The following is a 57,121-nucleotide window of genomic DNA, read 5'->3' as shown; positions in this document are numbered from 1 at the left end:
CCCGCCAGCGCGGACCGCCCGCGCTCGAGCACCGCGTCGACGGCGGCCGCGTCCTTCAGCATCAGGATCACGACTTCGCACCGCTCGAAGAGCTCCGCCGCGTCCCCGGCGACCTCGGCCCCCGGCACCGCGGTCCGGCCAGGCGTGCGATTCCACACGAGCAACGGGATTCCGGCCCGCGCCAGGTTCACTGCCATCGGTCCGCCCATGCTGCCCAGCCCGGCGAAACCGACTCTGGAGATGCCCATGCGACTTACTTTGCCCGATGGCGGGCGGCGCCAGGGGCTCAGCCGGTGAATTCGTCGACGCCGAGGGCGAAGTCCCAGTGGCCGACCCCGGTGCGGGCGAGGCCCATCGTGACCACACCCATTCCTTCCAGCCAGTGCGCCATCTTCAAACCGCCGACGTCCAGCGGCCGCAGCCCGAGGCTCTCGATGAACGCCGCCACGCCCGCCTTGGCCCGCGCGTCGTCGCCGGCGATGAAAACGTCGGGCCTGCCCTTCTCCAGGACATTTCGGAAGACGGTGTTGAACGCCTTCACCACGCTCGCACCCGCCGGGGCCACCTTGGCGGCTTCCTGCGCGATCGAGGTCTCCTCGCGGTGGGCAAGTCCGTCGGACGTGGCGTTGAAGGGGTTGCTGATGTCGACGATGACCTTGTCCGCGAGGGCGTCTCCGTACTCGGCGACGACCGGAACGACACCGTCGGCCAACAACGCCGTGATGACGATGTCCCCGGCCGGGGCAGCGCCCCACTCGCCCGCCGTCGCGCCGCCGCCCAGAGCCCTGGCCAGGTCATCGGCCTTGGCCTGATCCCGTCCCATGACCTCGACGGTGTTGCCGCCCGCGACCGCGAGCGTGCCGATGGTCCGGGCCATGTTCCCCGTACCGATGAGGGTGATGCCGCTCATGAGATGTGCTCTCTTCCTGTTCTCGAGGTTTACTGGTGCGCGGTTCAGACGGCGGTGGTGCCGCCGTCGGCGACCAGTTCCAGGCCGTTGACGTAGCTGGAGTCGTCGGAGGCGAGGAACAGGGCGACGGTGGCGATTTCTTCGGGACGGCCCATCTTTCCGCGGGGAATGAGGGATTCGAACGCGTCCTTGGTCGCCTCGTCGAACAGTTCTTCCTGTTTGGCGGTGGCGACCTGGCCGGGGGTCAGGACGTTCACCCGGATCTTGCGGTCGCGCAGTTCGTTGAGCCAGACACGGGCCCAGGCCTGCTGGACCGCTTTGCTTCCCGCGTAGAGGCTCCAGCCGGGGAAGGCACCGAGGGAGGCGTTGGATCCGGTCATGAAGATCGAGCCGTTGTCGTTGATCAGCGGCAGTGCCTTCTGCACGGTGAACAGGGTGCCGCGCGCGTTGAGCGAGAAGGCACGGTGGAACTGTTCCTCGGTGATCTCACCGAGAACGGCGGGTTCACCCATCCCGGCGCTGGCCCACAGCACGTCGATCGAGCCCTTTTCCCGTTTGACGATGTCGTACAAGCGGTCCAGGTCGTCCAGATCGGCCGCGTCACCCTGAACGGCGGTGACGTTGCGGCCGATCAGCTCGACGGCGTCGTCCAGCGCTTCCTGCCGCCGGGCCTGGATGAAGACGTGCGCTCCTTCCTCGACGAACAGTTCGGCGCCCGCCAAGGCCATGCCGGTGGATCCGCCGGTGATCACCGCTACCTTGCCATCGAGCTTTCCCACGGTCACTCCTTTGAATTAATAGGTAAATGCGTCAGCAGGCGGAGAAGTAATGGCCGTTGTCCAAATCGGCGAGCAGGCCGGGCTGTGTGGGTTCCCAGCCGAGGGTGCGGCGGGTGGTGAGACTGGACGCCGGGTAGTTCTGGGTGACCATGTTCGCGAGGAAACCGAAATATCCCGGCACCATCAGTACGTCCGCGGGAACGCTCACGGCAGGCAGGCCAAGACGGCTGCCGATGGCCTCCGCGATCTCGCGGAGCGGGACGCCGCCGTCCGCGATCGCGTGCCAGTATTCACCGGCCTGCCCTTTCTCCAGTGCCAGGCGGAACAGAGCGGCGGCATCGCGGATGTGCACGGCGTTCCACAGGTTCGCGCCGTCTCCGGGGTAGCCGACGAAGCCCTTCTCCTTCGCGAGCGCGATCAGCTGCACGAGGAAGCCGGCGCGATCGGTCGTACTGTGCGCGATGGTGGCGATCCGCACGATCGAAGACCGCACTCCCCGCGCGGCGAGGCCGACCACCGCGGTTTCCACGACGTTACGAACCCGCAGCGTGCCCTGGTACTCATCGCCGCCGGGAAGGGCCGGGTCCTCCTCGGTGACCGGTCGGCCCAGGTTCCCTGGCGAGCCGATGCTTCCCGCCGCGACCAGCGGTTTTCCGGTTCCGGCGAGTGCCTCCCCGTACGCGAGCATGATCGGGAGCTCCGCGGCGGCCACGGCGTCGATCCCGCCGGACGGAAGCAGGTCTTGCCGGTGCGCGACGTGGATGACGCCGTCGGAATCCGCGGCTGCCTCCTTGAGCCCGTCGAGATCCTCGAGGTCGCCGCGACGCACCTTCGCGCCGAGCGCGGACACCGCCGCCGCGGCGGTGTCCGACCGGGCCAGACCGGTGACCTCGTGCCCGGCGGCGATGAGCTCGGGAATGATGTACGAACCGGCATGGCCGGTCCCGCCAGTGACGAAAACGCGCATTGGTGTGCCTGCTTTCTGGAGCTGGAAAGAACGCGATGGACGGCACTGGATTCCTTATTCCGAATTCTCGTGTCGAATTCGTTTTCGGCCCATCCGTTACTTGTTCAGGTTGCCATTGACCCGAGTGGGTGTCCAAGACCGCTTTCGGTCGTGGTGATACCCTGAAGGCATCACCAGCCCGGGAGGCGCCGTGGATCTGGACCTGCGCAAACTGCGCTACTTCCTCGCCGTCGCCGACCGGTTGCACTTCGGCCGCGCCGCCGAGGAACTGCATATCGCCCAACCGGCGCTCAGCCGCCAGATCCGCGCGCTGGAACAGGATCTCGGTGCCCCGCTGTTCACCAGGGATCGCCACGGCGTGGCGCTGACCGACGCGGGCAGGCAACTGGTGACCGACGCCGGTCCGCTGCTCGCCTCCGCACACGCGGTTCGCCGCCGGGTGACCGTGGCGGCCCGCGGCGGCCTGCGGCTCGCGGTCGGCTTCCGGACCGGCATCCCGGTCATCCCGGCGGCACGGGCGTTCGAGGCCAGGCATCCGGACGTGGTTCTGGACGTGCAGCGGATCGAATGGGACGACCAGGCCCCGATGCTGCTCGACGGCCGCATCGATGTCGGCTTCGTGCGGCTGCCCATCGACGAGACCGGACTGCGCGTGACCCCGCTGTACACCGAGCCGCTCATGGTGGCGCTGCCCGCCGACCACCGGTTGGCAGGCAAGGAAGAGGTCACCGAGGCCGACCTGGCCGGTGAGCCGCTGGTCTGGCACGCCGGCCCGAGCACACAGCCCACCAGGCGCCCGCACCCCGACTCCGGGCTCCGGGCACGCGGCGTGGAGGAGAAGCTCGAACACGTCGCGGCCGGCCGGGGCATCTCGTTCGTGGGACGTTCGGAGACCGTGTTCTACTCACGGCCCGACATCAGCTACGTTCCCATCCCGGAACTCGCACCCGAACAGGTGTGCCTCGCGATGGCGGCATCGCGCACCTCTCCGCTGACCGACGACTTCTTCGCCGCGGCGCAGGCGACGGCCGAGATCACGGCGGAATGCGGGAACTACGATTCGGGTGCGGCCGTCTCGGAGTGAGGCCTGTTTCGTGGCACGAACTTCGTGCGGGCGTCGTAGCTGTCGACCGGAGAGCGCGCAGCCCATACGCCAGGTTGCCTCACCCCTCACCAGAACCGTCCTGGCCACTCACGACCAACCGCACCGGCCGGGCTCAGAAGGGGTGCTCCATCCACACGTTCGCCTCCACGTACACCCCGCGGTCCCGCTCGACGTTCGCGTGCACCGGCGCGATCCCGCCGGGGATCACGTTGTCGCCGTCCGCGAGTTTGACGCCGGTCCACTCGTGCCAGTCCGCGATCGAACCCGAAATGGTCACGGCGAACGGGCACACCTTGATCATCCTCGCGCCGAGCCGTTCGTGGGTGCGCAGCCAGCGGTCGGCGAACAGGCCGTCCTCGCGGCGCCGGACGGCGTATTCCTCCATCGGTACGTCCGGTTCGTCCTCCTTGCCGATCGGGCGCACGGACACGATCAGCCGTTTCAGCCCCGTCTCGGCCGCGCGCGCCTTGAGCGCCTTCAGCATCGGCGTGGACAGGCCGGTCCCGCGCATTCGCGGCGCCACAACGACTTCGAGTGCGCACAGGGTGTCCGGCGCACGGCCGTCCATGAGGTCCTGCGCGGCCCACTGGATCGCCTCGTCCCAGCCGTGCGCCGGCAACTCATGGCGGTCTTCGGCGGGATAGGTCAGCGGGACGGACAGCGCCCGCGCGATCGGTTCGCCGTCGTCGTCCAGCGCGATCAGGAAGTACCGGGCCCAATGGCGCAGAAACCGTTCCGGCGTGATCATCTTGCCGCTGAACCCGGCGTAGATGAACTCACCGCCGACGTCGCCGAGGTTCAGCGCGGGATCGAGGAGATCGGGACGGGACGCAAGATCGACGATTCGCATACCGCCAAGTCAACCGAGCCGATCATCTCCCCCGATAGCTGCTTCCGGGCGATGATCAAGCCAGCTGACGCGGCGTGGTCTGCAACCGGGACAGGACGTCGGTGAGCCTGCCCGCCGCGACGTCCCATTCCTCGAGGACGCTGCTCCGCGCGAGCGCCGACGTCCGCAGCGAATGGCGCAGTTCGGCGTCGAGCGACCAGCGCAGCAACGCCGTCGCGAGCGCCGACGGGTTGTTCGGCGGCACCAGCATGCCGGGGACCCCGCCACCGGGCGCCGTGCCGAGCGCGTCGTGCGCGCCGGCGGTTTCGGTGGCCACCACGGGGATCCCGCGTGCCAGTGCCTCGGCGACGACCAGTCCGGAGGTGCCGCCGCGAGCGGGCAGCACGAGCAGATCGGCGCCGTCGTAGACCAGGTCGAGATCGTCCGGCGGCCGGATGAGGCTGATCCGGGAGCCGAGCCCGAGCCGCTCGACCGTCCAGCGCAGTTCGTCGACGTAGGCGGGATCGTGGTGCGTCGCCCCGGCGAACACGCATTTGAACGCCAGTTCGTCGATGGTCGAGAGCGCCCGGATGAGCACGTCCTGGCCGTGGCGCGCGGTCATGGGCGCGAGACACAGCAGCCGGGAGACGCCGTCCGCGCCCGCGGCGAGCGGGGCCGCGTCGGTTCCGGGTGTCGCGACGTAGACGCGGGTCGGGTCGAGGTCGTGCCGGTCGATCAGCTGCCGCGCGAGCCACGGCCCGGTGGCTACGATCATGCCTGCCAGCCGCAGGGTCTCCCGTTCGCACGCGTCGAGTTCGGCGGCCTGCGCGGGGTCGAGCGCGGGATCGTCTGCAAGCAGCCGGTGGACCAGGACGGCCAGCCGCAGCCGCCGGGCGTGCGGCACCACGATCTCCGGGACCCCGCAGGCGACCGTGCCGTCGATCAGGACGACGGTGTCGTCGGGCAACGCGGCGAGCGAACGGGCCAATCTCGACCTGGACAGCGGCCCCGGCATCGGCCATTCGCCGGCGATCGGCAGTTCCAGCAGCGGGAGGCCGGTGGCCGGGAGGTTCTGGCACATGCGGCGGTCGTATTCGCCGCCGGCATCCTCGACGTCCCCCGGCAGGACGAACACCACCGGCTCCGTGCCACGAACGGTTGAGGTGTACACGGTTTACCTCCAGATGCGGGCGCCTTATCAGGAGACACGGCTGCGGCGCCCGATCGGTTCACCATTCGCGGCGCGAAGTTTTCACCCGTTCACCCGCGCGATCGCGGCCACGAGGTCGTCACGCAGTCCGGCGCCGACCGCGATGGTGGCCGCCGAGCGCACCGTGTGATCACCGCCGTCCGCGTCGACCACCACTCCCCCGGCCTCGCGTACCAGCAGGACACCCGCCATGGTGTCCCACGGTTGGTTGGCGAGGATGACGCTCGCGTCGAGTTTGCCGTGCGCGACCCAGGCGAGGTCGATCGCCGCGGAGCCGAGGAACCGGACGCGCTGCACGCGGCCACCGAGTTCGGCCAGCAACGCCATCCGGACGCGATTCTTGACCTCCGCGCCCTCGCCGACCGCGAAGTCGCCGATCGACACGATCGCGTCGGAAAGCTCCGTCGCCTTCGAGGCCGTGAGACGTTCTTCGCCCGCGTACGCGCCCTGGCCTTCAGCAGCGGTGTAGGTGACATCGAGGAACGGCAAGGAGATCGCCGCGACAGTGCTCTTCAACCCGTCGACGAGGCCGAGCGAAACACCGCACAGCGGGATCCCGCGCGCGAAGTTCGCCGTGCCGTCGACCGGGTCGAGCGCCCACCACAGGTTCTCGTCGCCTTGGTGCCCGCGCTCCTCGCCGAGAATGCCGATCTCCGGGGTCTCCCGTGTCAGGAATTCACGGACGGCGTCCTCGACGGCCAGGTCGACGTCGGTCACCATGTCGCGATCACCTTTGGCGGCAACGGAAAACGACGTCATCGAGCGGATGATGCCGGTCGCCTTGGCGACGGCTTCGGCGGCGACGGACAATAATGCGGCATGGTCGGTCATATGGGTACCGTAGCCGGAATGGACCTGTTCCCGACCGCCACGACGGCCGACGAAAGCGCGCGAGGCGCCGACGTCGCGGTGCTGCCGATCGGCGCTTTCGAACAGCACGGCGCACACCTCCCGCTGACCACCGACACGGTGATCGCGACGACGATCGCCGACGCCGTCGCGGCCGCGTACCCGGTGCTGCGGCTCCCGCCGATCACGATCGGCTGCTCGCACGAACACGCGGACTGGCCGGGCACGGTCAGCGTTTCGGCCACGACGCTGTACGCCGTGGTGAACGACGTCGCCGCCTCGCTGCGCCGGTCCGGGGTGCCGAAACTGGTGCTGGTGAACGCGCACGGCGGCAACTATGTCCTGTCCAACGTGGTACAGGAGTCGACGTCGCCGATGGCGCTCTTCCCCGGTGTCGAGGGCTGGCAGGCGGCGCACGACGCGGCCGGGCTGGAGACGTCGCTGGACAGCGACATGCACGCCGGGGAGCTGGAAACCTCCCTTCTGCTGCACGCCCATCCGTCACTGGTCCGGCCCGGTTTCGCGGAGGCGGACCACCTCGCCGACGACAGGCGGCACCTGCTCACGGTAGGACTGCGGCCGTATTCGGAGTCCGGCGTGGTGGGGCGGCCTTCGCTGGCGACGGCGGAGAAGGGACGGCTAGTGCTGGAATCCCTGGTGGACAGCTTCGGGGAGACCCTGGCCGCGCTGGGCTGAATCCCTCAGGAGCCCACCGACTCGATCGCGTCCAGATGCGGCAGGAAGTGGTGCATCCGTTCCTGTTTCGTCCGCAGGTAGCGCAGGTTCTCGTCGTTCGGCGTGACCAGCAGCGGCACCCGCTCGCTGATCACGACCCCGTGCAGTTCGAGCTGGTCGACCTTCGCCGGGTTGTTGGACAGCAGCCGCACCGATGTCACCCCGAGATCGGTCAGGATCTCCGCCGCCGCACGGTAATCGCGCGCGTCCACGGGCAGCCCGAGCGCGATGTTCGCCTCGACGGTGTCGAGCCCGTCTTCCTGCAACCGCATCGCTTTCAGCTTCGCGAGCAGGCCGATTCCGCGTCCTTCGTGTCCCTGGGCGTACACGAGGATTCCGGCGCCTTCCTCGACGATCGCGCGCAGCGCGGCGGCCAGCTGGTCGCCGCATTCGCAGTGCATCGAGCTGAACACGTCTCCGGTGAGACATTCCGAATGGACCCGCGCCAGCGTGCCGGAGGCCGCGACGTCGCCGTGCACCAGCGCCATCTGCTCGGCGCCGTCGGCGTCCAGATAACCGTATGCGCGGAAAACGCCGTAACGGGTGGGCAGTCGGGTCTCCACGACCCTCTCGACGGTCATCGCGTTTCTCCTGTCTGTTCGGTGACTCATGACCGAGCGCGCGAGCAGAACGCCCGCACCGGGAAGGCTGGAGACGAGCGCGAGCACGCCGTAGACCACGGCCACGGTGACGCCCTGCGCCGAACCGAGGCCCGCCGCGCCGAACAGCAGCGCGCAAACGCCTTCGCGCGGGCCCCAGCCGCCGATGTTCAGCGGCAGTCCCATCGCGAGCAGGGCGAGGATCATCAGCGGCAGCAGATCACCGATCGGGGCGGTGACCCCGGCCGCGCGCGCGGCGACGACGAACAGGGCGAGATGCCCGGCAAGGGTGGCGAGCGAAAGCAGGCTCACGCCGGGCCAGGTCTCCTTGGTCAGGAGGCCCAGCCGGACGTCGGCGAGGGTGACGGCGAATCCGCGGCGCCATTTCGATCCACTGTGGATCCACCGCTTTCCCGCCGTCATCCCGGTGGCGACGGCCGCGAGGGCGAGCGCGACGACCACGATCCCGGCGACCGTGACGGCCCCGTCGATCGGCGGCGGCACCACGGAAGGCGTACCGAGCACGACGGCGACCGAAGCGCCGATCACCGCGATCTGCCCGGCCGTCCGCTCCAGCACCACCGCGCGGACGCCGCGCGGGACGTCGCCGGACTCGCGGCCGTGCTGCACGGCGCGGTTGACGTCGCCGAGCACTCCGGCCGGCAGGACTCCGTTGAGGAACAACGCGCGGTAGTACTCGCCGACGGCGTTCGGGAGCGATAACCGGAGACTGAGCCGTCGCGCGACAAGGCACCACCGCCAAGCGCTGAAAACCGTGGTGGCGAAACCGATCCCGAGCGCGGCGGCGACACCGCCCGCGTCGACCTCGCGCAGCCCGTCCAGGAACGCGCCCGTGCCCAGCTGCCAGACGAGCACGCCGAGGATGCCGAGCGCGCCGAGGATCCGAAGCCAGGGCCAGCACCGTTTCACGACGGCACCATCAGGAGATCTTCGTGCTGGATCATCGCGTTCAGCTCGCCGGCCGCGCATTGCGCGAGCCGCCACCGCAAGTACGTGTCACCATCCGCCGCCAGCTCCGGCCGCTGTTCGCAGGCGGCGCCGACCCAGCCGGTGAGCCATTCCGCGGTCAGCGCGGCCTGATCCGCCCCGAGCCGCCACGGGCTCGGCGCGCGCCGCACGGTGGCGCCGAGCCGTTCGAAGACCCCGAAGGCGACGTCCACCGCGTCCGGGCCGAGCAGCCACCGGCCGTCGGTCACCCGGCGCTGGTGCGCGTTGAAGGCGTCGGAGATCTCGATGTCGAACTTGTCCTTGGGCGACAGCACCACCCGGCCCGAAACGCTCAGGGTGAACAGGACCGCGCAGCCCGCCTCGACGCATGCCTCCGCCAACCGGGACATCTCTTCGGCGGTGAGCAGGTCGAGCAGCGCCGACGCCGCCACGAGCGACGTCCCGGCGAGGTCCTCCGCGCGTAACTCGGTGATGTCACGCTGTTCGGTGACGACGGTGACTTCGCTTCCGTCCACCGCGTGCTCCGGACGGCTGGTGCGGGCCAGCGCGTGGGTGAGCAGTTCGGGGTCGCGGTCGTGCAGGATCCAGTGCTGGCGGCCGGGCAGCCGCCTGGCCAGCCAGCGACCGAGCGAACCGGTTCCGCAGCCGAGATCCCGGATGACCACCTCGTCCTGTTCGCGCAAGAACGCCCGGACCGGCTCGATCAACTCGGTCGCGCGGGCCGAGGCGTCCGCGTCTTCACGCAGCTGAAGCCAGCTGGGGGCGTACTTGGTCATGCCGCCGTCCTTTCGTTCAGCAGCACGGCGGCGACGCCGCGGGCCGTCTCGTCCCAGCCGGGCAGCGTCTCGCGGCGAAGGCGGGCGGAGGCGCGAAGGCGGTCTCGCAGATCGGGCTCGGTGAGCCAGCGGCGGAGGGCTGTGGCCAGCGCGTTGACGTCCTCGCCGGGGACGAGCATCCCGGGCACACTGCCGTCAGGCGACCGGCCGAGCGTGTCCGGCAGGGCGTCGACGGCGGTCGCCAGCACGGGAACGCCGTGCGCGAGCGCCTCGGTGACGACCATGCCATAGGTCTCCGCGCGCGAGGGAAGCACGAGAAGGTCTGCGGCCGCGTACGTCGCTTCGAGCGCTTCGCCGGACCGCGGGCCGGTCAGGGTGAACCGATCGCCGAGGGAGTGTCGCCGCAGGCGTTCGACGTAGCGGGTCTCGCGGCGGATGGCGCCGACACATTCACAGTTCCACGGGAGATCCTTGAGCGACTTCAACGCGTCCGCGAGCAGGCCTTGGCCCTTGCGCGGCGTCACGTTGGCGACGCAGACCAGTCGCGTCCCGTCCAGGCTCCCGGACGCGACGTCGGCCCTGTCGACCCCGGGCGGCACCGCGTGCACCCGGTGCGGAGCGAGGTCGTGGTGCTCGATCAGCCGCCGCGCCGCCCATTCGCTGGTCGCGACCACGGCCTCGACCGCGCCGAGTGTCTCGGCCTCCAGCCTGTCCAGCTCGGCGGCGAGCGAAGGCGAAAGCCCGGTCTCGTCGGCCAGCGGCAGATGCACCAGCACCGCGATCGACAGCCGCTGCGCCGACGGCACGATCACCTCGGGCACCCCGCAGGCGACCAGTCCGTCGAGCAGGACCGCCGAACCGTCCGGCAGTTCGGCGAGCTTGCGCGCCAGTACCGTGCGCGCCTCGGTGCCGGGCCGCGGCCAGTTCCCGTGCACGGCGATCTCGTGGACCTCCACCCCCGCCGCGACGAGGCCGTCGCACAGGCGGCGGTCGTAGACGTTGCCGCCGCTGGGCGCGCTCACGTCGTCGATGTCGTTGGGCAGGACGACGTGAAGGCCACTCACAGCGCACGCTCGTAACTCGCCCACGCGACGTGGGATTCGTGCAGTGAGACGACGAGCCCCTCGAGCCCGCGGGCGCCCTCGCCGAGCGCGCCCGCGTGGACGCGCTCGGCGAGCCGGTCGGCGACGACCTTGGCGAGGAACTCGGTCGAAGTGTTGATCCCGGCGAATTCGGGCACGTCGTCGAGGTTGCGGTAGTTCAGGTCGGCGAGCACCGCTTTGAGCTCTTCGGTCGCCTTGCCGATGTCGACGACGATGTTGTCGGCGTCCAGCTCGGACCGGCGGAACGTCGCGTCCACCACGAAGGTGGCGCCGTGCAGTTTCTGCGCGGGTCCGAAGACCTCGCCGCGGAAGCTGTGGGCCACCATGACGTGGTCGCGGACGGTGATACTGAACAACGGACCTCCCAGATCGTGCCCTTAGCGCGTGTCCTCCACCTGATAGGTGACACGGAGACAGAGCGCTCCCGGTTCATTCGCGGCCAGACGCGGCAGAACGTCCGGTAGTTCATGGAACCGGCATTCCTCGCTGACCAGCACCTTAAAGACGGGGTCCGACAAAATCCGCAAAGCGAGGGCCAGGCGGTCGCCGTAGCTCCGGTTCAGGCGGCGGGACGGCGAGACCATGCCGACCTGGCTGCTGCGGATCGCCAGCCGTCGTGAATGGAAGTTCTCGCCGAGCGGGACGCTGATCCGGCGGTCGCCGTACCAGCTCAGTTCGATGACCTCGCCCTCCGGCGCGAGCAGTTCCAGCGACCGCGCGAGCCCCGCCTCGCTCGCGCTGGCGTGCACGACGAGGTCGCAGTCACCCAGCGCGTCCTCCGGTGTCGAGAAGTCGACTCCGAGCGCTTCGGCGATCTTCGCGCGCTCCGAGTCGATGTCGATCAGCTGCACCCTGGTCGCCGGGAAGCCGGCCAGGAGTTTCGCGACGCTGCTGCCGACCATGCCGGCGCCGACCACGGCGATCCGGTCGCCGAGTTTCGGCGCCGCGTCCCAGACGGCGTTGACCGCTGTCTCGATCGTGCCCGCGAGGATCGCGCGCTCCGGCGGCACCCCGCGCGGCACCGGCGTGACCGCGGCCGCCGGGACGACATAGCGCGTCTGGTGCGGGTACAGGCAGAAGACGACCTGACCGACAAGTTCCGCCGGACCTTGTTCGACCACGCCGACGTTGAGGTACCCGTACTTCACGGGCCCCGGGAAGTCGCCCTCCTGGAACGGCGCGCGCATGGCCGCGCGTTGACTCGGCGGGACCTCGCCGCGGAAGACGAGCGTCTCGGTGCCGCGGCTCACGCCCGTGCACAGGGTGCGGACCAGCACCTCGCCGTCGCCGACCGGAGGGAGCGTGACCGACCTGAGCTCACCGTCACCGGAACCACTGAACCAGAAGGCGCGTTCCATCGTGTCCTCTCATGTCGGCCCCTTCGAGGGGGCCATCGTCACCATAACGAGGAGGCCTCGTGATCAACCCCGGAATTTTCCTGGGGGTCCTCGTCCAGCTGGCGCTGCTGGGGACGCTGGACGCCGTCGCCGGGCTGGGCACACTGGGCTGGCTCGCCGGCACGGCGTACGGCCTCGCGGTGGGCGGATTCCTGACCTACGGCCTGAACCGGAGCACCGCGCGCTCCCTCGGCCCCGCCGACGCCGTGACCCTGGCACGCTCCGGTCTGGTCGGCTGCGTGACCGCGCTCGTCGTCGACACCGCCGGCCGGGAGATCGTCACGATGGTCGTCCTCGCGTCGGTCGCGCTCGCCCTGGACGCCGTCGACGGCCAGGTCGCACGCCGCACCGGGACGGCGTCACCGCTCGGCGCGCGGTTCGACATGGAGGTCGACGCGTATCTGATCCTGATCCTGAGCGTGGTCGTCGCGCAGTCGCTGGGCCCGTGGGTGCTCACGATCGGCGGGATGCGCTACCTCTTCGTCGCCGCGAGCAGGCTGTGGCCATGGCTGAACTCGCCGCTGCCACCGAGCTTGGCGCGCAAGACGGTCGCGGCGGTGCAGGGCATCGCTCTGGTCGCGGTGGCTTCGACGGTCCTGCCGTTCTGGGCCGGTTTCGTGGTCACGCTGGGCGCGCTGGGGTTGCTGACGTGGTCGTTCGGGCGCGACACGTGGTGGCTGCTGGAGCAGCACGCCTTCGGTTCCGCTCGGCGCGTGACGGCCGACGCCGCGTGATCACGCGTACTGCGCTTCGCCGTTCCCGATCGACCAGTTGACCGGATCGGTCTCGGTGATCATCACCAGCACGTTCCGCGGCTCGGTGCCCGAGTACTCCTCGGCGAGCTCCGCGATCCGCCGGTACAGCGCCTTCTTCTGCTCGTCGGTGCGCCCGTACCGCATGGTGATGGTGACGAACACGACCCCATCGTCGCGGTGGATCCCCAGGTAGTCGTCGTATTTCAGGGTGCTCCGGCCGTTGAGGACCTGGAAGCGGTCGTCGGCGGGGATGCCGAGCGTCTCGACCATCGCGTCGTGGACGGCGTTGCCGAGGGCTTCGAGCTTGTCGGTCCCGATGGCGTCGATACGGACGAAGGGCATGTCAGTTCTCCTTGGTGGCGAGCAGGCCGAGGGCGCCGTCGACGGCTTTCGCGAACACGTCCGGTGAGCCCGCGGCGCGGGCGAGGATGTAGCCGCCCTGCAACACCGCGACCAGCGCGGTCGCCGTGGCGAGCGGGTCGAGCGCCTGGTCGAGTTCGCCGGCCGCGCGCCCCTCGTCGAGCAGCCCGGCGAGACGGCCGGTGAGCCAGCCGAAGAACTCCTCGACCGGCTTGCGCAGATCCGCGTCGGCCATCACGTCGGGATCCTGGGCGAGCCTGCCGACCGGGCACCCCTTGAGCACGTCGCGCTCGCGGCGCAGGTAGACGGTGATGCGCTCGACGACCGGGCCGGGCCCGGAGAACTCGGCCTCCGCCCTGGCCCGCAGGTCCTCGGCGCTGCGGGCGATCGCGGCGAGCGCGAGGTCGGACTTGCCCTGGAAGTGGTGGTACATGCTGCCCTGGCCGGCGCCGGACCGCTCCTGGATCGCCTTCGGGCTGGTGCCGACGTAACCGCGCTCCCACAGAAGCTCGCGAGTGCTCTCGATAAGCCGTTCCCTCTTGTCCACCTCCTGACCGTACATACCAGTAGGTACAGAGACAAGGCGACGCGGCGGGAGCAAGGGACCTTTGCTATCACTTTCGCGAGGACCCCCAGGTCAGCGGCCACTTTTCGCAGTTCGTCGGCTAATTGCGCCTTCCCCAGTACATGAAGGCCCCTTCATGTACTTCAAGCTCCGCACAAGCAAGCGAGCCTCAAGAACGCGAGCCCTGCCCGAACCGCTCCCACTCCCGGTCCCACGCCGCCGACCGCGCCCGGTTCAGCAGCTGCCGCGCGAGCAGGTACCCGGCCGCCAGCAGCGTCACCGCGATCAGCCACACCCCGACCCCGACGCCGATCCCCGTACTGGTCGCGTCGAGCGGCATCACCGGCGGATCGACCACGGCGTCGGACTCGTCGAGCCACACCGTCACCGCGTCGCCTGTCGAAGCGCCGAGGTCGGCGGTCACGCTTGCCTCTCGGAAGGTGCCGTCCGGCAACGCCCAGCGAGCCGCGACCGAAGCCGTCTCGGCGGACGGGATCCCATCGAGGCCGACGCGTGCCGACGGAGCGTCTTCGAGCAGGAACGCGGTCGTCGAATGACGCATGGCCGTTTCGAGAGCCGAGCGCGCCATCATGGTCGCGTAGGCCTCCGAGCCTGCCGCGGCGGCCAGCGGCACACCGAGCAGCGCGGCCACCACGCCGCCGACGAGGATCGCCGCCTCGATCCGGTCCCAGCCGCGGGCGAGCGGATTCCGGCCGAGGTGGATCCGGCGCCACAGGAAGATCAGCGACACGACGGCCTCCTTCACCGGTCCCCCACCGACAAGGGTGCGCCGGGAAGAGCCGGAGCAACAGGAGGCTTTGGTCCCGTCAGCGGCGAGGAAGGTTCTCACCGGGGACCACGGACACGGCGGCCGCCCGGTTCACCGCACGACGTGCTCGTACGCGGACTTCAAGGCGTCCACCGGACCCGGCGGCGCCACCAGCGGCCCTTTCGCCCAATCGCAGCCGAGTTCGTGCAGGACCTCCAGTTGCCGCGCGGTCTCGACCCCTTCGGCGACCACCACGAGGTCGACGGCGTGCGCCATCGCCATGATCCCGGCGACGATCGGCTCGGCGTCGCTCGACCTCCCGAGATCGGCGACGAACGACCGGTCGATCTCGACCACGTTCAGATCGAGGCGGCACAGCTGGGCGAGTGACGAATACCCGGCACCGAACCGTTCCGCGGTCACCCGCACCCCGGTCTTCCGCAGCGCGTCGACGGCGTCGGCCGCGTCCTTCAACGCCGTCTCGTCGACATCGAGGCTCAGGTCCTGCGGCACCAGCCCCGCATCTTCCAGCGTTGTCTGAACCACTTGCAGCAACGTGGGATCGCCCAGCTGGCGGACCGACAGGCTCACAGTCACATTACAGTGCACACCATGATCGGCACGCCATCGAGAGATCTCGCGGGCGGCCTTGGCGAGAACCTCCGCCCCGATGACCGTCAAAAGATCGCCGTCGTCGGCGATCTCGGCCAATTCCGCCGGATCGATCGGTCCCCGGACGGGGTGATTCCAACAGGACTTCGCCTTCACCGCGACCATGTCACCGGTCCGCAAATCGACGACGGGCTGATAAACGGTCTCGACCAGGCCGTCCGCGACGGCGTTCCGCAGATCCTGCTCCAAGGCGAAACGGTCCTGCACCCGTTTACGCATGATCGGCGTATAGAACGCATAACGGCCGGGTCCGAATGTCTTCGCCTGATACATCGCCAGATCGGCGTCTTCCAGCAATTCGTCGGCACTGCGGGTATCGCCGGGTTCGGCGATCACTATTCCAATACTCGTATTGATATGCAGTTCGCGGCCGTGCACGGTGAGCGATTCGGCGAGCCGTCGCTGAAGGTGATCGGCCAGCGCCCGCACTTCGGCGGCCTCGGTATAACCGGTGGTGATGACCAGGAACTCGTCCCCGCCGAGCCGTCCGACCAGGTCCGAGGCCCCAGCGGCGGCCCTCAGCCGGTCGCCGGCGATGCGCAGCACCTGGTCGCCGACGGTATGACCGAGCGAATCGTTGATGATCTTGAACTTGTCGAGATCGATGAACATCACGGTGGTCGTGCGCGCCGGATCGGCGATCGTGCGGCGCAGGCGGTCGAGCGCGAGCGTGCGGTTCGCGAGCCTGGTCAGCGGGTCGTGAGTGGCCTCGTAGGCCAGCCGTTCGCTGATCGCCCGCCGTTCGGTGATGTCGGCGAAGGACGTCAGCACCGAGGGCACGCTCTGGCCCGGCGCCATCAGCGGACCGGAGGTCAGCGAAAGCCACCGGTGCGCGCCGTCGCGCCGCCGGATCTGCAGGACCCGCCCGGTCTCGACCTTCCCGGACCGCCGCACCCGCGCGGACGGCAGGTCGTCGACGGGCACCGGGGCACCGTATTCGTCGTGCAGCCGCAGCGTCCGGCTCTCCAGGCCGACCAGTGCGCCCGCCGGAACACCGGCGATCCGGTGCGCGGCGGAGTTCGCCAGTTCGATCCGCCCGCTGGGGCCGACCAGCAGCACCCCCTCGTCGAGCGTTTCGACGACCGTGGCGAATTCGGCCTCTGCCCGGCGTTGCGCCGTCTCGTCGGCGCACAGCAGCACGTAACCGTCGAACATCTCGGCCGCGGAGACGCGCACCGCCAGCGCCGTGCCGTCGGCGCTGAAATGCGTCGCCTGCACGACACCGCCCGCGGCGACGACCTGCCGCGGACTCATCGGCGCGCCGACGACCTCGGCCACCGGGGCACCGATGACCTGGTCGAGGTCGTGTCCGTAGACGGCCTCGGCCGCCGGGTTCCAGCTCGTCACCAGGCCGTCGGGCGAGGTCGCGATGATCGCGTCGCTCGCGTGGCCGACCAGCGCGGCTTGAAACCGCAGGCCCGACTCGGCCGCCTTCTGCGTGGTCAGGTCGCGCATGATCACCTGGTACGCGGGTTTGCCCTCCCAGGTGGTGAGCACCGCCTGGGACTCGACGGTGACACCGCGGCCCTGAAGGGTCCGCAGTGTCATCTCGGTCGGTTCGCTGAACGAGCCGGGCGAGTCCATCGAACCGATCCGCGCCAGCAGCGCGTCCTGCGAGCCGGCGTCGACCAGATCCGTGATGTGCGTCCCGATGATCTCGGTCGACACCTTCGCCCCCACGAAGCGCATGGTGGCCGAGTTCACGAACACGACTTTGCCCCGTTGATGGACGCAGATCCCGTATGGGCTCGCTTCGACCATGGTGAGATATTGCGTTCCCAATGCGCCGCCGTCGGACTTTTGCTCCAAAAGGCGGTACCCCTTGCCGAGAAAGGCGAGCGCGGGTTCACCGCGGTGATCCCTCTCGGCGGACAACTCGGTCAGCAGACGGACGAGCGACGCGTGCCGCTCGGTTTTTCCCACCGTGCGGGTCGCGGTGCCGTTCGCTGGCGAGGAATCCTGATCCGAGGGCCGGTGGGTGTCGGGAGTCCCACCGTCGAGATCGTCAGGATCCATCTGATCCAAACCCCCTACTCGACTGATGTAGCTTCCGATTAGATCACTAAATCGACGTAGCCGTCCCCCTCGGACAGCTGATCGGTGCGGCCATTCCACCCCAGCGTTGACAGAATGTAGTTGAAGGGAAACACGTGCGGAGCAAAACAGACATCTGCGGCATCGGCGCCGTAACCGCCTACGGCTGGGGGCGCGAAGCACTGTGGGAGGGCCTCGCCGGCGGCGTCCCCTGCGCCCAATTCACCGACGGCTTCGGGGAAACCCCGGATCTGCCGGGCTGGGTCGCACACGTCCCCGAGGGCGGCAAAGCACGCGACGGCAGCCTGCACGCCCGCGCCCTGCTCGCCGCGGCACGGGAAGCGATCGCGGACGCCGGCGCACGAGGCTGGTCGCCAGGACGCCGCGTCGGCGTCATCTCCGGCGGCGTCCGCGAGGACCTGCGAACCTGGGACAGGCTCACCGAACTCGGCGAACAGCTCATGTACCGGCGCGAGTTCATCGGCATGATGCCCTCGACCCCGATCGCCACGCTGATGTCGGAGTTCGGCTTCCACGGCCCCTCGATGGCCACGTCCGCGATGTGCGCGACCGGCAGCGCCGCGGTGCTCACCGCGAAGATGTGGCTGGAGGCGGGAATGGCCGACGACGTCGTCGTGGTCACCACCGATCTGTCCGCGACCAGGCCGATGGTGCGCAATTTCGTGCACTGCGGGGTGGCGATCACCGACGTGCCCCCGCTGGAGGCGTGTCGCCCTTTCCAAGAGGGCACAAGGGGTTTCACCTTCTCCGAGGCCGCGGTCGCGGTGGTGCTGACCCAGCGGAAGACCGACGCGTACGCGACCCTGCGGGGCGGCGCCATGACCCACGAGGCGCACAACGCGATGGCGCTCGACCCCGATCCGACGAACGCGGTCGCGGCGGTGACCGGTGCGCTGGAGAACTCCGGCGCCGCGCCGTCGGACGTCCGCTACCTGAACGCGCACGGAACGGGTACGAAACTCTGCCACCGTACGGAATCCCGGATCCTCGAAGCGGTCTTTCCCGGTGAGACCGAGATCTACTCGATCAAACCGCTGACCGGGCACAGCCAGTCGGGCAGCGCGCTGACCGAGATCGCGGCGATCTGCCTCGCGGCGGAACGGGATCTGGTCCCGGCGCCGAAACCGGTGGCGGAGGGGCATCCGCGGCTGATGGACGGGCCCTCCCGGCCGGAGGGCGGGCTCACCGTGAAGACGTCGATCGGGATGGGCGGCTACGTCGCGGCTGTCGTACTGGAGACCAGCTAGCGAGCAATTCGATAACACACGGTCTCAACGTCGTCACGAACCGTCATTTACCGTGCTCCTGTGGTCGATACTCCTCGGTAGCGGAAAGCACTGAGCACGGAGGCGACCATGAGCCCGCGAACGGCATCCGACAACCTCGTCCACAACTACCTGTTCTTGCGGCGTGCCATAGGTTTCCTCGGGATCGGACTGCCCTTCGTGCTGATCTTCGGGAAGCTGGCCGTCGACGGCGGCGGCCTGCTCAACTCGATCAGCGGTTACTACTACTCGGGAATGCGCGACGTCTGGGTCGGCGTCATGTGCGCCATCGGCGTCTTCCTGTTGTCCTACCGGGGTTACGGCCGTGTCGACGACATCGCCGGGAACATCGCGGCGGTGGCCGCGGTCGGGGTGGCGCTCTTCCCCACCACCCCGTCGAACGGCGACCGCGTGGACGAGATCATCGGCATCCTGCACCTCGGTTTCGCCGCGGTCTTCTTCCTCACCTTGGCGTTCTTCTGCATCGTGCTGTTCACCAAGTCGGACAAGGAGATCCCCGGCGCCCGCAAACCCGAGCGGAACCGGCTCTACGTCGCCTCGGGCGTGGTCATGCTGGTGTGCCTGGCGCTGATCGTGCTGTGCGGCCTCGTCTTCGACGCGGAGACCAGGTCCCTGTATCCGGCGCTGTGGCTGGAGTCGGTGGCGATCCTCGCGTTCGGCGTGGCGTGGCTCACCAAGGGCGGGACGCTGCTGCCGGACAAGACGGCGGTGGCGGGGACGCGGGTGACGGCCTGACCTGTGCCGATCAAGGTAAAGGAACCTTTATCCTCGGCCGGGTCGTTGAGGCCTTATGACCGATCGCATCGCATTCCAGCTCGGCCGCCGCGATCTGCTCGTGGTCGCCGGGATTCCCGGGGCGGGCAAGACCACCCTGCTGTCCCGGGCGGCGACCGGCGCGATACCGGTGCTCGATTCCGACCAGGTCCGCGCGCGGCTGCGGGAACGGCTGCCGGCCGTGCTGCCGTACCGGTGCTACCGGCCGCTGGTCCACCTGTGGCATCGCGCGCGGGTCGTCCGGTTCGCGCTGGCCGACGGCGGCCCGCTCGTCGTGCACGAGCCGTCGACCCGCGCGACCACCCGCGGACTGCTGGCCCTGCTCGGCCTGCTGAGCCGCCGTCCCGTCCGGTTGCTGTGGCTCGACGTCGATCCGGAGGTCGCCCGCGCGGGCCAGGTCGCGCGCGGGCGGGTCATCCGGCGGCACTCGTTCGCCCGCCACGTCAAGAGGGCCGAGAAGGTACGACGTGAACTGCGTGCCGGCTGGGTCCCGGCAGGCTGGCACGGCGCGCGGATGGTGACCAGGGAGGTCACCGGGGCGCTGCGGTTCGTCACCGAGGAGGAGCCCGGAAGAGACCGCTCAGGCGACGTCCTGCTCCTCCGCGTCGAGCGGCCCAAGGCACCCGCGGTCCGCGCGGGCTAGCGGTTCCGGCTCGGGCTCCTCCACAGGGCCGGGACGGTTCGGATGCGGGTTCAACGGCGTCCAGCGAATGCGTACCGGCATCGTCGTTCGTCCTTCCACTCCGCGAAGACCCTCTTGCACTGATACGGACGCGACGAGCGATCGGTTCAGATCCCCACGTAGTTCTCGGCGAAGAAGTGTTGGTGCGCACGGGAAACCCGCAGGCTCTCCAGCCGCGCGTCCCGCAGGGCCCGCTGGAAGACCGCCTCGTCGTCGTATCCCGCCGGACCATGCAGGAGATTGATCATCCAGAGCGAGAACTCCTGCGCGCGCCAGATCCGCGGCAGGCAGTCGGCGGAGTACCGCTCGAGTGCCGTCGTGTCGCTCCCGGCATGGGCTTCGATCAACGCGGCCGCGAGGATCTCGGCCTCCATCAGCGCGAGATTCGCGCCTTTCGCCGCGGCGGGACTGATCAGGCTCGCCGCGTCCCCCGCGAGGAACAGCTTTCCCCGCTGGATCGTGTCCATCACCCGCGAAGCCATGTCGACGATCCGGCGTTCGATGATGGCGCCGCGTTTGAGCTCGCCGTAGCGATCGGCACGCATCCGCAGGTGCAGTTCGTCCCAGATCCGGTCGTCCGGCCAGTTCTCCGGATCCTCGCCGCGCGGGACTTCGAGGTAGTAACGCGTCACCGTCGACGTCCTCGCCATATGCCCGGCGAATCCGCGTTCGTGAATGGCGTAACCGATCGCGGACATGCTCGGCGGTGCTTCGGCGAGGATCGCGAGCCACGAAATGTCGTGGTCCCGCCGGAAGACCCGCGCGGGCACGGATCTCAGCGAGACACCGCGCCTGCCGTCGCAGCCCGCGATGTACTTGGCACGCACCAGAAGATCATCGGCGATGACCGTCGCGTCCATCCCCGACACCGAGGCCGCCTCGGTGCCGAACCTGATCTCCCCGCCGCGGGCGAGGAACTCGGCGATCAAGTCGGTGACCAGGAACTGTTGCGGGTAAACGGTGTGCACCTCACCGTTCCCGAGTTCGCTGTACTTGAGCTCGAATTCGGCTTGATCATTACGGAACGCGCAGGTGTCGTGCCGGACACCGTTCCTGAGCAGCCCGCCGGCGAGCCCGTTCTCAGTGAGCACACGGACGCTGTTCGCGGCCAGAAACCCCGCCCTGGCCCGGGTTTCCACATGTTCCCGGCTTTGCCGTTCGAGGATCAGGCAGTCGATTCCGGCCGCCCTCAAAAGATTCCCCAGCACCAGTCCGGCCGGACCCGCCCCCACGATCACTACGTCGGCATCGATCTTTCCCACGAAAGCCCCCAGTACCTTCGCCCTCCCCCAGCGCGGTCCAAGGTACACAAAACGGGGTGCCGTCGTCGGCGTTCAGTCCTTCTTGGCACGCGAACGTGCCCGGCGTTTCCCTTCGTGCATCGCCACGACTCGCGCGATGGGGATCGTGTGCCCCTGTTCGACGAGATCCGCGGGCAGCGTCTGCGGCGCGGGCATCGACCCGGCCCACGGATCCTTGTCCGCCAGGAGACCGGGCGCCGTGTAGACGGTGAAATCGGCGGGGACCACGTTCTCGAGGTCGTCCCAGGCCACCGGGAACGAAACCGTCAGCCCCGGACGCAACCGCGGGCTGTACGCCGCGGCGACCGTGTTACCGCCCGCCCGCGTCGAATCGAGGAACACCTTTCCCTCGCGGTCTTCGACGATATACGCGGTCGTCGCGAGAGACGGGTCGACCTGCTCCGCGCGAGCGGAGAGCGCGCGGGTCGCGGCGGCGACGTCTTCGAAGCCTTGCCCCTGCGTCAGCGGGACGAAGATGTGCACTCCCTTGGAACCACTGGTCTTCACCGCCCCGGCGAGGCCGCAGTCGTCGAGGGCCTGGCGCACCAGCCACGCGGCCTTCACGACGTGCGCGAAATCGTCGCCGGCGGGCGGGTCGAGGTCCAGTACGAGATGGGTCGGACCCGCGTCGGCGTCCGTGGTCATCAGCGTCGGGTGGTATTCGACGGCGCGCTGGTTCGCGAACCACAGCAGGGTGCGGCGGTCGTCGCACAGGGCGTACGACACCTGCCGTTTCGACGTCTCCGCCCAGATCTCGGAGCGCTTCACCCAGTCGGGCGTGTACTTGGGCAGATTCTTCTGCATGAACGGGTCCTGGCCACGCAGGATGCGGATCACCGAAAGCGGCCGGTGCGCCAAAACGGGGAGGATGCGGTCCGCGACGGCGTCCAGGTAGTCCACCAGGTCGCGTTTCGTCGCGCCCTCGAACAACGGCTGATCGAGATTGGTCAGCTTGACCCCGTCGCGTTCGTCATCGCTCATGGGGTGAGCCTGACATAAAAGCCTCGTGAGCGGTAAGGACGGTTCTGACCCAAGGGCGGCTTAGGCCGCGTCCTGTAAGTATCGCCTGGCGTGCTGACCTGCTGAAAGACAGCGGGGGACCTTTGGTATCGCGGGAGGGGTGTGTGGATATAGGGACGTTGAGTGTCCCTATATCCACACACCCCTCACTCGCTGCCAGGGCCATCGGTGACCGTGTGGATTTTGGTGCGTTGGATGACCCGAAATCCACACGGTCACCGCGCAAGAGAGCAAGGGACCTTTGCTCTCGCCTCCGGGTCAGTTCCCCCGGCCCGCCCACAGCGTCGCCCGGTAGACGGATCGCCCGTGTCGTCAAGGACCGCCTGGGCGCGAAGACCGCGAACATGACTTGCAGGACACGGCCTGGTTCCAACGTGGTTCCGGCCGCGGTTGATCTCAGGCTCGGTCCGCGAAGGACTCCAGACAGGCACTCACGTAAATGATCGCGGTCGTGGAGATGTCGTGAAGGGCCCCTTTGAGACGATGAACGTCTCAAAGGGGCCCTTCACGACACAAGATCCTCGCGTTTCGTGAGCGGTAAGGACGGTTGGAACCGTCCTTACCGCTCACGAGACCCGGCACCTAGCCGATGTTGGCGTCGATGCAGGCGTAGAACGCGTTAGCCGTGTCGTAGACGTTCCAGCGGGCGAGGATCTTGTGCCGCCCGCTCTGCTGCAGGTTCACACTGTGGGTGACCGTGGCGCCCGGCTGCGCGCCGTTGTCGTTGAAGCTGGCGACCTTGGCGCCGTCGACGAAGTACTCCCACGTGCTGGTGCGGTGGCGAGCCGTCAGCGTCCACCGGAACGTGGTGGTACGGCCGAGGGAATGCACCTTCCAGCCCTTGCTGTCGTCGTTGAGATCCGCGAAACGGCCGACACCGCCGTTACAGCTCATGAGCCCCTTGGGGCCCTCGACGCTTTGCGGTTCCCATTTGATGGAGCCACAGGAAACGGTGTTCTGGGCGCATTGCGCCTGCCTGCTCGCAGGCGAGGAAACATAGCCGTGTGCGTTGGCGGTGCCCGCCGGGATCGCGACCAGCGCCGCCGGCACCATCGCCGCACCCGCCGCCAGGGTCAAAAGCCGTCGTTTGAAGCTCATGCCTACCCCTTTCCCATCTCTGCACCCACCGCCTGCCCGGTCGGGAAAGTCCGCGGACTCGAGGTTCTTGGGCCACGGAGGGCGAAAACCACTGAAGGTTGGGACACATCCGCCAAAGCGCCGAGCAGGCGAATGTGGTCTAGACCATAATTGGTTCAGACGACTCGGTCAAGAGTAACCAACCGGCCGCTTGGAGTCGTGAAGATCGAACAGGGGTTGTCAAGCCGGAGGATCAGCCGGCACCCAAACAGACGAACGGTCGCCGGAACGGGTCAACGGCGATGGTGTCCGCCAAGGCCGTCGCCGGTCCGGCCCCTTCGGCCAGTCCGCGGTGGTAGTCGTCCATCGCGGCAGCCGCGGCCTCGTCACCGACTCGGCTCAACGGCGCGATCACCGTCCGCGAACCGCTCGCGAGCAACGCGCTGGCGAAACCGAGCACCTCGTCGCCAGGCCGGATCCGGTTCAACGCCAGTTCGCACGCCGCGAAGACGACTTGCGACGGCGGCTGCGCGAGCCCGGCCATCTCGTGCGCGAAAAGTGTCCCGTCGGCCAGTTCGAGCCGGGAGAACAAGGCGTTCTCGGGCTCGTGCGCGCCGTGCGCGGCGATGTGCGCGAGCTTCGCGCCGTCCAGCGCGCACAACACCGACGCCACGGTCGCGTCGGGTCCGGCCAAGGTGTGCGCGGTCCGGTAATGCGTGGCGAGTTTGTCCAGCTCACCCCTGTTCCCGACCAGGCCGGGACCGCGGACGAGGACGACCTTCCGCGCGCGCGACACCGTCGAGCGCTCCGCGCCCAGCCACGCCGTCGCCGACGGCGCGACGACGATCGGCCGCGACCGCAGCGCCGGCAGCACCCCCCAGGGAACGGCGAACAACGGTCCGGTCGGCACGACGACAAGGCCCCGGTCACCGAGCAGGTGTTCCAGTGGCCGGATCAGCTGGACGTCGAGTCGTTCGGCCTGTTTCCGCGCCGAACCGAGCACCGACTGGACCAGTGGAGCGGGCAGCCGATCCGGTGCGAGGGCGTCGAGATCGACGTTCAACATGCGTGCGGACTCCGCCGCCCGCTCCGCCGAGCCGAGCCGCACCAGTTCGCATCGCCCCTCGACGACGACCATCGCCACCAGGTCGTCCCCCGAGGACGCGAAACTCACCAACGCGCGCTCGCCCAGCTCGTCGGCGACCTCGGCGAGCCGCGCGACCGGCCGCGGCCTGCCCCAGCGCCCCGTATGCCAGCCGAGCCGATGCGCCTCACGCAACCGCTCCGCGTGCTTCGCGCGCAACGCCGACGTCGGATGCCCGTCGTGCAGCGCCTGGTGGATGGCCTGATCGAGCCCCCGCACCTCACCGACCCGCTCGGCGAGCTCCGGGTCGCTCGCCACAACTGGTTCGTACCGGTAACTTTGCGCGCGTGTCCGCTCCGTCCAGCTGAACAGCCGGGCCGCGTCGGCACGCTCCAGCACGATCTTGACGGCGAGATCCGCCAGCTCCCTGCCGTGCAACGCCGTCCCGGACACCAGCTCCAGGCCGCCCATCCGGTCGCGGACCCGGTCGAGTTCGGTGAGCCCGGCCCGGATCTCCGCCAGCGCCCTGGTCTTGTCACCCTCGGCCACCGCGAGTTCCGCACGGCAAAGCCTGCGCAACATCCGATAATCGACGGAGGTCAACCGCCCCGGACGCGGAATCCGCTCGAGCAGCTCGGCGGCGCGTTTGCGTTTCCCCTTCCGCAGCTCGACCCGGACGGCCAGCATCCGAGCCAGCGCCGCCTGATCGGCGAGCCGCGGCATCGGCATCCCGTTCGCCGCACGCAACGCGCGCGAGGTCAGGCTGGACGGGATTTCGTTGGTGCGCAAGGCATCCTGCACGTCGGCGCGAAGGCCGACGATGGTCGCGTTGGCGACACAGGTCTGACAGCCCCAGCGCAGCGTTCGCCGCCGGGCCGAACCGGCGTAGGTCCGCGCGAGCTCCAGGTCGTCGGTCATCAGCGCCGCGGACGCGCGGAACAGCTCCACCCCACCCAGATCCCTGGTGATGCTCCGCTGTTCCAGCATCACCGGCAGGATCTCGTCGAGATGGGCCCCGGCCTCCTCGGCGAGGCCCGCCGTCAACAACGCTTCGGCCCGCTCCCACCTCAGCAGCGACGGGATCTCCAGGTCGAGCGATCGGTAGATCCGCTCGCTCTCGTCGTAAAGCCGCAACGCGGCGGGCACGTTCCCGACGCGGAGTTCCAGCGTGCCCAGCGGGCGGCGGACGTCCGCGGCCTGGACTCGCAGGCCGTTCCGTTCGGCGAGGTCCACGGCGCTGGCGAGGTCGCGCCTGGCCCGGCGGATGTCGCCGAACCGCGTGTAAGCGAGTCCCCGGGTGGTCAGCGTGCCCAGATACGGGTCGAGCAACGCCGCCGGATCCTTTTCCATGGCGAGGATGGCCTCTTTGTGCGCCAGGGAGGAGTCGAAATACGCCGTGCTTTCCTCGTTCCGCCCCACCGCCATGAGCAGAAGTCCGTAATTGTGGTCGAGCTGGCCGCGCAATTCCGCGTAAAGGCGGGGTTCGTCCACCGCTTTGAGCAACAGGCGGACGTCGTCGAGGCCGGCGAGGCCCGAGGCCACGCCTCCGCTGGTCTCGGAGCCCACGGTCGCGATACTGGAGGCCAGCCGGATCCGGGTGGCCAGCCATTCGTGCCGCATCCGTTCGGCGACCGGATGGATCGAATCGAGTAAGGCCATCCCCCGGCGGAGCAGGAGAATGCCTTCGCGCTGGCGGGCCGAACACGCGGCATCGATGCCGGCACGCTGGAGTTCGCGCGCCTTGCGAATGACCTCGCCTTGATCGAGCTGTGTTACCACCACTGTTCTATGACAGCACACTCCGTAGCCGAGAGTCGCCCGCCACCGGTTCGAACCCGGGTGACGGGCGAAACCTCTTCAGCCAGGAGCGCTGGTCAGGGAGTGGGCGGCGGCGTCTGAGCGCATCCGCCCGGGCAGTCCCGGACTCGCTCGTTCTGATGCACGCAGTCCGCGGTGTGCTGGTGTTCTCCCTGGTCGGGCGCGGGCTGAGCCGGGTCTAGCGGCTCCTCCTCGCCGATGGGGTCCTTGACGTCGGTAGGCGTCGACATTGGGCGATCTCCTCCCCTGATGATCTTTCTTTGTCGTACCAGGCAGCCCCATTACGGCGGCCCCCTCCGTTCGCGGGCCCTCTTCCTGCGAACGGGGCAATAGTGCCACAACGGAGCAGTGATCGGGAGTTTTTACCTACACTGAGTCATCGGCGGCACCCATAAGAGGGACGCCTGGTTAGCAAGCCTTACGACTTCTGTCGAATGGCCTATCAAGGCTCGCGCCGCCTTCCGCAACGGCGGCGAACCGGCGACATCTCACTGCGCCATCCGGCCTAAGATCCAAAACTTCTTGCGGCACAAGGGTTTTCGGCCGAGAACGCGGGGGAACCCATGGCCCGTCGGGGGTTGACCGGCAGAAATCCGGAGGAGATAACGATGCCCACGTGGTTGGTCATCATCATCGTCATCGCCGCGATCCTGATACTGGGAGCGGTGGCCTGGTTCGTCGTCGCGGGACAACGCAAGCGTCGCTTGCAGGAGACGTTCGGGCCCGAGTACGACCGGGCCGTCAAGGAACACGAGAACCCTCGAGAAGCGGAACGTGAGCTCACGTCGCGGGTGAAACGCCATTCGGATCTCGACATCCGCCCGCTGCCCAAGTCCACAAAGGACCGATACGCGCAGGAATGGGCGCTGATCCAGGAACAGTTCGTCGACCGCCCGTCCGGCGCCGTCGTCGAGGCGGACCGGGTACTGGTCTCCTTGATGGCCGAGCGCGGCTACCCGACCGAGGGATACGAGCAGCAGGTCGCGGATCTGTCCGTCCGGCACGCGAACGCGTTGCGGCACTACCGCGCCGGGCACGACACGCTGGAGCGCCATCGGGAATCGGAGATGTCCACAGAGGACATGCGTGAAGCGATGAAGCACTACCGCGAAGTGTTCGAAGATCTGTTGACAGACGCCGGCGAAGGAGCGGAAAGCCATGGAACGCAGGCCACTGGAAGCCGAGGGAACGGAACGGCCCGACGAGGAACGGATCGCTGACGGTCGCGACGGCTACACCGGGCAGGCCTTGAGCACCGAGGACCTGGTGGCCACCGATTCCGGACGCAACAACGATTCCGGACGAACCGGCGAAGACGAGGCGCAGACGTTGTTCGACAACGTCGACGTGGACCGGTTCCGCGAAAGCTGGCAGGACATCCAGACGGCCTTTGTGGACGATCCGCGGCGGGCGGTCAAGGAGGCCGACGAACTCGTCGCCGTCGTGATCCAGAATCTAGCCACGACCTTCGCGGACCACAAGAAGGAACTGGAATCGGCGTGGAGTCAGGGTGAACCGGCCACCGAAGACCTCCGGATCGCGCTGCGACGTTACCGGTCGTTCTTCAACCAGTTGCTGAGCTCGTAACCAAAAGCTCGTGAGTGGTTCGGTGCGTTCTGGCTGCCGAAGGTCCGTGAAGGCCTCCTTGAGGGACTCTGGGTCCCTCAAGGAGGCCTTCACGGACTGGTGAGCGCCAAGACTCGCGAGCCTTACGCGCCGGTGGTCGACCCCGGCCGCACGATCATCAATACCGTCACCACGACCCAGAGCAGATTGAACATCCCGGTGTACATCGCCACCCGCCCCGCCGTGAGCGGTTCCGAGGGCGGCTCGGCGTCCAGCGCGACGAGGATCGCGTTCTGCCCCGGCAGGACCAGCAACGCCAGCACACCGGCGGCCGCGGCGGTGAGCACGATCGACACGATCACCCACAGGTCGCCGAAGACCCGCATGCTGCCCGCCGTCGCCAGCCCGAAGAACGGCACCGCCACCCCGAAGACGGCGTAGACCCGGCAGATCCGGTTGAGCGCGCGCAGCACCGACAGTCCGGAACCCGGTTCGGCGAACGCCTTCCGCGCGGCGGCGGGGAACATGCTCGCCGCGACGGTGACCGGACCGACCGCGATGACGGCGGCGAGCACGTGGAGAATCAAGAGGACTTTGGACACGCGACCGAGCCTATGATCGTCAACCCGGCCTCCGATAGCGGTGTTTTCGACGGATATCGCAGGATTCCGGCCACGCACTACGTCCGACGACGTACGCCGGGTGCCGCCTGGGAACGGATGTGCCGAGGGCCTCCCACGGGACACCATTCGTCACCATGAACCTTCCCGTGGACACCGATGAACTCACGAAACGGTACGGCGAGCACCTCGCCGTCGACCGGATGAAACTGACCGTCCTGCCCGGCGAGGTCTACGGCTTCCTCGGCCCGAATGGAGCGGGCAAGACGACGACGTTGCGGATGCTGCTGGGCCTCGTCCGGCCGACCTCCGGCGGCGTGCGGCTGTTCGGCAGGCCGCCCGGGGATCTCGACGGGGTCGGCGCGCTGATCGAATCGCCCGGCTTCTACCCGTACCTGTCCGGTTCGGACAATCTCAAGGTGCTCGCCCGCTACAGCGGAACGGATCCGCTTCGCGTCGGCGAGGTGCTCGCGATGGTCGACCTCGCCGATCGCGGCAAGGACCGGTACTCGACCTACTCCCTCGGCATGAAGCAGCGGCTGGGGGTCGCGGCGGCGCTGCTGAAGGATCCGCGGCTGCTGATCCTCGACGAGCCGACCAACGGGCTGGACCCGGCCGGGATGGCCGACATGCGCGTGCTGATCCGGCGGCTCGGCGCGGAAGGCTGCACCGTGCTGCTGTCGAGTCATCTGCTGGGCGAGGTCCAGCAGATCTGCGACCGCGTCGGCGTCGTCTCGCGCGGGCGGCTGGTCGCGGAGAACACCGTCGCCGAACTCCGCGGCGGCACGGTGCTGCATATCGAGACCGACGACAACCAGCACGCCGCCGACCTGGTGCGGCGCCGGATCGGCGCGGAGAACGTGCGCGCGAGCGGGACAGGGCTCGATCTGACCGTGGACCCGGAACGCGCGTCGTGGCTGAACCGCGAACTCGTCACGGAAGGGATCGCGGTGCGCGAACTGCATGTCCGCGAACGCGATCTGGAACAGGTGTTCTTCGAACTCACCGGAGAGGTGGCGGATCATGTGGGGTAGCTGCACCGCCGAGCTGGCGAAACTCGTCCGGCGGCCGGCGAACTGGTTCATGCTGGGGATCGCGGTCGTGCTCGGCCTGACCTTCACCTATCTGCTGCCGCTCGCGGGCGCGGCGGGTTCGTCGAGCGGGGCGCCGGGTACGGATCGCGGGCTGGCCGCGACGGCGCCGTCGAATCTGGTCGGCAACGCGATCGGCGGGCTGCCGGTGTTCCTCGGGGCGATCCTGCTGGTGCTCGGCGTGCTGGCCGTCGGCACCGAATACGGCTGGGGCACGTGGAAAACCGTGCTGACACAAGGGCCTTCGCGCCTGACCGTCTACAGTGGAAAGTTGTTCGCGCTGGCCGTCGCGGCACTGACCGTCGTGCTGACGAGCTTCGCCACCGGCGCGGTCACCAGCGCGCTCATCGCCTCCTCGGAAGGCGAGCCGATGAACTGGCCGTCGCCTGGCGAGATCGTCACCGGGATCGGGGCGGGCTGGCTGATCGCGATGACCTGGACGGCCCTCGGCGCGGCGCTCGCCATCGCGATGCGCGGGGTGGCGCTGCCGATCGGGCTCGGCCTGGTGTGGCTGCTGGTGGTCCAGAACCTGCTGTTCGGCGTCGCGGCCCCGCTGGTGGACTGGGTCGGCACGCTCCAGCTGGCGTTGCCGGGAGCCAACGCCGGTTCGCTGGCCGCGTCGCTCGGCGCTTCGGGCGCGACGCCGGGAATCGGGGAACTCGTCGGCGTCTCCCAGGCGACGCTGGTGGTGGCCGGCTATCTGGTGGTCTTCGCCGGTCTCGGCGGCTGGCTGCTGCGGCGCCGGGATGTCCTCTGAACGCGCGTGAAGGCCCCCTTCCCTCGGCTGAGCCGCGGGAAGGGGCCTTCACGCGGGATCAGGCGAGGGCGTCGAGGTCGGCGATGACGTCCGCGGGCAGTTCCAGCTTCGCGGCGGCGACGTTCTCGCGCAGGTGCTGCAGCGAAGACGTGCCCGGGATCAGCAGGATGTTCGGCGACCGCCGCAGCAGCCACGCGAGCGCGACCTGCATCGGCGTCGCGTCGACCCGGCGGGCGCAGTCGTCGAGCACACCGGACTGCAACGGCGTGAATCCACCGAGCGGGAAGTACGGCACGAACGGGACGCTGATCGCCGCGAGGGCGTCGAGCAGGCCGTCGTTGGCGCGGTTCGCGACGTTGTACTCGTTCTGCACGCAGACGACCGGCGCGATGGCCCGGGCCTCCTTGACCTGCTCCGCCGAGACGTGGCTCAGACCGAGATGCCGGATCAGGCCCTGCTGCCGCAACTCGGCCAGCACCTCGAACGGCTCCGTGATCGAGACCGGGATCGGGAACACGCCGTGCTCCCCCGCGAGCCGCAGGTTGACGACGTCGAGCACGTCGACGCCGAGGTTGCGCAGGTTGTCGTGGACCGCGGAGGTCAGCTCCTCCCGCGAGAGCGCCGAAGGCCAGCCCTTGTCCGGAGTCCGCTTCGCGCCGACCTTCGTGACGATGTGCAGCTCGTCCGGGTACGGGTGCAGTGCCTCGCGGATCAGCTCGTTGGTCGTGTGCGGGCCGTAGAAGTCGCTGGTGTCGATATGGGTCACGCCCAGCTCGACCGCCTCGCGGAGGACGGCGATCGCGGTTTCGCGGTCGCTCGGCGGCCCCCAGATGCCGGGGCCGGACAGCCGCATGGCGCCGTAGCCCATCCGGCTCACGGTGAGATCGCCGAGGGTGAGGGTGCCGCCTGGGCTCATGATCGCTCCTTGTGCAAGTGGGTTCGGCTCACCTTATGCAGGTCCGGCCGCCCCGGCGCGTGCGGGAAGGGAGCAAGGGACCTTTGCTATCGCCCGGGGCCCTGACCTGCGCGAACGACGAGGCCGACCAGCTGGTTGGCCAGCCCTTCGGTCAGCCCGTCGACGAACATGTCGTGGCCGGCGGGCGCTCCGCGTTCGGCCAGGACCGTCGCCACTGCCTCGCCTGGGTTCGCGTACGGCCACAGTCCCGCGACGAGGATGAAGACCGCCTTCGCGAAGTGTCCGGCCGCTTCGGCGTCCAACGGGACCCGATCGCGGACGACGTCGGCGAGCCGTTCGGTCCGTTCACCCGCCCGGGTCTTGAACGCCCTGGCGGTCTCCACGGAGATGTTGCGTTCGAGCACGGCGGCCATCGTGCTGATCAGCTCGCACAGCAGGCGTTGCCGCGAGAGCGACTTCGCGATGACGGTCGCGACGCGCACTTCGCGCTCGTACCCCGGCTTCGCGGCGTCAGGCGCGCCTAGCTCGCCTTCGAGCTCGTCGAGCCACGCGACCCAGATCGAGTCGAGGACTTCCAGGAAGATGGCCTCGCGGCTGTCGAAGTACCGCAGCACATTCGACTTCGCCAGGCCGACCCGATCGCTCAGCTCCCGCAAACTGATCCGGGACACGGGCCGCTCGGCCAGTAACTCGCGCGCCACTCCGAGGATCGCCGCGCGCCGGGCCTCGACCTGTTCCGGCCGCCGCGCGCGCTGGAATTCGGGGGCCACGCGCCGCACCGTACCAGACCACCCGGCTGTTATTCGGCCTTCGCGGCCCTCCTGGCCTGCACCCGCTTGTAACTCCAGATCAGCAACGCGAACAGGATGAGCCCGGAGAGAATCAGACTCGAACCGGTGCTCCAGCCGCCGAGCGGCAGCCCGGGCACGAGCCCCCAGACGACCCCCGCGGCCAGCAGGCCCAGCCCGGCCAGCACCGAACCCGCGATGCGCAGCGGCGACGAAACACTGTCCTCGGCCGCCTTCATCGCCCTGTCGCGGATCGGATCGACGTACTTCTCCACCACGGGGAACTCCGAGGCCAGCACCAGCAGACCCGCTAGCACCAGCAGCAGACCCGGCCCGGGCAGCACGAGTAGCGCGATACCGACCAGCAGGAGAATTCCGCCCGCGATCAGGATCAGGACCTGCTTCACGGGTTTTCCGATGCCCACCGTCGTCTCCTCGCCTTCGCCTTTCCTTCGATTGTGCCGGTCGGGCCGGAAACGCGCTGGTCCTGGCATGGTCTGTTTCTGACGAACCCGTTCGTCGGGGTGATGAACAGTTCAGCCCAAGGAGGACCGATGCGCTACATGTTGCTGATCTGCGGAAGCCCGTACCCCGGCGCGGACGAGAGCGACGAACCGATGGACGAAAAGACGCAGGCGTGGGTCGACGAGATGACCGCTCGCGGGGTCCGGCTGTCCGGCAGCAGGCTCCGTTCGGCGGCCACCGCGACCACCGTCCGGCGCCGCGACGGCGAACTGCTCGTCTCGGACGGGCCGTTCGCGGAGACGAAGGAACAGATCCTCGGCTACGACCTGATCGAGTGCGCCGATCTCGACGAGGCGATCGAGATCGTCTCGACGCATCCGGTCGCCGAGTTCGCGACCATCGAGATCCGGCCGATCTGGCAGACCCCCTGAAGCGCGTGAAGGCCCCCTTCCCTCGGCTGAGCCGAGGGAAGGGGGCCTTCACTCGCTGATGTTGCTCCCGACCTGCGAAGTGATAGCAAAGGTCCCTTGCTCACTCCCCCGCGCGCAGCAGCTGCTCGAACGGCACGAACCCGCTGTCCGGAGCCAAGGCCGTCCCCTCCGACGACAGCCGCGAAGCCAGCTCCCGCCCCGCCCGCGAAGCCCGCGTGTCGAGATCCCCCGGAGACGCCCAGTCCGACGAAGCCGCGTACACCGCCGTCGCGACAGGCTCGGCGCGAAGGTAAGCGAAGAGCGGACGCAGCGCGAAGTCGAGCACCAGCGAGTGCCGTTCGGTTCCGCCGGTGGCTCCGATCAGCACCGGTTTCCCGTCGAGCGCCTTCTGGTCCAGCACGTCGAAGAACGACTTGAACAGTCCGCTGTACGACGCGGTGAACACCGGCGTCACGGCGATCAGGCCGTCCGCGGCGGTCACCGTGTCGATGGCCGCGCGCAGGGCAGGCGAAGGGAATCCGGTCAGCATGTTCTTCGTGACGTCGATGGCCAGGTCGCGGAGTTCGATCACCTCGATCTCCGCGTCCGGCAGCGCGGTGGAAACCGCCGCGGCGAGTTTGTCCGCGAGCAGCCGGGTCGAAGACGGCTGGCTCAGTCCCGCGGTCACGACAGCGATCGTCGTCATGCCAAAACCCCCGAAGAAAGCGAAGCGTGCGTAGGCGCTTCGGGCACATGAGAAGGACGAAGTGAGTCAAGTTCCTTGCGCAGCACCGGAATCACGTGCTCGCCGAGCAGATCGAGCTGTTCCAGCACGGTCTTCAACGGCAGTCCGGCGTGGTCCATCAGGAACAGCTGACGCTGGTAGTCGCCGAAGTGCTCGCGGAAGGTCAGCGTCTTGTCGATCACCTCTTGCGGGCTCCCGACGGTCAGCGGCGTCTGCTCGGTGAACTCCTCCAGCGACGGCCCGTGCCCGTACACCGGCGCGTTGTCGAAGTACGGCCGGAACTCCCGCACCGCGTCCTGCGACTTCGGCCGCAGGAACACCTGGCCGCCGAGCCCGACGATGGCCTGGTCCGCCTTGCCGTGCCCGTAGTGCTCGTACCGCTCGCGGTACAGGTCGATCAGCGACTGGAAGTGCTCCTTCGGCCAGAAGATGTGGTTCGCGAAGAACCCGTCGCCGTAGTAGGCGGCCTGCTCCGCGATCTCCGGGCTGCGGATCGAGCCGTGCCACACGAACGGCGGGACACCGTCGAGCGGCCTCGGGGTCGAGGTGAACTCCTGCAGCGGCGTCCGGAACTTGCCGGACCAGCTGACCACGTCCTCGCGCCACAACCGGTGCAGCAGGTGGTAGTTCTCGATGGCCAGCGGAATGCCCTGGCGGATGTCCTGCCCGAACCACGGGTACACCGGGCCGGTGTTGCCGCGCCCCATCATCAGGTCGACGCGGCCGTCGGCGAGATGCTGCAGCATCGCGAAGTCCTCGGCGATCTTCACCGGGTCGTTCGTGGTGATCAGCGTGGTCGAGGTGGAAAGAATGATCTTCGACGTCTGCGCGGCGATGTAGCCGAGCATCGTCGTAGGCGAAGAAGGCACGAAGGGCGGGTTGTGGTGCTCGCCGGTCGCGAAGACGTCGAGGCCGACTTCTTCGGCCTTGAGCGCGATGCGCACCATCGCCTTGATCCGCTCGTACTCGCTGGGCGCCTCCCCGGTGGTCGGGTCGGTCGTCACATCGCCCACCGTGAAGATTCCGAACTGCATGACCTGCTCCCTGGGCCGGGGTTACGTTGCTTGAGCGTTCAACCTCACGCGCGCAAGAAGTATTCCAGACCATCGGCGCGAGCTGAAAGGGTGACTTGATCGGCCGGGAAAGTGGCCGCACTCACACTCGAATCCATGTGGCTCACTTCCCTGCTTGTGACAACGTTGACATTCGCTCTCACGCCGGCCGCCACCACTCCCGAACCCACCGTCGCGGCGACGATCTGCGCCAAGTACTGCGACAGCCGCGACCCGGCATTGGCCGTCGGCGAAAGAAGACCCGGCACCGCGACGGTCTGGGGCCGCGGCATCACGCTGCATCTCTCGGACGGCGACAACATGGGCTGGGGCAGCATCGGCAACGGTGACCCCGGCGACGAGGTCTGGCTCGACCGTTCCTTCGACGGCGGCCGCACCTGGGCAGGCGACAGCCGGATCGGTGACACGAAGATCCCCGCCGGTCAACGCGGCTGGCGGACCCTGATGTTCAACGTCGACGACCCCGCCACCCACCGTTTCGGTGCCCTTCGCGCCTGCGGGAAGGCGAGCAACCGGCCGGAAATCGCCTGCACACCGTGGTTCCGCACCACGGTCGCCGCGCACGACCGCGCCGAAGCGGCGGCGACCGCGCTCATGCAGTTCTACGACAACAGCACCGGCCTCTGGCAGACCACGGGCTGGTGGAACTCGGCCAACGCGCTCACCGCGATCCTCGACTACAGCACCCGCACCGGTTCGCCGAACTACCGCTACGCCATCGCCAACACCTTCGACCGCAATCGTGGCAACAACTTCACGAACGAATACATCGACGACACCGGCTGGTGGGCGCTCGCCTGGATCCGCGCCTACGACCTGACCAAGGACCGCCGCTACCTCGACACCGCCGTCATCGCGGCGAACTACATGTACTCCTACCGCGACGGGACCTGCGGCGGCGGTCTCTGGTGGTCGACGGCGAAGACGTACAAGAACGCCGTCACCAACGAGTTGTACGTCAAGGTGGCCGCGTCACTGCACAACCGGCTCCCCGGCGACACCGTCCAGCTCGCACGGGCACGCGAGGTCTGGGACTGGTTCCGCGCGAGCGGCATGATCAACGGCGCCGACCTGATCAACGACGGGCTGAACTCCTCCTGCGCCAACAACGGGCAGGCCGTCTGGAGTTACAACCAGGGCATCGTCCTCGGCGCGCTGGTCGAACTGAACCGTGCCACCGGTGACGCCGCCCTGCTCACCCGTGCCCGCCGGCTCTCGGACGCCTCCACCACGACGTCGCTGCTGCACGCGAACGGGATCCTGCGCGACCCGTGCGAGTCCGGCGACTGCGGCGCCGACGGGCCGTCGTTCAAGGGCGCGTACGCCAGGGGGCTCGGCGAGCTCGACCGGGCCCTCTCCGGCAGGCCGTACCGCGCTTACCTGACCCGGCAGGCGAACTCGACGATCGCGAACAACCGCACGTCGCTCGATCAGCACGGCCTGCGCTGGGCCGGGCCGGTCGACAAGATCGACGCCGCCCGTCAGCACAGCGCGCTGGAGGTCCTCACGGCAGCTCTCTGAGCACCGGATCCGGAACATGCAGCCAGGCGCGGACCTCGGTCTCCTTCTCGTGCACGAGCACCTGCCGGTAACTCATCGTGTCGAGACCGGGGCCGCCCTGGTCCTGGACGTCCTCGTGGAAACGGTCGGAGACGAGCACCACCACGGGTGACTCGTCCGGCGCCGCGGCGAGCGCGTCCCGCAGCACCCGCGAATCGAGCAGCCGGGCGAGCAGCACCTTCGGGCGTCCCGTCACGCCGTACTCGTCGAGCGCGATCTCGCCGGCGTGGATGGCCACCCGCACCCGGATCCGCAGGCCGGGCTCGGTGACCACGTTGTACCTGGCCAGTTCCGCGGTCAGCCGGGAAACCAGCGGGTACACCAGGCGGAACTTCGGGAAATGCGGTGGGACCACGACGATCATGCCGTCCCCGGTGTCGCGTTTCAGGCAGGCGTCCCAGGCGATCCCGCTGGCCTCGAAGGCGGTGGAGAGCAGGCCGAAGAGCATCCGCCGGACCTGCACGAAGATCTCGCTGCTGCGCCCGACCTGGCCGAATCCGGCGATGTCGATCGAGAACAGCCCGCAGTGCATACCGGACTCGACCCACGCCGTCGGCGGCGGATAGAGGATCTTGTTCCGCAACAGCGCGAGGTGTACGCAGGTCCCGGTGATGAACAGGATCGTGCCGAAGAGCCAGGCGAACGACAGCATCGCCTCCGACTCGCCCTCCGTCGCCGCCCGCTCGAGCAGGAACGTCATCCCGACGGCGACACCGCCATAGCCCAGCACGAACAGCCAGAGAACCGCGCGCCGCAACCGGATCGCGGCATGCGCGACCGGTATCAACGCGAGCATGCCGAACGACCCGACGACCACCACGAAATACCAGAGACTCACGACGCGCTGTACGGTCGAGACGCGTGTGGGACCGACTCCGACGGTCACCTTGTTCCCCCCGTCACCCTGTGACACCGGGAACGATAACGCCTCATCCACGCCGCTAGGAAGCTGCTTTCCCCACCCGTGACCCGGCCACCGGGACGGCGTGATCCGCCACACCGGGGGCTCGGGAGGACGAAGCTGTCGGAGGGGACGGATATCCTCCAGTACGGTGTCGCGTTGAACACCACCTCCACGAGCTAGTTCGCGAGCCATGACTCCAGGAGAAGTACCCAGTGACTGCTGAGACCCTGTACGGGGCCGACGACCTGACGCATCTCGAGGGTCTGGAAGCGGTCCGCAAGCGCCCCGGGATGTACATCGGCTCCACCGACAGCCGAGGCATCAACCACCTGTTCTCCGAGGTCGTGGACAACTCGACCGACGAGGGTGTGGCCGGTCACGCCACGAAGATCGTGGTCACCCTGCACGCCGACGGCAGCGTCCAGGTCGACGACGACGGCCGCGGCATCCCCACCGGCACCCACGCCAAATCCGGTCTGTCCGGTGTCGAGCTGGTGCTGACGAGGCTGCACGCCGGCGGCAAGTTCGGCGGCTCGGGCTACAAGACCTCCGGTGGCCTGCACGGTGTCGGCGCTTCGGCGGTGAACGCGCTGTCGCACCGCTTCGACGTCACGGTGAAGCAAGAGGGCAAGGTCCACCAGATGTCGTTCGCGCACGGCGTCCCCGGTGTGTTCGACGGACCCGGCCCGAAGGCCAAGTTCACCCGCAAGTCCGGGCTCAACGTCACCGGGAAGATGAAACGCGGCGAGCGCTCGGGCACGTCGATCCGGTACTGGTACGACTCGCGCTACTTCGAGACCGGCTCTTCGCTCGACGTCGAGGGTGTCCGCGCGAAGATGCGCAACACCGCCTTCCTGGTCCCCGGCGTCACCTATGTACTGCGCACCGCCGTCGACGATTCGATCAGCGAAGAGACCTTCCACTTCCCGAACGGCCTCGCCGACATGGTCGACTTCCTCGCCCCGGACAGCGAGAAACCCGTCTGCGGCACGCTGATCATCAACGGCGAGGGCACGTACAAGGAGAACGCGGCCGACGCCAACGGTGTCATGCAGTCCAATGTGGTGCGTCACGCGGAGATCGAGGTCGCGCTGCGCTGGGGCACCGGCTACGAGCGCACGGTGGAGTGCTTCACCAACACCATCCGCAACGTGCACGGCGGCACACATCGCCGCGGTTTCGACCGCGCGGTGCTGAAAGCCTTGCAGGACGCCATTTCCAAAACCCGCGGGCTGCTCAAACCCAAGGAGGACATGCCGACCGTCGAGGACGTCCTCGAAGGGATGACGGCGGTCGTCCACGTCCGGCTGCCGGAGCCGCAGTTCACCTCGCAGACCAAGGACGAGCTGTCCACCGCCGGGATCACCCGCGTCATCCAGGGCGTCGTCGACAAGCACATCCGGTCCTGGACCGAGGAGCGCAAGACCAAGTCCGAGGCGAAGGTCGTGCTGCAGAAGGTGGTCGACGCGGCACGCGTCCGGCTCACCCAGAAGCAGCAGAAGGACGCCGCCCGGCGCAAGACCGCGCTCGAAGGCGCTGCCATGCCGCCGAAGCTGGTCGACTGCCGCACCACCGGCGTCTCCCGCAGTGAGCTGTTCCTCGTCGAGGGTGACAGCGCGCTCGGTTCGGCGCGGATGGCACGCGTCTCCGAGTATCAGGCGCTGCTTCCCTTGCGCGGCAAGATCCTCAACGTCCAGAAGGCATCGCTCGGCGACACCTTGAAGAACGCCGAGATCGCCTCGATCGTGCAGGTGCTCGGCGCGGGCAGCGGGCGCACGTTCGACCTGTCGACCATGCGCTACGGCCGGGTGATCCTGATGGCCGACGCGGACGTCGACGGTTCGCATATCCGGACACTGCTGATCACGCTGTTCGCCAAGTACATGCGGCCGGTGATCGAGGACGGCAGGCTCTACGCCGCGATGCCGCCGCTGCACAAACTGGTCACCAAGGGCCGCAACCCGGAAACCCATTTCACCTTCAGCCAGAAGGAGATGGAGACCAAGTTCGCGGAGCTGGAGCGGGCGGGCAAGCAGATCGTCACGCCGGTGCCGCGGTTCAAGGGTCTCGGCGAGATGGACGCCGACGAACTGTGGGACACCACGATGAACCCCGCCACCCGCTCGGTCCGCCGCATCACCCTCGACGACGCCGAAGCCGCGGAGAACGCGCTCGAACTGTTGATGGGCGAGAAGGTCGAACCCCGCCGCAACTGGCTCGTCGAGTCCTCCGACCGGGTCGACCGCGACGCCATTGACGCCTGATTTCGTTGCTATTCAAGGAGCTTTGAGCAATGGCACGCCGTAAGGGCACCACCACCAAGGTCGACCCCTCCGCGTTCGACAGGCCCGGTGCGAACGTCTTCGACAACCCGCTGAAGACGGAGATCGAGGACTCGTACCTGGAGTACGCGTACTCGGTCATCCACTCGCGGGCGCTCCCGGACGCGCGGGACGGGCTGAAACCGGTACACCGCCGGATCATGTACTCGATGAACGAGAACGGCTACCGGCCGACGCACGCGTACGTGAAGTCGTCCCGCGTGGTCGGCGACGTGATGGGCAAGTACCACCCGCACGGCGACACGGCGATCTACGATGCCATGGTCCGCCTCGCGCAGGACTTCTCACTCAACGTCCCGCTGGTCGACGGGCACGGCAACTTCGGCTCCCCCGACGACGGCCCGGCCGCCTCGCGGTACACCGAGGCGCGGCTGTCCCCCGAAGCGATGCTGCTGGTCGGCGAACTCGGCGAGGACACCGTCGACTTCCGGCCGAACTACGACGGTTCGCTCGAAGAGCCGTCCGTACTGCCCGCGGCGTTCCCGAACCTGCTGGTCAACGGCACGTCCGGGATCGCGGTCGGGATGGCGACCAACATGATCCCGCACAACTTGACCGAGGTCATCGGCGCGGCGCGGTGGCTGATCAACCATCCGAACGCCACTCTCGACAAGCTGATGGAGTTCATCCCCGGCCCGGACCTGCCGACCGGCGGCTCGCTGCTGGGACTCGACGAGGTCCGCCGCGCCTACGAGACCGGCCGTGGTGTCGTGCGCATGCGCGCCAGCGCTGAAACCGGTCCGCTCGAGGGCAGCCGCGGCCGTCAGGCGATCACCGTCACCGAGCTGCCGTACGGCGTCGGCCCGGAGAAGGTGATCGAGAAGATCACCGACGAGGTCAACAAGTCCAAGCGGCTCACCGGCATCGCCGACGTCAAGGACCTCACCGACCGCGAGAACGGCACGCGGCTGGTCGTCGAATGCAAGGTCGGCGTGAACCCGCAGGCCCTGCTGGCGGACCTGTACCGCCTGACGCCGCTGGAGCAGTCCTTCGGCATCAACAATCTCGTCCTGGTGGACGGGCAGCCGCAGACGCTGGGGCTCAAGGCGTTGCTGGAGGTCTTCCTCAGCCACCGCTACGAGGTCGTCACCCGCCGCACGCGCTACCGGCGCCGCAAGCGCGAGGAGCGCCTGCACCTGGTCGACGGTCTGCTGATCGCCCTGCTCGACATCGACAAGGTGATCAAGCTGATCCGCGACAGCGACAACGCCGCGGCCGCGAAGGACGGCCTGATGAAGCGGTTCAAGCTCTCGGAGATCCAGGCGACCTACATCCTGGACACCCCGCTGCGGCGGCTCACGAAGTACGACCGGATCGAACTCGAGGCGGAGCAGGACAAGCTGCGCGAGGAGATCGCCGAACTGTCGAAGATCCTCGACGACGAGTCGGTGCTGAAGAAGGTCGTCTCGGCCGAGCTGGCCAAGGTCGCCAAGGACTCCCCCACCGAACGCCGCACCGCGCTGATCGACGGTGACCTCAAGGAGGTCCTCGCCGCGTCGAAGCCGTCCGGTCCGCTGGAGGTCGCCGACGATCCGTGCCAGGTGATCCTGTCGGCCACCGGGCTGGTCGCGCGGACGGCGGCGGAATCGGAGGAGGCGTCGGAAGTGCGGCGCCGCAACGGCCGCGTCAAACACGACTCGGTGTCCGCGGTGGTCCATTCGACCGCACGCGGTCAGGTGCTGCTGGTGACCAACCGCGGCCGCGCGTTCAAGACCGACGTGCTGCCGCTGCCGGTGCTGCCCGAGCAGGCGGGCACCGTTTCGCTTCGCGGCGGGATGGCCGCGAAGGAACTGGTGCCGTTGGAGAAGGGCGAGCGCGTCATCGGCTTGGCGCCACTCGGCGATCAGGCGGCAGGCTCCCCTGGTCTCGCGCTCGGCACCAAACTCGGCGTCGTGAAGGTGTGCGCGCCGGAATGGCCGGTCCGCTCGGACGAGTTCGACGTGATCAGCTTGAAGGACGGCGATGAGGTCGTCGGCGCTACCTGGCTCACCGACGGCGACGAGACGCTGGCGTTCCTGTCGTCCGAAGCGTCACTGCTGCGCTACCCGGCTTCGCTCGTGCGGCCGCAGGGCCTCAAGGGCGGCGGCATGGCCGGGATCACCGTGCGCGGCGAAGCGGAAGTGGTCTTCTTCGGCGCGATCCGCACCGACGACGCCGAACACGGCGAGCCGATGGTCGTCACCGCGACCGGCGCGAGCGTGAAGGTGACCCCGTTCAGCGAGTACCCGGCCAAGGGCCGGGCGACCGCCGGTGTCCGGGCACAACGTTTCCTCAAGGGCGAAACGCGGCTGGTGGTGGGCTGGATCGGCCCGCGTCCCGCCGGCGCGTCGCGCACCGGTGACCCGGTGGAACTGCCGGAGGCCGACGTCCGGCGCGATGGCTCCGGCCACGCCCACCCGGGCCCCGAGGTCGTCGGCCACCTGATCGAACGCAGCTGACCCCGCCGCCCTGCCGCAATTAGTCACCTACTTGCGGCCACCCCCGGCGCTCCCCACCCAGCGCAAGCGCAATGAAGGGGCCTTTCATAGCAAATTTTGCTATGAAAGGCCCCTTCATTGCACGTCCGCCGGCCGTCTCACCCACGCGATAGCAAAGGTCCCTTGCTCCCTCAGCGGCCCAGCAGACCCTTCGCGATGTGCGTCACCTGGATCTCGTTGCTTCCCGCGTAGATCATCAGCGACTTCGCGTCCCGCGCCAGCTGCTCCACCCGGTACTCCGCCATGTACCCGTTGCCGCCGAACAGCTGCACGGCCTCCATCGCGACCTCGGTGGCCGCCTCCGACGAGTACAGCTTCATCGCGGAAGCCTCGGCCAGCGTCGGCATCTTGCCCGCCCGCAGGGTCTCGATCAGCTGGAACACCATGTTCTGCACGTTGATCCGCGCGACTTCCATCTTCGCCAGCTTGAGCTGGATCAGCTGGAACCGCCCGATCTCCTGGCCCCACAGCTTCCGGTTCTTCGCGTAGTCCACGCAGAGCCGGTGGCATTCGTTGATGATCCCGAGCGCCAGCGCCGCGACCCCGATCCGCTCGACGGCGAACCCGGACTTCACCTCGGCCTTGCTGTCGCCGTCGCGGCCGGTCTCGGATTCGCCGAGCAGCCTGTCCCGCCCGAGCCGGACGTCGCTGAAGAACAGCTCGCCGGTCGGTGACGACATCATGCCCATCTTCTTGAACGGCTTGCCCTGCGTGAGCCCGGGCATACCCTTGTCCAGCACGAACGTCAGCACCTTGCGGTCGCGGACGGCGGTACCGTCGCCGTCGTCGAGCTTCGCGTACACGATGATCGTGTCGGCGTACGGGCCGTTGGTGATGAACGTCTTCTGTCCATTGAGGACATATTCGTCACCTTCGCGCCGCACCGACGTCTTCATCCCGCCGAAAGCGTCCGAGCCGGAATCGGGTTCGGTGATCGCCCACGCGCCGACCTTCTCGAAGGTGACAAGAGAAGGCAGCCAGCGTTCCTTCTGCGCCTGCGTGCCCTTGGTCAGGATCGTCTGCGCGGTCAGCCCGATGCTCACGCCGAGCGAAGCGACGATGCCGAGGCTGACCCCGGCCAGTTCGCTCACCGCGATGAGCGCCATCGCCTCCTGCCCGCCGAACGCGAGCCCGCCGCCACCTGAACCGGACCCGGGCGATTTCGCCAGCAGTTTCGTCACCGATTCCCGCGCGAGCGCGTCGATGCCGAAGGACGCGAACATCTTCCTGATGATGTCGTACGGCGGCAGTGTCCCGCTTTCCAGCGCGTCGAGGTGCGGCCGGATCTCCTTGTCGATGAACTCCCGGATGGTGTCCCTGATCAGCAGCTCGGTCTCGGACCACTCGATCATGGCAGCCTCGCGGCGATGTCGTCGATCTCCCAGGCGGTCTCGGTTTCGATCACCTTGACGTCGTGCCAGCCCGCGAGTTCGGAGATCGCGCCGCCCTGCACCGCGAACACCTTGCCGGTGAGCGGGCACTTCTCGGTCGCGAGATAGGCAACCAGCGGCGAGATGTTGGCCGGGGAGAACGCGTCGAACTCCCCTTCTTCCACTTCCTGCGCGAAGATCGCGCCCATGCCCGGCGTCGCCAGGGTGAGCCGCGTGCGCGCGATCGGGGCGATCGCGTTGACCCGCACGCCGTAGCGTTCCAGTTCCTCGGCGGCGACCAGCGTCAGCGCGGCGATGCCCGCCTTCGCCGCGCCGTAGTTCGCTTGTCCGGCGTTCGGCAACGTGACCCCGGACGCCGACGCGGTGTTGATCACCGAGCCCGCCACCCGCTCACCGGCCTTGCTCGCCGACTTCCAGTACGCGGCCGCGTGCCGCAGCACCGCCGCGTGCCCCTTCAGATGCACGGCGATCACGGAATCCCATTGGGACTCCTCCAGTCCGGCGATGAACGCGTCGCGCAGGATGCCCGCGTTGTTCACCACGACGTCCAGCCTGCCGAACTCGCCCACCGCCTGCGCGACCAGTTCCTCGGCGCCCGCCCAGTCGGCGACGTTGGCCGTGTTCGCCACGGCCTTGCCGCCCGCCGCGCGGATCTCGTCGACGACCTCCTGTGCCGGGCCGGTGTCGGCCCCGCTGCCGTCGTTCGCCCCGCCGAGGTCGTTGACCACGACGCTCGCGCCCTCCCGTGCGAACAGCAGCGCGTGCTCGCGGCCGATCCCCCGGCCGGCGCCGGTGATGACGGCGACCCGCCCGTCAAGTGCTCCCATGGCTTTGCTCCTACTCCGCGAATTCCGCGAGGCCGTCTTTGATCACGACGGTTTCGCCGACGGTGGTTTCGAACGCGTAGCTCCCGCCACCCGCGCTCCAGATGGACGTGGTCAGGTCTTGCCCGGGCAGCACCGGTTTGGCGAACCGCACGGCGAACCGTTTCAGTCTGTCCACATCGGACCCGGCGACCTCGGTCAGCAGCGCCCACGAGGTGAACGCCATGGTGCACAGGCCGTGCGCGATGATCCCCGGCAGTCCCGAATCCTTCGCGACCTCTTCGTCGAGATGGATGGGCATGGGGTCGCCTGCGGCGGGCGCGTACCGGTACGTCTGGTCGTCGTCGACGTGCTGGTTCACCTTCGCCACCGGTGCCCGCGAACGCAGGCCTTCGTCGAACTTGTGCTCCGGCCCGAGTTCGCCCCGCGTCTCACCGGTGTCGAACCCGCGCACGAACAAGGTCACGTACTGCTCGTTGACCAGGTCGTCGTCTTCAGTGCGGCATTCGAGGTGGATGGTGCCGCGCGTGCCGTTCGACAAGCCTTCGTAGCCCGTCATCCGCGCCCGCGAAACGAGCTTGTCGCCGGGGCGGATCGGCCGGTGGAACCGGAATTCCTGTTCCCCGTGCACGATCCGGCCGAACAGCCCGACCGGGACGACCTCGAGCGCGGGTTCCATCAGCGACTCGAACACCGGCACGATCGCGAACACGGGGCTCGCGACGTCCCCGGCGAGATGCGCCGGGATCGGGTCGTTGGTGGCCTTCGCGTACTCGATCAGCCGCTCGCGGGTCACCTCGAACCGGGACTCCTCGGTCCACTTGCCGAGGCCGTCGGGATCGAATCGCTCGTCGGTCACGCGACCAGCGCCTTGAAGTTCTCGAGGGAGGCGTCGAGGTTCTTCTTGCCGTCCTTCTCGACGGCCTTGCCGAGCGCGCCGACGATCATCTGGCCGGCGAACTCCGCGTTGATGCTGGCGAGCGATCCCTCGCCGGACGCCGCCACGGTCAGCTCGAACTTGACCTTCACCCCGGCCATCCCGGTGCCGGAGATCGCCAGCTTCGACGGCGCCTCGAACTCGTCGACCGTCCAGGTGATCGTGTTCGGCATCCCGAGCATCGTGACGACCTCGGAAGCCTGCGCCCCCTTGGAGAATTCGGCCGGGACCTCGCCCTTCCACTTGGTGTGGATGGTCAGCCACTTCTCGAAGTTGTTGGGGTTGGAGAACTCCGCCCACACCTTGTCGGGGGCGGCGGGGAGTTCGACGGAGGCACTGATCTTGCCCATGGTTCGTCCTTTCGGTGGGATCAGCGCTCGGCGCGCTGGTAGGCGGTGACGACGGCGGCGCCACCGAGTCCGATGTTGTGCTGCAGCGCGGCCTGGACGCCGTCGACCTGGCGTTTGTCCGCGGTTCCACGCAGCTGCCAGGTCAGTTCGGCGCATTGCGCGAGACCGGTGGCGCCGAGCGGGTGCCCCTTGGAGATCAGCCCGCCCGACGGGTTGACGACCCACTTGCCGCCATAGGTGGTGTCCCCGGAGTCGACGAGCTTCCCGGCTTCCCCTTCGGCGCAGAGTCCCAGCGCTTCGTAGAGCAGGAGTTCGTTGGCGGAGAAGCAGTCGTGCAGTTCGATGACCTGGAAGTCTTCGGCGCCGAGCCCGGCCTGGTCGTACACCTGGCGGGCGGCCTGGACGTTCATGTCGTAGCCGATGATGTTCTTCGCGGTACCGTCGAAGGTGCTGGCGAAGTCGGTGGTCATCGCCTGCCCGACGATCTCGACGGCCTGCTCCGCCAGCCCATGCGAGTCCACAAAGGACTCGCTGGCGAGGATCGCCGCGCCGGAACCGTCCGAGGTCGGCGAGCACTGGAGTTTGGTGAGCGGGTCGTAGATCATCCGCGAGTCGAGGATGTCCTGCAGCGAATAGCTTTCCTGGAACTGCGCGTACGGGTTGTTCACCGAGTGCCGGTGGTTCTTCTCGCCGATCTTGGCGAAATGCTCGGCGGTGGTGCCGTAGGTCTTCATGTGCTCCCGGCCGGCCGCGCCGAACATCCACGGCGCCGGCGGGAAGAGCACCTCGGAGATCTCCGCGAGCGCCTGGAGGTGCCTGCCCATCGGCTGCTCGCGGTCGTCGTAGGTGGAGCCGAGCGATCCCGGCTGCATCTTCTCGAAACCCAGCGCGAGCGCGCAGTCCGCGCGGCCGCCCCGGATTGCTTCCGCGGCGAGGTACAGCGCGGTCGACCCGGTCGAGCAGTTGTTGTTGACGTTGACGACCGGGATCCCGGTCATGCCCAGTTCATAGACCGCCCGCTGTCCCGAGGTCGACTCTCCGTAGACGTAGCCGACGTAGGCCTGCCGCACCTCGTCGAAGGAGATCCCGGCGTCTTCGAGCGCCTTGGTCCCGGATTCCTTGGCCATCTGCGGGTAATCCCAGTCCTCACGACGTCCGGGCTTCTCGAACTTCGTCATGCCCACGCCGACGACGTACACCTTGTTGGCCACCACGACGCTCCTTGTCCGTTGCCGGGTCGCTGCTGCCACTGAAGATACAGACAGGACTGTATTTATCAACCCTTACATACAGGTCTGAACGGATGTTACTTACGGCACGTTGCGTGTCAGGTGACTCAAACAGGCGGCTTACACCCCCGTTAACCAGGACGAACACAACTCAGGGGATTCGATGAAACGTACGAGCTTGGTCCTGGCAGGCGCTGGTCGGCATGGCTGACGGCGCGTCGGGGGGTCGGCGCGGTGCGTTTGGCTGGCGCGGCGGTGGTGGTCGAGCAGTTCTGCTGACCTCAGGCGGTCACCACCTTCAGTACTTCGAGCAGGGCCTCGGCTCGGTGGTGGGGGTGGGTGACCGACAGCGCGAGCTCTTCCGCCCGGTCGATGTCAGCGGGGACCATGGCGATCGCCGTGTGCGCCAAGGCTTCTTGAAGCGCGAAGTAGGTGTCAGGAAGGGATTCGCAGAGCCGTTCCGCGCGTTCAGGATCCACTGCCGCCATGGCCTCGGCAGCCGCCGCCAGGGCTGCGGTCCGTTCGAGGTCGTTCTCGATGGACTTCGCGATGCGTTCGGCGCGCTCGGGTTGTACGGCGCCGATGGCGCCCGCCACGACACCTGTCGGCCACGGGCTTCCGATCTCCTTCGCGATCGCCTTGGCCCGTTCCACCGCCCGGTCGGGATCGCGCGTGGCGAGGGCCTTGATCACGGACGTCATCGCCACGGTGTGGTCGTGCTGGTCCATGATCCGCCGTGCCAGCTGATCGGCTTCGGAGATCAGACTGTCGGCACGGGACCCCGTGCGAGAGGCCATCTTCGCCGCTATATCGGCCAGCAGGGGTGCGAGCTCGGCCGGTTCCTTGAACGAACGGGCGATTCTCACGGCGCGATCGGGATCGGTCGCCGCGGCCGCCCTCGCCACCTCGGCCAGGAGGCGACCATGCCGCCGAGGGCCCGCCGAGGTGGCGATCCGTTCGGCCAGTCGGAGATCGAGCGCGGTCGCGGCCATCGCCGCGTAGTGGACACCCACTTGACGGTTCTCCTCGCCCACCCTGGCAGCGGACTCGATCAGGCGCGTCGCGCGGCGAGGGTCGCTGGGCGCCACCACTGTCGCCATGTCCGCCAGTGCTTGCGATGCCGCGGACGAGGCCTGGTGGGCACGAGATGCCGCTTCGTTGAGCAGCTTCTTGGCCCGGCGGGGGTCTGAGGGTGCCACCGCGACCGCCAGTTCGGCCATCGCCACCAGCGTCCACCGGTCCCAGAGCGGGCCGATGCCGCCGAGCAGCCGCTCGGAACGGGCGGGATCGGTGACCGCGAGCCGGGCGGCCATCGTCGCCAGCAGTGAATCGCGCCCGTTCGACCTGGCGAACTGTTCGCTGTGCTCAGGGGACACGGTGGCCACGAACTTCGCCGTCTCCACCAGAAGCCTTTCGCGTGTCTCTCGGAAGGACGCTGTGCTCGGTGACCGGGCGGCGTTGATCAGCTGGTCGAGCAGCCACGCCGGCCGCCTCGCGTCCTCGTCCGCGTTCACCCGCACGACCTCCCCGTCGACTGGTTCCTCACCGTGAGGAACCAGTCTGGCAGGAAACCGGGTTATCAGAGCCCCTCCCGAGCGCGGAGGCTATTCGTCGGCAACGAGAGCGGGATCGACGCGATGCTCGACCTGGCGACAGTCGTCAACACCGGCGCCTTCGGCAAGATCGCGGGAGCGCTGCAGGGCTGCGGCCACGACAACACTCCCGTGGTGTGGCGCCGTGGCTAAAGTCGGGATATGGATCCCGAGGAGCTTCGGCAGCGGTTCTCCCAGCTGACCACCGCGCATCTGACCGATGGCTGCGTCCGCGCCGGCGTCCCGGTTCGATGCGCGCCCGTCGGCACGCACTCGGTCGTACCCGGCGGACGCGTGGCCGGGCGGGTCACCCCCGCCCGGCACGTCGGCAGCGTCGACGTCTTCCTGGAGGCGTACGAAACCGCGAACCCCGGCGACGTCCTCGTCGTCGACAACGGTGGCAGGCTCGACGAGAGCTGCGTCGGGGACCTCGCGGTTCTCGAAGCGGAAGCGGCCGGGTTGAGCGGCGTCGTCATCTGGGGACTGCACCGCGACACCGCCGACATCAAGAAGATCGGGCTGCCGGTGTTCAGCCTCGGCTCGATCCCAACCGGTCCGCTCTCGGTCTCCGCCCGCCCGGACGGCGCGCTCGACTCGGCCGTCGTCGGGGACTGGACGGTGACGCGGGAAGATCTCGTGTTCGGCGACGAGGACGGCGTCCTGTTCATCCCTGCTGACCGGGCGGACGAGGTCCTGGACCGCGCCGAGGCCATCCGCGACACCGAACGGCTCCAGGCCGACCGGATCCGCGCCGGAGAGTCCCTTCGCGAGCAGGTGCGCTTCGCCGACTTCCTCGCGGAGCGCGCGAAGTCGCCTTCGCTGACGTTCCGGGAGCACCTGCGCGCGGTGGGCGGCGCCATCGAGGAGTAGCAAGGGACCTTTGCTATCACCGAGGGCCTGACCAGCGAAAACGCGCCTTGTCAGGCCCTCGGCACCCCAGTCAGGAGGCCTTCACGCCGCCGAGCCACAGCAGGCCGTCGACGACGAAGCGGTTCTGCACCTCACTGGCGAAGGTCGACGAAAGCGGCTGATTCGTCTCGTAGTTCATCTTGTTGTGCCCGAAGTTGGCGTAGAGCATCTTGTACTTGGTGTTGGTCCAGAGGATCGGGTAGTACCCGCTGTACCAGGACTGGTTCGGATCGGTCCCGAGCGGGAAGCTCACCGGGTCCACCGACGCGAGGATCCGGATGTCCTGGTTCCTGCGCAGGTCACTGTTCCAGGCGTACCACTCGCTCACCGACGAGGTGAACGTCGCGGGCAGCCGCGTGGTCGAGGGATGCGGCCGGTTCTCCACCTTCAGCGTCGCCGTCGTCGGCCCCCAGGTGTTGGACTTGAACGCCCCCGTGCCAAGGAACCTGTTGTGGTACCAGTCCCAGCCGGACGGATTCGTGGTGAACGCCGCCACGTGGAAACCGAAGAACGCGCCGCCGGCCTTCATGTAGCGCTCGAAGCCCGCGCGCTGCGACGAGGTCTGCGGCAGGTCGTCCAGGAACAGCACGACCTGGTACTGCGAGGGTTGCAGCGAGTTCAGCCGGTTCCAGTCATTGGTCGCGGTGTAGTCGAAGTTGTTCTGTGAAGCGGTTTTCGGGAACCACTGGTTGGCTTCCTTGACGAAGCTGATGTGCGCCGCGTCGTAGGTCCCGTTGTAGAAGGCCAGCACCTTGAACGCGGGCGCCGCCTGTGCCGAAACCGGCGCCAACGCCAACGCGAGACACGAAACGAACAGCAGAGCGAGCCGGACCACGAATTTCGTCATACCTCACCACCCATGCCGAGTGCGTAAATTCATTGCTTGAATTAACACATGACACGGCAGCGATGGTCTAGACCTGCGACAAAGACGGTTCCCGCTGACCGGCACCGGCCACTATCGATAACCTGGAGATTATGGAACTGCGGGATATCGAGATCTTCCTGGCGCTGGCCGACGAACTGCATTTCGGCCGCACCGCGGAACACCTGCACGTCTCGCAGGCACGGGTGAGCCAGACGATCAAACAGGTGGAACGCCGGATCGGCGCACCACTGTTCGCCCGCACCAGCAGGCGGGTCCGGCTCACGCCGATCGGCGAACGGTTGCGGGACGACCTCGGCCCCGCCTACCGCGCGCTGCACGAAGGCATCGACCGCGCCGTCGCGGCCGGGCGCGGGATCGGCGGCGTACTGCGGCTGGGCTTCGAGGCACCCGGCGTCGCCGATCTGATCGAAGACCTGCTGGCCCGCTTCCGGCAGCGCCACCCGGACACGGAACTGCTCATCCGTGAGGCCGATTTCGCCGACCCGGTCGCGATGCTGCGCTCGGGTGAGATCGACGCGCTGGTGACGCTGCTCCCGGCCGACGAACCCGAACTGACGACCGGACCGGCCGTGTACACCGAACCGATGGTGCTCGCGGTGTCCTCGAAACATCCTTTCGCGCGACGGAAATCAGTCACCCTCGACGACCTAGCCCGCGACACCGTCCTTCGTGCGGCGCATCCTCCGGAGCCGTACTGGATCGAAGAGCCACGCCAGTGGCTGACACCGGCCGGTCACCCCGTGACGCGAGGCAAGCCCTTCGCGACGTTTCAGGAACTGCTCGCCGCGATCGCCACCGGCGCCGGCATCTGCCCGCTCGCCGCACACGCACAGGAGTACTTCAGCCACCCGCGAATCCGCTTCGTACCCTTCGCCGGTTCGCCCGACGTCGAGTGGGGCCTCGTCTGGCCGCGCTCCGCCGAGACAGCCCGCGTACAGGCCTTCGCGGCTGTCGCCTCCGCTTCGCTCCCCTGACTCCCCCGCAATTCGTCATCTACTTGCGGCGAGACCTGCGGAAAGGGAGCAAGGGACCTTTGCTATCGCCCGGCCGCGCACCCCACGCCGCGCCCCGCCCTAAGTACATGAAGGCCCCCTTCCTGTACCTAGGCGCAAGGAAGGGGGCCTTCATGTACTTCGAGAACTAGCCGACGACCTTCTGCACCCAGTCCGCTTCGAGCTTCACGACCTGTCCGTTCGCCGTCACGGTCGGCGTGCCGAAGCCCGGCCCGTTGCCGAAGTCCTGCTGCAGCGCCGGATCCGTCGAGATCTTCTTGTACGCGTCCTGGATCTGCTGCTCGTAGGCGCCACCGTTGACCGCCATCGCGAAGGCCGGGTCGGTGATGCCGACGTCCTGGCCGAGCTTGATCAGCTGCGCCTTGTCGAACCCGCGTCCGCCTTCCTCCGGCTGATCCTTGAACAGCGCGTCGTGGAAGGCGAGGAACTTGCCCGCGTCGGCCGCGGCGAGCGAGGCGTTGGCGGAGTCCAGCGAGTAGCCCGGCGGGTCGGAACGCTGGTTGAGCATCGGCAGCATGTGGTACCGGACCTGCAGGGTCCCGTTGTTCACCTGCTCCTCGATCTGGCCCTTGAACGACTCTTCGAACTGCTTGCAGACCGGGCAAAGGAAGTCTGCATAGATGTCGATGGTCTTCTTCGCGTCGGGCTTGCCGACGACCACGGCGGCCCCGTCACGCTTCTCCACGACACCCGGCGCCGAGGCGGTCGGCTGTGCCCCGATCACCTTGCCCTCGGTGCTGTCCTTGCTGGACGTCGTCCAGATCACGCCACCGATCACCAGCGCGGCGAGCACGACCACCGCGACGGCGATCGCGACGACCTTCTTCTTGTCGCCGCCGGCGACGCCCCTGGCCTGTGCCACCGAGCGCGACGCCGTCTGCTGCTGCTTGCGTTTCCGAGCGTTGCGCTCAGCTCCACCCACGATTATTCGTTCCCTTCAGCGATACCCACATAGTCGTCGTCCGCGGGGGCGCGAGAGTTCCCGAGCCAGCCGTCCACGGACAGCCAGGTCCGCGGCCGCACGATCAGCCAGACACCCAGTAGCGCGAACCCGAGGTCCCTGGCGATCTCCTGCGGATACCTCGTCTGATCCGCGGCGATCTGACCGCCACCGCCGAAGCAGCCGCAATCGATGCTCAGCCCGCGCGCCCAGGATTGGGCGATCGCGGCGATGAGCACCGCGAGCATCAGCACCGACAGCACCGACACCCACCGGGTCACGAACCCGGCGAGCAGGAACAGGCCGAGCGCCAGTTCGACGAGCGGCATCCCGATCGCGACCGGGCGGACGAGCCCGTCCGGCAGGACATCGAAAGCCTGGACCGCGATGTAGGTCTGTCCCGGATCGCTGATCTTCAGCGCTCCGGAAACCAACCAGACGGCGGCCAGTCCGAGCCGGGCGAGTGTGCCCACGGCGTCGAGTACGACTTGGGGCGGTCTACGCACGGGCCTAGGCTAACCGTCGACCCTGAGAACAACGTGAGGCGGCGGACGGAGGCACCCGATGAGGGGACGCGGCCTGCTGGTGGCCTGCTTGATGCTGGTCACAATGGCGGCCTGTTCCACTGAGACCGGTCCGTCGGATTCCCTCGTCGTACGCGCCGTCGGGTCCGGCGAACTCACCATCGGCATCCGCTTCGACCAGCCGGGACTCTCCAAACGGACGATCGACGGCCGGTACGTCGGCTTCGACGTCGATGTGGCGAAGTACGTCGCGAGTGAACTGGGTGTCGACGAGGATCACATCACCTGGCACGACAGCAAGCCCTCGTCCCGCGAGACGGACATTACTTCCGGGACCACGGATCTGATGGTGGCGAGCTACTCGATCACCGAGAAACGCAAACAGATGGTCGCCTTCGCCGGGCCCTATTTCGACACCGGCCAGGATCTGCTCGTCCGCCTCCGGTCGACCGACATCACCGGCCCCGAGAACCTCAACGGCCGCAAGCTGTGCGCCGTGGGCGGCACCACCTCGGCCGAGCAGGTGCGCGACAAGTTCGCCCAAGCCGTCCAGCTCGTCGAGTACCCGCGCTATCAGGACTGCGTCACGGCGTTGCTCGCGGGACAGGTGGACGCGGTGACCACCGACGACGTCATCCTGGCCGGTTACGTGGCGCAGAACCCGGAGTTGCTGCGGGTCGTCGGCAAGCCGTTCTCGAAGGAGAAATACGGTGTCGGCCTGCGCAAGGACGACACCGAGGGCCGGGCCGCGGTGGCCAGGGCCATCCAGAAGATGATCTCGTCCGGGGAGTGGCTCGCATCGCTGAACCGCAACATCGGCCCGTCCGGTTACCGGATCCCGCCTCCGCCGCAGGTCACCGAGCAGTGACCCTTCCCGATCTGCCGGTTCGCGCCGTCCTGCCCGAACTCGAAGCCGCTCTCGACGCACACGGCACCGCGGTGCTCGTCGCGCCCCCTGGCACCGGCAAGACCACCTTGGTACCGCTCGCGCTGGACAACGGCGAAGGCCGGGTGGTCGTCGCCGAGCCGAGGCGGCTGGCCGCGCGGGCCGCGGCGGCGCGGATGGCGTCCCTGCTGGGCGAACGGGTCGGCGAGACGGTCGGCTATTCGGTCCGCGGGGACCGGAAGGTGTCGTCTTCGACCCGGATCGAAGTGGTGACGTCGGGGTTGCTGGTCCGGCGGGTGCAGGGCGATCCCGAACTGAGCGGGGTTTCGACCGTCCTGCTCGACGAATGCCACGAGCGGCATCTCGACGCGGACCTGTTGCTGGCGTTGCTTCTCGACGTGCGCGCCGGACTGCGGGACGACCTGCGCCTGCTCGCGACGTCCGCCACCGTGGCCTCCGGGCGGCTGGCCGCGCTGCTCGGGGACGCGCCGGTGATCACCGCGCACGCGAGGACTTATCCGGTCGAAGTCTCGTACTCCCCGCCCGCGCGCGGCGAGCGGGTCGAGGCGACCGTCGCCCGCGTGATCCACAAAGCACTGTCCGAAGGGGACGGTGACGTGCTCGCGTTCCTGCCTGGCGCGGGCGAGATCGCCAGGGTGAGCGGGCTGCTCAGCGGCCTGGACGCCGATGTGCTGCCCCTGCACGGACGGCTTTCGGCGGCGAGCCAGGACGACGCGTTGCGCCAACGCGCCCGCCGCCGGGTGGTGCTGTCGACTTCGGTCGCCGAGTCCAGCTTGACCGTTCCGGGCGTGCGCGCGGTGGTGGACTGCGGACTGTCGCGCGTGCCCCGTGTCGATTATCGGCGCGGCCTGCCGGGTCTGGCGACGGTCCGCGTTTCGGCCGCGGTCGCCGAGCAGCGCGCCGGCCGCGCCGGACGCGAGGCGCCGGGCCGTGCGTACCGGTGCTGGGCGGCGCACGAACAAGGTTCCCTGCCCGCCTACCCCGAACCCGAGATCCGGACGGCCGAACTGGCACGGTTCGCGTTGGAGCTGGCGTGCTGGTCCACTCCGGATGGTTCCGCCCTCTCGTGGTGGGATCCGCCCGGCGAAGGCGCGCTGGCCGCCGGTCGCGCGTTGCTGACCACCCTCGGGGCGACCGCGGAAGACGGGACGGTGACCGAACGCGGCCGGAAAATGGCCGGGCTGGGCCTGCATCCGCGGCTCGCGAGGGCGTTGCTGGACGGCGCGGCGCGGACCAACGCGCGTTCGGCGGCCGAAGTCGTCGCACTGCTGGACAGCGGTGGCACGCTGACCGACCTCGAAGCCGAACTGCGGCGAGTGCGCGGCGACGAGCGCTGGAAGCGTGACGTGCGGCGGCTTTCCAAGCTGGTGCCCGACGGCGGCAAGGCCTCCGATCCGGCGCTGGTCGTGGCGCTGGCCCATCCCGAGCGGCTCGCACGACGGCGTTCCGCGGGGGCACCGGTGTACCTGATGGCAGGCGGGACGGCGGCCGAACTTCCGCGCGGCAGCGGACTGGCCGACGTCGAATGGCTGGCGGTGGCCGAAGCGACCAGGGATCCCGGCCGCGCGCAGGGCGTCATCCGGCTGGCCGCGCCCGCGGACGAGGACCTCGCCGTCCGCGCGGCGCCGAATCTGGTGTCCTCTGTGGACGAAGTGCACTGGTCTTCCGGTGACGTCGTGGCACGTTCGGTGCGACGGCTCGGAGCGATCGTGCTCGCGGAGAAACCGTTGCGCTCGCCCGCGCCGGACGCGATCCGCGCCGCACTGCTGGACGGCTTGCGCACCGAAGGGCTCGGCCTCTTGCGATGGCCGGAGGACGGCCGGCGACTGCGTGAACGGCTGGCGTTCCTGCATCGAGTGCTGGGATCGCCTTGGCCCGCGGTCGATTCGACGACACTGTTGTCCACTTTGGATAGCTGGCTCGACCTCGGGACGGCGCGCCGCCGGTCGGATCTGGCTTCACTGGACGCGGGCGCCGCCCTGCGCGGACTGCTGCCCTGGCCCGAAGCGTCGCGTTTGGACGAACTGGCGCCGGACCGGCTGGAGGTACCGTCGGGTTCGCGGATCCGCGTCGACTACTCGGGTGAGCAGCCGGTGCTGGCCGTGAAACTGCAGGAGACCTTCGGCTGGCTCGCGACGCCAGAGCTGGCGGGCGTGCCCGTCGTACTGCACCTGCTGTCACCCGCCGGACGGCCGGCCGCGGTCACGGCTGATCTGGAATCGTTCTGGCGCAACGGCTACGCGGCAGTGCGTGCCGATCTCCGCGGCCGCTATCCGAAGCATCCCTGGCCCGAAGACCCGATGACCGCCGCGCCCACCCGTCGCACCGCGCGGCGCGGCGGGACCTGACCGCTCAGTCCATCAGCTGGTGCTGCGGCCGGGTCGGCAGTTGCGCCGCCAGCTCTTCGTCGTCCTCACGCTCGTTCAACCCCAGCTGCACCGCGCTCCGGATCTGCTCCCGGTTCTCCCGCACCACGTGCGCGAAGAACTCGTCGGTCCGCGGATCGGTCAGCACCTCGAGGATCACGCGCATCGCGGTGTCGATCACCGAACGCACCACCTCGTCGTGGAACGGCAGCTTCGAAAGCCGTCCCGCCTGCGGATCGTTCTTGAGCTTCTCGGCGATGATCCCCCGCAGCAGCGACTGGTTCTCCCCGAGTGAGCGCGCGAGGTTCTGCGGATAGTTCCCGGTTTCCAGTACCTTCACGACCTCGTCGAGCACGGCGATCGTGATCGGCTTCTTGATCGCCAGCACGATCGGCCGCGAAAGCCGTTCGACCAGCCGCTGCGTGAACCGCTCCCCGAACGCGCGGTCCGCCGTACGGGCGAGCCGCACCAGCACCACGACGATCCGCAGCAGCCGGAACCCGCGCAGCGCCGGATGCGCGATGGGGATCATGCCGAGGATCTCGTACCAGTTGCGCAGCGGGAATCGCTTCTCCCAGCCGGTGCGCCGCCACCGCCAGAGGAATTCCAGCGCGAAGATCCCGCACACCACGGTGTCGATGACGAAGACGCGATGCGCCGTCTCCTCCGAATGAGGGAAGAACGTCACGTAGGCGAGCAACCCGACGGAGAACACGGCGAGTACGAGCATCACCAGGTCGAGCGGATTCACGCGCCGTTGTTCGCGGGTGGTCATGGCGCCGATTGTGCCTTTCCGCGGCGACTCGTGCCGAGCGGCACCTGTCGAAAGTAAGGGATGGCCGATGACTTCAGGGCAATGCCCTCGGGTGCCCCCGCGTCAGAGGATTCGGGGACACGAAGGAGGACGCGGATGATCACGCTTCGAGGACTCACGAAGCGCTATGGCGAGAAGACGGTGGTCGACGGGCTGACGTTCGCCGTCGAGCCGGGCAAGGTGACCGGTTTCCTCGGTCCCAACGGCGCGGGCAAGTCGACGACCATGCGGATGACGCTCGGCCTCGACGCGCCGAGCGCGGGTGAGGTCCGGATC

General features: G+C 68.3%; 57 protein-coding genes (2 of these 57 running past the window's edge). 20 read left to right on the top strand and 37 right to left on the bottom strand.

Annotated elements, in window-relative coordinates:
* The 4 genes in view from DL991_RS38610 to DL991_RS38595 are tightly spaced (at most 44 nt apart) and all read right to left on the bottom strand, a layout consistent with a single transcriptional unit that may run on beyond the window.
* A protein-coding gene (locus DL991_RS38610; RefSeq protein WP_125789283.1) for an NAD(P)-dependent oxidoreductase crosses the window boundary here: on the bottom strand, positions 1-248 show its beginning. Its footprint begins 616 nt before the window's first position; only the first 248 of its 864 coding nucleotides appear in the window; its start codon is at positions 246-248; its stop codon lies beyond the left edge, outside the window.
* A gap of 38 nt (positions 249-286) precedes the next feature.
* Positions 287-910 carry an NADPH-dependent F420 reductase gene (locus DL991_RS38605; RefSeq protein WP_125789282.1) on the bottom strand — a complete coding sequence of 208 codons (624 nt, stop codon included), beginning with the start codon at positions 908-910 and terminating at the stop codon, positions 287-289.
* A 44-nt stretch (positions 911-954) separates the two neighbouring features.
* A complete protein-coding gene (locus DL991_RS38600; RefSeq protein WP_125789281.1) occupies positions 955-1,689 on the bottom strand; it encodes an SDR family NAD(P)-dependent oxidoreductase in 735 nt (244 codons plus the stop codon).
* Between the two features lie 31 nt (positions 1,690-1,720).
* Positions 1,721-2,656 carry an SDR family oxidoreductase gene (locus DL991_RS38595; RefSeq protein WP_125789280.1) on the bottom strand — a complete coding sequence of 312 codons (936 nt, stop codon included), beginning with the start codon at positions 2,654-2,656 and terminating at the stop codon, positions 1,721-1,723.
* Between the two features lie 190 nt (positions 2,657-2,846).
* Here DL991_RS38595 and DL991_RS38590 point away from each other — a divergent pair, with 190 nt between their 5' ends.
* A complete protein-coding gene (locus DL991_RS38590) occupies positions 2,847-3,740 on the top strand; it encodes a LysR family transcriptional regulator (protein ID WP_125789279.1) in 894 nt (297 codons plus the stop codon).
* A 133-nt stretch (positions 3,741-3,873) separates the two neighbouring features.
* Here DL991_RS38590 and DL991_RS38585 read toward each other — a convergent pair whose 3' ends face one another.
* From DL991_RS38585 to DL991_RS38575, 3 genes are all read right to left on the bottom strand, one after another.
* Positions 3,874-4,611 (bottom strand): GNAT family N-acetyltransferase, encoded by a 738-nt coding sequence (locus tag DL991_RS38585; RefSeq protein ID WP_125789278.1) that lies wholly within the window; start codon positions 4,609-4,611, stop codon positions 3,874-3,876.
* 55 nt (positions 4,612-4,666) lie between these two features.
* Positions 4,667-5,761 carry a glycosyltransferase family 4 protein gene (locus DL991_RS38580; protein WP_125789277.1) on the bottom strand — a complete coding sequence of 365 codons (1,095 nt, stop codon included), beginning with the start codon at positions 5,759-5,761 and terminating at the stop codon, positions 4,667-4,669.
* Between the two features lie 81 nt (positions 5,762-5,842).
* Positions 5,843-6,631 (bottom strand): inositol monophosphatase family protein, encoded by a 789-nt coding sequence (locus DL991_RS38575; RefSeq protein ID WP_125789276.1) that lies wholly within the window; start codon positions 6,629-6,631, stop codon positions 5,843-5,845.
* Between the two features lie 18 nt (positions 6,632-6,649).
* Here DL991_RS38575 and DL991_RS38570 point away from each other — a divergent pair, with 18 nt between their 5' ends.
* Complete coding sequence (locus DL991_RS38570) at positions 6,650-7,345, top strand: creatininase family protein (RefSeq protein ID WP_125789275.1); 696 nt, start codon at positions 6,650-6,652, stop codon at positions 7,343-7,345.
* A gap of 5 nt (positions 7,346-7,350) precedes the next feature.
* On the opposite strand, the gene ribA is transcribed toward DL991_RS38570, so the two are convergent.
* Genes ribA through DL991_RS38545 form a run of 5 tightly spaced genes read right to left on the bottom strand, consistent with a single transcriptional unit; the run spans position 7,351 to position 12,189 of the window.
* A complete protein-coding gene (gene ribA / locus DL991_RS38565) occupies positions 7,351-8,913 on the bottom strand; it encodes a GTP cyclohydrolase II (RefSeq protein ID WP_125789274.1) in 1,563 nt (520 codons plus the stop codon).
* A complete protein-coding gene (locus DL991_RS38560) occupies positions 8,910-9,728 on the bottom strand; it encodes a class I SAM-dependent methyltransferase (protein WP_125789273.1) in 819 nt (272 codons plus the stop codon). Before DL991_RS38560 ends, ribA begins: the two co-directional genes overlap by 4 nt.
* Positions 9,725-10,792 (bottom strand): glycosyltransferase family 4 protein, encoded by a 1,068-nt coding sequence (locus tag DL991_RS38555; protein ID WP_125789272.1) that lies wholly within the window; start codon positions 10,790-10,792, stop codon positions 9,725-9,727. Before DL991_RS38555 ends, DL991_RS38560 begins: the two co-directional genes overlap by 4 nt.
* Positions 10,789-11,187: a 6-carboxytetrahydropterin synthase gene (locus DL991_RS38550; RefSeq protein WP_125789271.1), complete on the bottom strand. Its 399-nt coding sequence runs from the start codon at positions 11,185-11,187 to the stop codon at positions 10,789-10,791. Before DL991_RS38550 ends, DL991_RS38555 begins: the two co-directional genes overlap by 4 nt.
* A 21-nt stretch (positions 11,188-11,208) precedes the next feature.
* Positions 11,209-12,189 (bottom strand): zinc-binding alcohol dehydrogenase, encoded by a 981-nt coding sequence (locus DL991_RS38545; RefSeq protein ID WP_125789270.1) that lies wholly within the window; start codon positions 12,187-12,189, stop codon positions 11,209-11,211.
* Positions 12,190-12,248: 59 nt separating this feature from the next.
* Here DL991_RS38545 and DL991_RS38540 point away from each other — a divergent pair, with 59 nt between their 5' ends.
* Positions 12,249-12,962, top strand: coding sequence for a CDP-alcohol phosphatidyltransferase family protein (locus DL991_RS38540; protein WP_125789269.1), 714 nt, complete (start codon positions 12,249-12,251; stop codon positions 12,960-12,962).
* Here DL991_RS38540 and DL991_RS38535 read toward each other — a convergent pair whose 3' ends face one another.
* The 4 genes from DL991_RS38535 to DL991_RS38520 all read right to left on the bottom strand — a co-directional run bounded on the left by DL991_RS38535 (position 12,963) and on the right by DL991_RS38520 (position 17,365).
* The gene (locus tag DL991_RS38535) at positions 12,963-13,325 is read right to left on the bottom strand and encodes a tautomerase family protein (protein WP_125789268.1); all 363 of its coding nucleotides are present in this window, start codon (positions 13,323-13,325) and stop codon (positions 12,963-12,965) included.
* 1 nt (position 13,326) lies between these two features.
* Entirely contained in the window at positions 13,327-13,890 is a 564-nt protein-coding gene (locus tag DL991_RS38530) for a TetR/AcrR family transcriptional regulator (protein WP_199746787.1), read from the bottom strand.
* A 187-nt stretch (positions 13,891-14,077) separates the two neighbouring features.
* Positions 14,078-14,659 (bottom strand): hypothetical protein, encoded by a 582-nt coding sequence (locus DL991_RS38525; protein WP_125789266.1) that lies wholly within the window; start codon positions 14,657-14,659, stop codon positions 14,078-14,080.
* Between the two features lie 129 nt (positions 14,660-14,788).
* Entirely contained in the window at positions 14,789-17,365 is a 2,577-nt protein-coding gene (locus tag DL991_RS38520) for a bifunctional diguanylate cyclase/phosphodiesterase (RefSeq protein WP_125789265.1), read from the bottom strand.
* A 134-nt stretch (positions 17,366-17,499) separates the two neighbouring features.
* On the opposite strand from DL991_RS38520, the gene DL991_RS38515 reads away from it, so the two are divergent.
* From DL991_RS38515 to DL991_RS38505, 3 genes are all read left to right on the top strand, one after another.
* Positions 17,500-18,651, top strand: coding sequence for a beta-ketoacyl synthase N-terminal-like domain-containing protein (locus DL991_RS38515; RefSeq protein WP_125789264.1), 1,152 nt, complete (start codon positions 17,500-17,502; stop codon positions 18,649-18,651).
* 108 nt (positions 18,652-18,759) lie between these two features.
* A complete protein-coding gene (locus tag DL991_RS38510; RefSeq protein ID WP_125789263.1) occupies positions 18,760-19,425 on the top strand; it encodes a DUF998 domain-containing protein in 666 nt (221 codons plus the stop codon).
* 55 nt (positions 19,426-19,480) lie between these two features.
* Positions 19,481-20,107, top strand: a complete 627-nt coding sequence (locus DL991_RS38505) for an AAA family ATPase (RefSeq protein WP_125789262.1) — start codon at positions 19,481-19,483, stop codon at positions 20,105-20,107.
* A gap of 146 nt (positions 20,108-20,253) precedes the next feature.
* Here DL991_RS38505 and DL991_RS38500 read toward each other — a convergent pair whose 3' ends face one another.
* The 4 genes from DL991_RS38500 to DL991_RS38485 form a co-directional block, all read right to left on the bottom strand.
* Entirely contained in the window at positions 20,254-21,408 is a 1,155-nt protein-coding gene (locus tag DL991_RS38500; RefSeq protein ID WP_125789261.1) for a 4-hydroxybenzoate 3-monooxygenase, read from the bottom strand.
* A gap of 72 nt (positions 21,409-21,480) precedes the next feature.
* The gene (gene ligD, locus DL991_RS38495; protein ID WP_125789260.1) at positions 21,481-22,428 is read right to left on the bottom strand and encodes a non-homologous end-joining DNA ligase; all 948 of its coding nucleotides are present in this window, start codon (positions 22,426-22,428) and stop codon (positions 21,481-21,483) included.
* 621 nt (positions 22,429-23,049) lie between these two features.
* Positions 23,050-23,565 carry a lytic polysaccharide monooxygenase auxiliary activity family 9 protein gene (locus tag DL991_RS38490; protein ID WP_125789259.1) on the bottom strand — a complete coding sequence of 172 codons (516 nt, stop codon included), beginning with the start codon at positions 23,563-23,565 and terminating at the stop codon, positions 23,050-23,052.
* Between the two features lie 232 nt (positions 23,566-23,797).
* On the bottom strand, positions 23,798-26,410 hold the full coding sequence (locus DL991_RS38485) for a CHAT domain-containing protein (RefSeq protein WP_125789258.1): 2,613 nt from the start codon (positions 26,408-26,410) through the stop codon (positions 23,798-23,800).
* A 644-nt stretch (positions 26,411-27,054) separates the two neighbouring features.
* Here DL991_RS38485 and DL991_RS38480 point away from each other — a divergent pair.
* Positions 27,055-27,666: a hypothetical protein gene (locus tag DL991_RS38480; protein WP_125789257.1), complete on the top strand. Its 612-nt coding sequence runs from the start codon at positions 27,055-27,057 to the stop codon at positions 27,664-27,666.
* Positions 27,605-28,033 carry a hypothetical protein gene (locus DL991_RS38475; RefSeq protein WP_125789256.1) on the top strand — a complete coding sequence of 143 codons (429 nt, stop codon included), beginning with the start codon at positions 27,605-27,607 and terminating at the stop codon, positions 28,031-28,033. The genes DL991_RS38480 and DL991_RS38475 overlap by 62 nt, the downstream gene beginning before the upstream one ends.
* 122 nt (positions 28,034-28,155) lie before the next feature.
* Here the strand turns inward: DL991_RS38475 and DL991_RS38470 are convergent, their stop codons facing one another.
* Positions 28,156-28,614, bottom strand: a complete 459-nt coding sequence (locus DL991_RS38470) for a hypothetical protein (RefSeq protein ID WP_125789255.1) — start codon at positions 28,612-28,614, stop codon at positions 28,156-28,158.
* A gap of 155 nt (positions 28,615-28,769) precedes the next feature.
* Here DL991_RS38470 and DL991_RS38465 point away from each other — a divergent pair, with 155 nt between their 5' ends.
* Complete coding sequence (locus tag DL991_RS38465) at positions 28,770-29,666, top strand: ABC transporter ATP-binding protein (RefSeq protein ID WP_125789254.1); 897 nt, start codon at positions 28,770-28,772, stop codon at positions 29,664-29,666.
* Positions 29,656-30,480 carry an ABC transporter permease gene (locus DL991_RS38460; RefSeq protein ID WP_125789253.1) on the top strand — a complete coding sequence of 275 codons (825 nt, stop codon included), beginning with the start codon at positions 29,656-29,658 and terminating at the stop codon, positions 30,478-30,480. Before DL991_RS38465 ends, DL991_RS38460 begins: the two co-directional genes overlap by 11 nt.
* A 58-nt stretch (positions 30,481-30,538) precedes the next feature.
* Here the strand turns inward: DL991_RS38460 and DL991_RS38455 are convergent, their stop codons facing one another.
* The 3 genes from DL991_RS38455 to DL991_RS38445 form a co-directional block, all read right to left on the bottom strand.
* The gene (locus tag DL991_RS38455) at positions 30,539-31,396 is read right to left on the bottom strand and encodes an oxidoreductase (RefSeq protein WP_125789252.1); all 858 of its coding nucleotides are present in this window, start codon (positions 31,394-31,396) and stop codon (positions 30,539-30,541) included.
* Positions 31,397-31,482: 86 nt separating this feature from the next.
* A complete protein-coding gene (locus tag DL991_RS38450; protein ID WP_233599248.1) occupies positions 31,483-32,175 on the bottom strand; it encodes a TetR/AcrR family transcriptional regulator in 693 nt (230 codons plus the stop codon).
* Positions 32,176-32,195: 20 nt separating this feature from the next.
* Complete coding sequence (locus tag DL991_RS38445) at positions 32,196-32,609, bottom strand: PGPGW domain-containing protein (RefSeq protein WP_125789250.1); 414 nt, start codon at positions 32,607-32,609, stop codon at positions 32,196-32,198.
* A gap of 129 nt (positions 32,610-32,738) precedes the next feature.
* On the opposite strand from DL991_RS38445, the gene DL991_RS38440 reads away from it, so the two are divergent.
* Entirely contained in the window at positions 32,739-33,080 is a 342-nt protein-coding gene (locus DL991_RS38440; protein WP_125789249.1) for a YciI family protein, read from the top strand.
* A 100-nt stretch (positions 33,081-33,180) separates the two neighbouring features.
* Here DL991_RS38440 and DL991_RS38435 read toward each other — a convergent pair whose 3' ends face one another.
* Entirely contained in the window at positions 33,181-33,765 is a 585-nt protein-coding gene (locus DL991_RS38435; RefSeq protein ID WP_125789248.1) for an FMN reductase, read from the bottom strand.
* Complete coding sequence (locus tag DL991_RS38430) at positions 33,762-34,838, bottom strand: LLM class flavin-dependent oxidoreductase (RefSeq protein ID WP_125789247.1); 1,077 nt, start codon at positions 34,836-34,838, stop codon at positions 33,762-33,764. Before DL991_RS38430 ends, DL991_RS38435 begins: the two co-directional genes overlap by 4 nt.
* Before the next feature lie 135 nt (positions 34,839-34,973).
* Here DL991_RS38430 and DL991_RS38425 point away from each other — a divergent pair, with 135 nt between their 5' ends.
* Positions 34,974-36,398: a glycoside hydrolase family 76 protein gene (locus DL991_RS38425; protein ID WP_125789246.1), complete on the top strand. Its 1,425-nt coding sequence runs from the start codon at positions 34,974-34,976 to the stop codon at positions 36,396-36,398.
* Here DL991_RS38425 and DL991_RS38420 read toward each other — a convergent pair.
* Complete coding sequence (locus DL991_RS38420; protein WP_233599247.1) at positions 36,382-37,275, bottom strand: hypothetical protein; 894 nt, start codon at positions 37,273-37,275, stop codon at positions 36,382-36,384. The genes DL991_RS38425 and DL991_RS38420 overlap by 17 nt on opposite strands.
* 278 nt (positions 37,276-37,553) lie before the next feature.
* On the opposite strand from DL991_RS38420, the gene DL991_RS38415 reads away from it, so the two are divergent.
* A complete protein-coding gene (locus DL991_RS38415) occupies positions 37,554-39,605 on the top strand; it encodes a type IIA DNA topoisomerase subunit B (protein ID WP_125789244.1) in 2,052 nt (683 codons plus the stop codon).
* A gap of 29 nt (positions 39,606-39,634) precedes the next feature.
* Entirely contained in the window at positions 39,635-42,121 is a 2,487-nt protein-coding gene (locus tag DL991_RS38410; RefSeq protein WP_125789243.1) for a DNA topoisomerase (ATP-hydrolyzing) subunit A, read from the top strand.
* Between the two features lie 170 nt (positions 42,122-42,291).
* Here the strand turns inward: DL991_RS38410 and DL991_RS38405 are convergent, their stop codons facing one another.
* The 6 genes from DL991_RS38405 to DL991_RS38380 form a co-directional block, all read right to left on the bottom strand.
* The gene (locus tag DL991_RS38405; RefSeq protein WP_125789242.1) at positions 42,292-43,512 is read right to left on the bottom strand and encodes an acyl-CoA dehydrogenase family protein; all 1,221 of its coding nucleotides are present in this window, start codon (positions 43,510-43,512) and stop codon (positions 42,292-42,294) included.
* Complete coding sequence (locus tag DL991_RS38400; protein WP_125789241.1) at positions 43,509-44,378, bottom strand: SDR family oxidoreductase; 870 nt, start codon at positions 44,376-44,378, stop codon at positions 43,509-43,511. Before DL991_RS38400 ends, DL991_RS38405 begins: the two co-directional genes overlap by 4 nt.
* A 10-nt stretch (positions 44,379-44,388) precedes the next feature.
* A complete protein-coding gene (locus tag DL991_RS38395; protein WP_125789240.1) occupies positions 44,389-45,234 on the bottom strand; it encodes a MaoC/PaaZ C-terminal domain-containing protein in 846 nt (281 codons plus the stop codon).
* Positions 45,231-45,662 carry an SRPBCC family protein gene (locus DL991_RS38390; protein ID WP_125789239.1) on the bottom strand — a complete coding sequence of 144 codons (432 nt, stop codon included), beginning with the start codon at positions 45,660-45,662 and terminating at the stop codon, positions 45,231-45,233. The genes DL991_RS38395 and DL991_RS38390 overlap by 4 nt, the downstream gene beginning before the upstream one ends.
* A gap of 20 nt (positions 45,663-45,682) precedes the next feature.
* The gene (locus tag DL991_RS38385; RefSeq protein ID WP_199749235.1) at positions 45,683-46,876 is read right to left on the bottom strand and encodes a lipid-transfer protein; all 1,194 of its coding nucleotides are present in this window, start codon (positions 46,874-46,876) and stop codon (positions 45,683-45,685) included.
* 296 nt (positions 46,877-47,172) lie between these two features.
* A complete protein-coding gene (locus tag DL991_RS38380) occupies positions 47,173-48,405 on the bottom strand; it encodes a hypothetical protein (protein ID WP_125789237.1) in 1,233 nt (410 codons plus the stop codon).
* 33 nt (positions 48,406-48,438) lie between these two features.
* Between DL991_RS38380 and DL991_RS38375 the strand changes: the two genes are divergently transcribed.
* Positions 48,439-48,636 (top strand): hypothetical protein, encoded by a 198-nt coding sequence (locus tag DL991_RS38375; RefSeq protein ID WP_125789236.1) that lies wholly within the window; start codon positions 48,439-48,441, stop codon positions 48,634-48,636.
* Positions 48,637-48,645: 9 nt separating this feature from the next.
* Complete coding sequence (locus tag DL991_RS38370) at positions 48,646-49,353, top strand: RraA family protein (protein WP_125789235.1); 708 nt, start codon at positions 48,646-48,648, stop codon at positions 49,351-49,353.
* Between the two features lie 70 nt (positions 49,354-49,423).
* Here the strand turns inward: DL991_RS38370 and DL991_RS38365 are convergent, their stop codons facing one another.
* Positions 49,424-50,239: a ThuA domain-containing protein gene (locus DL991_RS38365; RefSeq protein WP_125789234.1), complete on the bottom strand. Its 816-nt coding sequence runs from the start codon at positions 50,237-50,239 to the stop codon at positions 49,424-49,426.
* 131 nt (positions 50,240-50,370) lie between these two features.
* Between DL991_RS38365 and DL991_RS38360 the strand changes: the two genes are divergently transcribed.
* The gene (locus DL991_RS38360; protein ID WP_125789233.1) at positions 50,371-51,255 is read left to right on the top strand and encodes a LysR family transcriptional regulator; all 885 of its coding nucleotides are present in this window, start codon (positions 50,371-50,373) and stop codon (positions 51,253-51,255) included.
* Positions 51,256-51,421: 166 nt separating this feature from the next.
* On the opposite strand, the gene DL991_RS38355 is transcribed toward DL991_RS38360, so the two are convergent.
* Positions 51,422-52,216 carry a thioredoxin domain-containing protein gene (locus tag DL991_RS38355; RefSeq protein ID WP_125789232.1) on the bottom strand — a complete coding sequence of 265 codons (795 nt, stop codon included), beginning with the start codon at positions 52,214-52,216 and terminating at the stop codon, positions 51,422-51,424.
* Positions 52,217-52,218: 2 nt separating this feature from the next.
* Entirely contained in the window at positions 52,219-52,707 is a 489-nt protein-coding gene (locus DL991_RS38350) for a MauE/DoxX family redox-associated membrane protein (RefSeq protein ID WP_125789293.1), read from the bottom strand.
* A gap of 91 nt (positions 52,708-52,798) precedes the next feature.
* Between DL991_RS38350 and DL991_RS38345 the strand changes: the two genes are divergently transcribed.
* Positions 52,799-53,626: a glutamate ABC transporter substrate-binding protein gene (locus tag DL991_RS38345; RefSeq protein WP_125789231.1), complete on the top strand. Its 828-nt coding sequence runs from the start codon at positions 52,799-52,801 to the stop codon at positions 53,624-53,626.
* The gene (gene hrpB / locus DL991_RS38340; protein ID WP_125789230.1) at positions 53,623-56,013 is read left to right on the top strand and encodes an ATP-dependent helicase HrpB; all 2,391 of its coding nucleotides are present in this window, start codon (positions 53,623-53,625) and stop codon (positions 56,011-56,013) included. Before DL991_RS38345 ends, hrpB begins: the two co-directional genes overlap by 4 nt.
* Before the next feature lie 4 nt (positions 56,014-56,017).
* Here the strand turns inward: hrpB and DL991_RS38335 are convergent, their stop codons facing one another.
* Entirely contained in the window at positions 56,018-56,806 is a 789-nt protein-coding gene (locus DL991_RS38335) for an ion transporter (protein WP_125789229.1), read from the bottom strand.
* 135 nt (positions 56,807-56,941) lie between these two features.
* On the opposite strand from DL991_RS38335, the gene DL991_RS38330 reads away from it, so the two are divergent.
* A protein-coding gene (locus tag DL991_RS38330) for an ATP-binding cassette domain-containing protein (protein ID WP_125789228.1) crosses the window boundary here: on the top strand, positions 56,942-57,121 show its start. The gene runs 738 nt beyond the window's last position; only the first 180 of its 918 coding nucleotides appear in the window; the start codon lies at positions 56,942-56,944; the stop codon falls past the right edge of the window.

It is taken from the genome of Amycolatopsis sp. WAC 01375 (assembly GCF_003947325.1).
In the GTDB taxonomy this organism is placed as follows: domain Bacteria; phylum Actinomycetota; class Actinomycetes; order Mycobacteriales; family Pseudonocardiaceae; genus Amycolatopsis.
Note: the sequence above shows the minus strand (reverse complement) of the source record. Positions and strands in the feature narration are given on the sequence as shown.

Coding starts and splice junctions, on each gene's coding strand:
- DL991_RS38520 (WP_125789265.1), bottom strand. CDS start 17,365: ATGGATCCTGACGATCTCGACGGTGGGACTCCCGACACCCACCGGCCC.
- DL991_RS38545 (WP_125789270.1), bottom strand. CDS start 12,189: ATGGAACGCGCCTTCTGGTTCAGTGGTTCCGGTGACGGTGAGCTCAGG.
- DL991_RS38480 (WP_125789257.1), top strand. CDS start 27,055: ATGCCCACGTGGTTGGTCATCATCATCGTCATCGCCGCGATCCTGATA.
- DL991_RS38460 (WP_125789253.1), top strand. CDS start 29,656: ATGTGGGGTAGCTGCACCGCCGAGCTGGCGAAACTCGTCCGGCGGCCG.
- DL991_RS38335 (WP_125789229.1), bottom strand. CDS start 56,806: ATGACCACCCGCGAACAACGGCGCGTGAATCCGCTCGACCTGGTGATG.
- DL991_RS38425 (WP_125789246.1), top strand. CDS start 34,974: ATGTGGCTCACTTCCCTGCTTGTGACAACGTTGACATTCGCTCTCACG.
- DL991_RS38390 (WP_125789239.1), bottom strand. CDS start 45,662: ATGGGCAAGATCAGTGCCTCCGTCGAACTCCCCGCCGCCCCCGACAAG.
- DL991_RS38400 (WP_125789241.1), bottom strand. CDS start 44,378: ATGGGAGCACTTGACGGGCGGGTCGCCGTCATCACCGGCGCCGGCCGG.
- ligD (WP_125789260.1), bottom strand. CDS start 22,428: ATGAGCGATGACGAACGCGACGGGGTCAAGCTGACCAATCTCGATCAG.
- DL991_RS38410 (WP_125789243.1), top strand. CDS start 39,635: ATGGCACGCCGTAAGGGCACCACCACCAAGGTCGACCCCTCCGCGTTC.
- DL991_RS38405 (WP_125789242.1), bottom strand. CDS start 43,512: ATGATCGAGTGGTCCGAGACCGAGCTGCTGATCAGGGACACCATCCGG.
- DL991_RS38475 (WP_125789256.1), top strand. CDS start 27,605: ATGGAACGCAGGCCACTGGAAGCCGAGGGAACGGAACGGCCCGACGAG.
- DL991_RS38595 (WP_125789280.1), bottom strand. CDS start 2,656: ATGCGCGTTTTCGTCACTGGCGGGACCGGCCATGCCGGTTCGTACATC.
- DL991_RS38365 (WP_125789234.1), bottom strand. CDS start 50,239: ATGACGAAATTCGTGGTCCGGCTCGCTCTGCTGTTCGTTTCGTGTCTC.
- DL991_RS38570 (WP_125789275.1), top strand. CDS start 6,650: ATGGACCTGTTCCCGACCGCCACGACGGCCGACGAAAGCGCGCGAGGC.
- DL991_RS38575 (WP_125789276.1), bottom strand. CDS start 6,631: ATGACCGACCATGCCGCATTATTGTCCGTCGCCGCCGAAGCCGTCGCC.
- DL991_RS38585 (WP_125789278.1), bottom strand. CDS start 4,611: ATGCGAATCGTCGATCTTGCGTCCCGTCCCGATCTCCTCGATCCCGCG.
- DL991_RS38560 (WP_125789273.1), bottom strand. CDS start 9,728: ATGACCAAGTACGCCCCCAGCTGGCTTCAGCTGCGTGAAGACGCGGAC.
- DL991_RS38345 (WP_125789231.1), top strand. CDS start 52,799: ATGAGGGGACGCGGCCTGCTGGTGGCCTGCTTGATGCTGGTCACAATG.
- DL991_RS38370 (WP_125789235.1), top strand. CDS start 48,646: ATGGATCCCGAGGAGCTTCGGCAGCGGTTCTCCCAGCTGACCACCGCG.
- DL991_RS38455 (WP_125789252.1), bottom strand. CDS start 31,396: ATGAGCCCAGGCGGCACCCTCACCCTCGGCGATCTCACCGTGAGCCGG.
- DL991_RS38435 (WP_125789248.1), bottom strand. CDS start 33,765: ATGACGACGATCGCTGTCGTGACCGCGGGACTGAGCCAGCCGTCTTCG.
- DL991_RS38465 (WP_125789254.1), top strand. CDS start 28,770: ATGAACCTTCCCGTGGACACCGATGAACTCACGAAACGGTACGGCGAG.
- DL991_RS38360 (WP_125789233.1), top strand. CDS start 50,371: ATGGAACTGCGGGATATCGAGATCTTCCTGGCGCTGGCCGACGAACTG.
- DL991_RS38510 (WP_125789263.1), top strand. CDS start 18,760: ATGAGCCCGCGAACGGCATCCGACAACCTCGTCCACAACTACCTGTTC.
- DL991_RS38535 (WP_125789268.1), bottom strand. CDS start 13,325: ATGCCCTTCGTCCGTATCGACGCCATCGGGACCGACAAGCTCGAAGCC.
- DL991_RS38605 (WP_125789282.1), bottom strand. CDS start 910: ATGAGCGGCATCACCCTCATCGGTACGGGGAACATGGCCCGGACCATC.
- DL991_RS38505 (WP_125789262.1), top strand. CDS start 19,481: ATGACCGATCGCATCGCATTCCAGCTCGGCCGCCGCGATCTGCTCGTG.
- DL991_RS38490 (WP_125789259.1), bottom strand. CDS start 23,565: ATGAGCTTCAAACGACGGCTTTTGACCCTGGCGGCGGGTGCGGCGATG.
- DL991_RS38430 (WP_125789247.1), bottom strand. CDS start 34,838: ATGCAGTTCGGAATCTTCACGGTGGGCGATGTGACGACCGACCCGACC.
- DL991_RS38440 (WP_125789249.1), top strand. CDS start 32,739: ATGCGCTACATGTTGCTGATCTGCGGAAGCCCGTACCCCGGCGCGGAC.